We start from the raw sequence: 51469 nt of genomic DNA on the forward strand, positions 1-51469 counted from the left end.
GAGCACTCCCTTGGTAAGGGAGAGGTCGAGAGTTCAATCCTCTCTCGCAGCACCATTCCCAAGCCATTGAAATCGCTCAACGTCTTGCGTTGTAAGGCTTTTTCAACCTCCTCTTTGGTACAGAAGAGCGGTACAGATGGTTTTGCGGATGGCACGGCCTCAACGAGATCCCGTTACGGGCATATTTAAGTTTCGGCGCGCGGTTCCGGACGCGCTGCGGCCGCTCGTAGGCAAATGGGAAGAAAAGATCAGTCTCGGTACGCGGGACGAATCCGAAGCGCGTATCGCGCACGCGCGCATCGCCGCCGAGGTTGAATCCCGTTGGCGCGAACTCGCCAAAGGGGTCCGCTCCCTCACTGAGCAGGAGGCTGAGCAGGTTGCCGGCGAAATCTACCGTGACATGATCCGCGAGCACGAGGACAATCCCAGTCAGAGCACCATGATGGCCTTGCTTCTCGACCGGAAAGCCCAAAACAAGGAGGTTGTCAGAATCATCCCAATGGGCCTCGATCCTGTTGCGTCCCGCGCTGCCATCGACAGGTTGCTTGCCAACCATGCTCGCGAGAATGTCCGACGCATTGACGACTGGCTTGCGAAGCGGGGCTATCTGCTCGATGCCGCCAGCCGCGCAAAGGTGGGCAAGGCCGTGGACCGCGCAGTGCTCCAGGCCCGCGAGCAGCTTAGCCGGATGGCCGGGGGAGACTACCGTCCCGATCCGGACGGAGACCGCTTTCCGGCGTTCACGCTCGGCAACGAGAGGGAGAAGGTGCCAGCGGGGAAGCGCGCGCCTCTCGTTGTCTTTGACGACTACGCGAAGGAGAACGAGGTCAGCGAACGAACCGTCAAACGCTGGCGGCCGATTATCGCCGCGATCGAGGAAGAGGTTCCCGACATCGCAGGATTGACTGCTAAGTGGGTCATTGACTGGAAAGACTCGCTTCTCAGGCGAGGGCTTAGCAATCGCTCGGTCAGGGATGTGAATCTTGCCTGTCTTAAGGCCGTTTGCGCATGGGCTGTCACCAACGGCCGCATGGCCGAGAATCCTGTCCTCGGGGTCAAGATTAAAGTCAAGAAGCGCTCCCGGCTCCGGAGCGAGGCCGGATTCACGGATGCCGAAGCCCGAACGGTCCTCCGAGCGGCGCTTGGCCCGCAACCGGACGGCTTGAGCCCTTCTCACCGTCTCTCACGGCGCTGGGCACCGTGGATATGCGCATACACGGGAGCGCGCGTCGGAGAAATCGGACAGCTTCGCAAGCGCGATGTCCAGAGGCGCGAAGGCGTATGGATGATATACATCACCCCCGAAGCCGGGACCACGAAGACGGACAACGCGCGTTGGGTACCCGTCCATCCTGTCCTGGAACGGCAGGGCTTCCTTGCGTTCGTGGAAGGCGCGCGCGCCGGCCCGCTTTTCCTTGGCGAGAGTCGCGGTGGCAAGACGCCGCCTTCGGAACGTGTTGGGCAGCATATCGCGACGTGGGTGCGGTCTCTAGGTGTCACGGACCCTGACTTGCAGCCCTCCCACGGCTGGCGGCATCGGTTCAAGACCCTTGGGCGGACTTCCGATGTTCGCGACGATGCCATGCGGTACATGCAGGGTCACGCGCCGCGCAGCACTGACGAGGAGTACGGCGACCACAGGGCTAAGGCGCTCCTCCGCGAGATTTCCAAGATACCCGAACTCGACCTCAATCCTGACGGCGAGGACGACGGCACCGATTCGGCTTGAGAGGCCGCATTTCCTTCTTCTACCTTAGGCCTCCTTCCCAGTCGCTCCCGCGCCGCTCTTCCTGCCTCCTCTACGTCGGTCGGATGGTCCGCCGATGGCCAAGCGCAAGCGTCCTTCGGAGCCAGCTAGACCCTCCTGAATCCTTCCGAATCCGGCTTCCAGAACGGCCGCATGGGGCGGCCGACAGGAGGCCAAGATGGCATCGAAGAAGGAAACCGCAGCGCCGAAGAACATCCCTTCGCACGGCGTTTACGTGGTCGAAGGCGAGGGCGAAAAGGCCTTTTGGACTAAGGTCGGCTGCGCCTGGTCCCACAGCGACGGCGAAGGCTACAACGTCACACTGACCGCCCTGCCGGTCAACGGGCGCCTGGTCATTCGGACCCGCACTGAGAAGGGGGAGCGCTAATGCTCCTCACCCTCGAACTCCGCACCGCGCTTCGCCGCAACTCGGATCTCTCCCGCCAGCGCGAGCGCGATCACAACCCGATCGTGAAATTCTTCCTTCCCGGCACTGGCGCGACGTGGCTTTTCACCGAATTGGGTCCCGACGAGGACACCCTTTTCGGCCTCTGCGACCTCGGCCAGGGCACGCCGGAACTGGGCTATGCCAGCCTCGCCGAGCTTCAGGGCCTTCGCGGTCCCGGTGGTCTCCTGGTGGAGCGCGACCGATCCTTCAGGGCGATCAAGCCACTGTCCGAGTATGCCCTTGACGCCTGGAGGCATCGCCGGATCGTCGCCTAGTGCGGCGGTCCACTTCCCCGGCAGCCGTCTCAAATCGAGCTTGTCACCCTTCGATGGCGCGGTGCATACCATTGAACGGGAGGGCATCAATGCTGACAAGGGAAGAAGTCAGTTTTCTGCAATCGCAGGGCCTGTCGTCGACTGATGTTTTTGACACCAAAGGAAGGTCTCCGAGGGTGGTTAGGGACGAGGCACGAGCGGCGGGCAAACGGATATTGCTCGGAGTGCCTTGTCAGGCTGCAGGGCATCGCCTGCGGACCAGGGCGGGGCATTGCGTCCAATGCGATCCGAGCAAGATCGCCTACCAGCAGCGGACAGAGGTCCCAGGTGACGTGTATCTTGCCGTCTCAAGCAGCCTCGGGTGGGTGAAGATTGGCAGCACCACCAACATTGCTCAGAGGCGCTACAAGATAAACTTCGATGCCTACGGCGGGGCGAGCGATTGGAAGCTGGTGTTCTTCCTCCGTGTCAGTGATCACGGCCGACTGGAGCTTGCGGCGCATGCCGCGCTCTCCCGATTTGCCGTTGATGCGCCCTACATCAAGGACGGCCGCAAGCAGGTTTCCAGAGAGTGTTTTGGGTGTAGTGACTTGTTGGCTGTCAAAACGATCATCGACTGCGCGGGTAGGGGCGGTCACAGGGTTGAGACGGATTGGAGAGACCAGAACCATCATTGGCAGGGGCAGCGAACCAAAGATCGCTGAATCCAGCAATCTTGGCCGCTACGTCGAAAACTGTGCCTATATCGGGGCTTCCTGCGAAGCGGCCTCTGGTCTTGTCCTCGGCGACCTATCGGGCATCGCCGATCCGAAGCGGTGAAATTCGTTCGGCAGAGTTGCGATGATCCGTGCGGCATTGAGATCTTCCAGGTCCCACGTCACATCCAGCTGCTGGCGCACCCTTGCCAGTCTACGCGGCGATCCGCCGCCCTTGCCCCCGGCACCCCTCTTCAGGCCGCCAGCGTTGTCATCGAAGTAAAGCTCGCGGGCCACCTGCTGGAATGCCGGATTGAACATATCCTGCTGGCTCGTTAGCTGCTCGCGTATCTCCGGCAGAACTGATGGAGGGCTGCAAAGGAGGTGGTCGGCATTGTCGCCGAGCGAGTAAAGAAGGAGCACAGGCATCCGAACGAGGTGCCGTTGTCCTTTCTGCCAGTCGTTGGGATCACTCGGATACCATCGATGGATTTCCCCAACCTTCCATCTGCCGGAAGCGTCGCGCTTGAAGAGCTGATGCCGCAGTACGAACGTCAACCATGCCCAGAGTCCAGTCCGCTGCAGGAGCGGGAACAGATCGGCGTTTCCGACCGAGGAGAGAATGGCCTCCGCCATTTCTTTGGCGGTTTCGTAGGCCCGTGGAGCGAAGCCGTTTGTGTTCGGGACGATCCTGACCAGCGAGGCGTCCGAGAGGTCGATTGCGGAATCGTCCAGCTCTCCGGTGAATACTCGCTCGAACGCGTCGAGCCCAGCTTCGGTGAATTCGTAGAGTGTGTCAAAAACCATTGTCACGATGCGATCCGTTCGTTCAGCCGACCTATGAGCATGTCCAAGGTTCCATGATGTTTGCAGAAGGCATCCAGAAGGTCATCGATCCAGCCCAGCTTCCGCAGTCGGCTGTCGGAATAGGGCGGGATGCTGCCGGGCATCAACTTGTCGGCCCAGTCCACCCAGTCCCTCATCCAGCCGCGCTCTGGTGGCGTGTCGGTACTCAGGATGTCCTCGAAGATCTCGCGGACGATGACGGGCAGCACGCAGCTTATGAAGACGGGGTCGTTGCGCACCCAAGTACGGTTCTCGGGAATGCGCCGGTCGACGTAGACTACGGGATAGTCATCGTCGCGGATGCTGAGCTTCCAGCTGCGCGGAGCTATGTCGAAGGGCTGGAACTTCAGGATGCCCTCGCTGGACGTGTCGCCGTCATCGGCATTCGCCCGCAGCGTCCAGGTATCGGTGCTTGCGAGCAGGAGGCCTCTGCGTTCGGGTTCGGACTCGACAATGCGCAACTGGCAGGAAGGAGCCGAAAATGCGCCATTCTTCAGGTCGCACGTCGCCTTAGGGGTCTCAAGCGTCCCAAACTCCAGCGTTTCGGAAAACTTGTTTTCGAACAGCTTGAGTTTTATCCGCGCCGTCCTCGGAAGCCGCCTGAACAGTTCCGGCTGGGCAAAGGTCAGGGTGACAAGCCTTTTCGAGCCGATCTCCACGACTTTCGCCTCGACGGATGAGCGCGGCAGCTGCCGCCGTCCCGTCAACCTGATCCGCTTACGCATTTCTCCAAGGCCTTATGTTCGTATCCAGCTCGCGGTTCTTATCGAATCCGGTGATCTCAAGCGCGCAGTCCAAACCGCAGTTGAGAGCCTTCACCTTGTTGTTCTCCAAGGTGATCTCACAACCCTCTTTCGTGATGGTGAGGTCATCCAGTTTGAAGTCGAACGGGCTCCAGGAGGGGTGTCGGCTCCCGTCAGCGTACGCAAGCGTCACCGTGAGGTTCATCGGCCACTCTGCACATTCCGGGTTGGCCCGAATACGCAGCCCGTCCTGCAGCGTGTCGATCCTGAAGGCCGGCGGTTTCGGTGGCGGCGGCGGATCGACGGGATCAGGATGGTCCACGGGTCTGTTCTTCCTGCCCGGCTTATCGGACGGCTTGGAGAAGAAGGTGTCGAAAACATGCGCGTCCGGTGCCGAAATGTCCGGCGTGAGCAGAATTCGCAGGTCGGTCGGCAGTCCCCTGACCAGCCGTCTGACTCGTAGGCCGTCGAAGCCGTGCTCCTCAAGCTTCTGGCGGATGTCCTTCGATTCCAGCAGATCGAGGTGGGCCTTGCCCTCGCAGAAGTTGAGATACGTGGCCAGCAGGCCCGCATCCACGACGACAATTAGGTCGAGCTCGCCTGGATTCTTGGTGCGCACGTCCGGCAGGCCCATTCCCTCCCGGAACAGACGGTCGATCGGCTTGCGCCCCGGCGGAGTGGGTGCAAGGACAGCCCGCAGCCTAACGGTGGATTCCCTGCCGCCCCGCGTCAGCGGAAACTCGATCTCCAGGACGACATCCGCATCCGCAGAGAGCTTCTTCTGAAGAAGCTCCACGGAGGCGGTTTTACGAAGCGCTTCCAGGTCGGTCCGCCGCGCGGCGGGCAGGGTGATCTTCGTCGCTTGCGGTTCGTTCAGGGCGTTCCCGACCAGCCTGAGGTAACGCCCGACATCCTCCCGAATGGCCTCGTCGTTCAGTTCCTTCGCTACATCTTGGGCGACCTCCGCAATTGTAGAGGCATCCAGGACCGTTCCGTCCACCTTCAGTACGAGGGTCCCGTTCATGATGGCAGGCGCAAAGTTCTCGACTGCGGCGGCAAGGATGCGCTCCGGGATCAGTTCCGAATGCGGGTATGGAATGGCAAGCGCCAGGCCGCTCGTGGAGGTGCCGCTATAGCCGGTGAGCTCAAACGCGCTGCAAAGGCCCGCGTGAAAGCCTTGAGAATCGTGGAGTTCGTATATCGACCCCCTTTCCCGATGCGCCAGATAGGCGTGGGTGGAAAGGAATTCCTGCCCGTCTTCCTGCGCGCGCAGGACCGCCATGCCGCATCCGGCCGCTGCTCCGTCCGAGGCGCGGCGCGTGTAGCCGATCACCGACTGAATGCGCGAGGCGATCAGGAAGGTGACGCGCCCGATTCCCCGCCCGCCCCGTCCAGAACCATCCTTGTTGGATATGCCGAAGTTCAGCCAGTAGTTCCAGAAATCGCTTGTTCGCCTGTCCAGGCTGCCGCCAAGTCCCTTGGAGTTGAAGTCCTCAACGACGAGCCAGCGGATCTCACCGTTGCTCCATTCGCGCGGGATGGCCAGTCCAGCCTTCTTCCGGAAGGCGACGACCTGTTCAAGGAAAGCCCGTGTCGGTCCAACATGGCCTGTGTGGAAGGTGAAGTTTACGACTACGGGCCTTGACGGATCCAGGCGCGCGTCAAGGCTGTTCTGGATGGCTTCGCGGACGAAAGTCTCGGAATACGGATAGTCCGTTCGGTCGAACATCTCCGAATCCAGGCCTTGGTTGATCGGGGTCGCCCCGACATGCGGCCAAATCCAACTCCAGATCTGTGAATCTGCAACGCTCATTCGAGGCGAAACCCTTCTTCCCGAGTGCCATGGTCGCCGCCGAAGCGGCTCTTGGCACCCTCCAGTTCCTTTTGGAGCACCCTGAAAATCTTGCGCACGTCTTCGTCGGTGTACTCGTATGCGCCCCGGTTCGAGAGATTGCCGATCAGGCGGATGTCGTTCATGGCACGAGTAACGCGTGCCTCGGCAAGCTTCACGAATTTCTGACGTTTGTCGCGCAAGCGGTGGCTCCTGCTTTCAACATTTCGAAAATGTACATAATATATTGGCAATGTCGTTTCAAGATCCGGGCATTTCGGTAAATTTCAGGCGATGCCCCCCATAGTCCTCCCGTGAGTTCACAGACCCCATCGTGCCCACTCCCTCGGCGAAGGCGGGCAGCCGGTCGTTATTCGACCAACTGAGAAACTTGTGTGTACGGCTGCCATCTTGAGAACAAAGACGGAACATTTATTGTTATCTAGAGCATTTTCTGCCAGCGTGACAAAAATCGACCCAGTGAGTGATTCGGCAGGAGCGGCATGCGCATCGGGAAGAAGACGGAATTCTCAAAACTTCGGCAGCAGGCTGGCATGACGATCGAGCAGGCCGCTGACCTTCTTGCGGTTTCGTGCAGGACGGCCTACCGCTATGATGAAGGGGGGCGTGTCCCTCGGCTCGCCCTTCGGACGCTGCGCGAGCAAGCCGAGAGGCTGTCAGGGCCTTCCCAATCACGCAACGAGTCCCCTTTCCGCTTCGTCGACCTCTTCGCCGGCATCGGCGGCCTGAGGCTTGGGTTCGAAGCGATCGGAGGACACTGCGTTTTCACCTCGGAATGGGATTCCGGCGCGCGCACGACGTATGCTCTGAATTTCCGCGACAATCATGAAATCGGTGGCGACATTCGGGAATACTCTCAGAATCCCGGTAAAGTGCCAGAGCACGATGTGCTTCTTGCAGGATTCCCCTGCCAGCCTTTCTCAATTGCGGGGGTTTCCAAGAAGAATTCCTTGAATAGACCGCACGGTTTTCTCTGTGATACTCAGGGAACGCTGTTCTTCGACGCAGCTCAGATCATTTCGCATCATCGTCCTGCCGCCTTCGTGCTTGAAAACGTCAAGAACCTAGAAAGCCACAACGGCGGACAGACTTTCGGGACGATCATGAACGTGCTGAAGAACGAGCTGGGCTATCACGTTCAGCATCGTGTCATCAGTTCGGAGCCGTGGGTCCCGCAGAAGCGGGAGCGTGTCTTCATCGTCGGCTTCCGCGACCCGACCGACTTTGATCTTGGTGCGCTGGCTATCCCGGATGCGGCTTCCGGTCCCAAGCTGCGGGATATTCTCGAGCCGCATGACGAGGTTGACCCGAAATATACGTTGACGCCGCGCCTATGGCAGTACCTCCAGGATTACAAAGCAAAGCATCAGGCGAAGGGCAATGGATTCGGATATAGCCTGTTCGGGCCTAACGATGTCGCGCGTACCCTGTCCGCCCGCTACTTCAAGGACGGATCGGAGGTCCTGATTGACCAGCCGGGCAAGCGACCTCGCCGCCTGACACCATTGGAGTGCGCACGGTTGATGGGCTTTGACAGGGGTGAGCGGCGCTGGCGGATTGAGGTTTCCGACACTCAGGCCTATCGCCAGTTCGGCAATGCCGTCGTGGTTCCCGTGGTCGAGTTCGTCGCGAGGGCGATCGAACCCTATATCCGCAAGGCGGTTGCCGCAGGTAGGCCGACGCTGGCGAAGGACCGCATTGTGCCAGTCATCACCCGGCCGGCCGCAGATCCGAAGATGACCGCCTATGCCTGACATCGTGTCTCCCGAAGTCCGCAGCCGGATGATGGCGGGAATCCGGGGGACCGACACAAAGCCTGAAATGACCCTCCGCAAGGCTCTCCACGCTCTCGGCTTCCGGTTCCGGCTGCACGACCGCAGGCTGCCTGGTAAACCCGACCTGGTGTTTCCGCGCTACCGCGCTGTGCTCTTCGCTCACGGATGCTTTTGGCATGGTCACGACTGCCATCTCCATCGGCTGCCGTCCACCAGGACGGAATTCTGGGCGGCGAAGGTCGCCCGGAACAGGGCACTCGACGCAAGGGTGTCTGAGGCATTGGCCGAACAGGGCTGGAGGCAGGGTGTCGTGTGGGAGTGCAGCCTGCGAGGCAAGAATCGGCTCGGGCTGGAAGACATCATTGCCGCTTGCGCTGCCTGGCTGCGTTCCGACAACCCGCGTCTGGAAATACGGGGACGAAGTTGACGATACGGAGGGGGCTGCTTTCGCATCATTTCGAAGGTGTGGCGGTCAAGCGCCTGGCGGCGGTGGATGCCAATCCCGAGTCCTCGAATCAGCATGAGGTGACCGGATCGGAACCGCTCGTCAGGATTCTCGGTAGAGAAGACCGCAAGTTTCCGCGTGGCGGCGAGGACAACCGTTTCCCGGCAACGTACATCTGGCTCGCCGGCGAGCAGGAGGCCGTTTCCGAAGAAGGCTGGCTTTCCTGGTACGACTCCCGCCGGAACGATCCTAAGCGAAGTGCAGAATGGCGCCTGTACTACCAAGGCAATGCCGTAACCGCGTTGATGAAGCCGGGCGACATCCTGTTCCTTGCGCGGAAGCCCGACGGACACCTCCTGTTCATCCTCACCCCGGACGGAGGAACCATCCGCAACCAGCTCCTGTGGCTCTTCGGGCTGGACGAGCAGATCGGCCTCCGGTTCGAGTCGCAGGAGATCGGCAGGGACAATGATGCCGAGCTCGACTTCGCTGCCAGGTATATCCTAGACGAACTCGGGATCGAACCCGAAGAACCGGAAGCTGACAGGCTGGACGGCCTTATCGAAAAGTTTGGCCTGAAATTTCCCACGACAAGCGTTTTGTCGGGGCTGGCCCGCATGTCCCTTCCGGATGTCAACGCGAAGGACGGTCCCGACGAGGCACTGGTTCTGTGGATGGAGCGCGAGGAGCAGCTTTTCCGCCGACTGGAACGCCGCATAGTGGCGGACAGGATCAGGGAAGGATTCGCCACTGCGGACGGGGCGGATGTCGATGGTTTCCTTGCGTTCTCCCTGAGCGTCCAGAACCGTCGCAAGGCCCGTGCGGGCGCCGCTCTTGAGAACCATCTGGCCGCCGTCTTCGAAGCCCACGAAATCCGCTATTCGCGAGGGGCGGAGACGGAGAACCGCAACAGGCCTGATTTCCTGTTCCCCGGTCAGGCCGAGTATCGCGATCCGGCATTCCCGTCCGCCCGCCTTACCATGCTTGGGGCAAAATCGACCCTCAAGGATCGCTGGCGGCAGGTTCTCTCGGAAGCCATCCGGATCGACGCGAAGCATCTCCTTACTCTCGAGCCCGGGGTTTCCGAAAACCAGACAGACGAAATGCGCGCCAAGCTGCTTCAGCTGGTCGTGCCGCGCAGGCTGCATCAGACCTACCGGCTGACCCAGCAGGCCTGGCTAATGGACATCTCCGGGTTTCTCATGCTCGTTGCCGATCGACAGTCCTGACGAATCGCCTCAGTCTCCCCCGTTGGACAGGGGGGGATATGCACGAATTCGATCGTCCGTTCTTCAAGAGACTTGCAAACAACGACACCGGTGCCGCCAAGGGGCACCAGGGCGGCATCGTCATCCCGAAGTCGCTCGATGGTTTCTTCCCCACGCTTCCCACTCCATCCGTCGGGAACCCCGCGCCGGACATCCGCCTGAATGCCGTCCTGTTTGTGGAGAATGAGCAGGTTGGCATCGTGAACACCCGCTATCAATACCAGTCGTGGGGAGGAAAGCGCCTTGAGCGACGTCTGACGGACAACCTGTCTGCGGTCCGTGGAGTTGCGGCTGCGGACGACTTCCTCGTAATGGAGCGCAGCCTCTCGGATCCGCTCTTCTACAGATTGAGGCTGCATCGCGGCGGCTCCAAGGAACATGCCCGGCTTGCTTCGAAAGTCGGCATGGAAAGATCGGGGCCACTGGAAGTCGGCGACCCGCCTGTTTCGGAGAAATCGGTCGCCCAGTCCGACGAAGAGCAGGAAGCGCGGGAGAGCGTCCCATTCAAACTGTTCGATGACGATGCCCACTTTCACGAAACCCGCGTGAAGCGGATAGCTAGGGCGAAAGCATTCAGCGGTCGCGTGTTGCCACTGTACGACTACCGCTGCGCCGTATGTGGAAAAGGACATGCGGATGAGGATGCCTGGGAAGTGGAGGCCGCGCACATCGTCCCAAGGGGCCTCAAGGGAATGGATGATGCCCGCAACGGGCTTGCCCTATGCAGATCCCATCACTGGGCATTCGACCGAGGTCTCTTCGGCATAGGGCCCGACAGGAAGGTGATCCTCCATCCGCACGCGGCAGCCGAGGTCCGGAATGCCCATCTCCTTCCATTCAGCGGCTTGGCCATTAGCGAGCCGTTGAAACCAGCCCTGCGTCCACACGATGACACGTTGGCCTGGCATCTCAAACACGTAGTCGGCCTGTAGCAATGCTTGCAAGAGTGAGCGAAAAATCGATGACCTAAGATCCGCAGTGACCTGAGAATCGCGCTGTACGGGCTTCTAAACGCGACAGATTATTGCGCGGAGGTCGGAATTCGGCCGATTTCAGTCTGCTAGGCATGCCCGCCCTTGTTCTCATAAAGACCGCTCGTCGGGGTTCGGCGATCCCGCATCCCGCCATTCGGCGGCGCTATACTGACGCTCCTACGACGCACCTGTTAACCGAGCTCGCCGGCCGCGAATTGGCCTCCGCCTTCCGTCCGGCATTGTCTGCCGTTTTGGACATCCGGAAGGCTACACTTTATGCGCTGCATCTTTCATGGGGCGGCAGGAAAAGAAAAACCCGCCACGATGGGCGGGCCTTCCTCTTTTGCAGTCATCGCGTCCCCGCTGTACTGCATCCTCATCGTGCTAGGCCAGACTGCACAGGTCAAGCGACATCGGCAAGTCCTTCCTCTTTTTTCTGTATCCCGGGGGGGCCAAGCCCGTCAGGGCGCGGCGGGGCAGAGCCCCATGAGCCTGTCACTACGCCACAAGCGGCGCGACATCCGCCGCAGGCTGCTCCCTTCCTTCCCGCTTCACCTTCGGCTCCGCCTGCCATTCCCGGTACAGCCGCAGCGCCTTCCGGAGGTCCCATCGCGTCCCCGCCGGCAGGCTCTCGAATCCCTTCGCACGTTCGAGCTCGGCCAGCTCCATGGCTGCATCCGCGAAGGTCCTTCCGCCGAGCAGGCGCCTGGCTCTGTTCACGCGGCTCTTGGCGTTCCGGACGGCCGCCTTCGAGAACCCGCGCGACCGCCACAGCCATTGCCCGAACCGACCCTGAATCTCGGGAATGGTCTCCCCGGCTTCGCGGGCGAGGATGACGCGCCCGATCGCTTCCGCCAGCGGCGCAGGGACCGCATTGGCGATCATCTGGTCAATGTCCCGCGAGGCCGCGTCGGCCCAGTCCCAGCCGACAGGGAAGCCCTGAATTCTCGCAACCTGTTCCTGCGTCAGCACGGCCGCCTGCTGCGCCGGCACGGGATCGTCGGGGTGAGGACTCGCCAAGTACTTCGGCCGAGGCCGTTCCCGCGTGGTGCGGATGACAGACGGCGCGGGTTCGTCAAGTGTCCAGACACCGCGCCCCTCGTAGTAGGGGCGGGTATAGAATGCCCCGGCTGCCACAAGCGCCGCGTCGGCAGGGTGCGGCTGGTAGCTTGGGGGCATTGGACGCCGGGAAGACCCACGCATGGTCGGCGCAGGGTCGTCCGCACTCCATATGCCGCGTTTGCCAGGCATACGTGGGTGCGCATAGAAGGTGTCGCCAAGGGCATCGCCGAGCATGTCCCTGACCGTCATCGGGCTGTGCGATCGGGCAGCCGCCAGGGCGGAGTCCAAGAAACCATCCGCCTCGCCCAGCCGACCGATGACGAACAGTCGCTTGCGGGACTGCGGCACCCCGTAGAAGGACGCGTCCAACTTCGCTTCGGTCAGTCCGTAGCCCGCCCGCACCAGCATGGCGCGGGCATCCACCCATGCCTGCGAGGTTGCCGCCTGTGGGACATTCTCCATCAGGAACCAGGTCGGGCGGGCGATGCAGATGAGCATCGCGAACGCGCGTGTCAGGGCAGCCCGCTCGCCCTCGATTCGCTCGCCGGCCATGGAGAAATCCTGGCAGGGCGGCCCACCGCAGATGATGTTCGGAGCGAGCGCGGCGATCATCGGGCCAACGTGGAAAATGTCCTTCAGGTCATGCTGCCAGATGTGCGCGCCGACATTGCGCCTGTACGTCTCGACCGTAGGCAGCCATGAATCATACGCCTGCACCAGATCAAATCCCGCCTGCTTCAGGCCGAGCGACATGCCGCCCGCGCCCGCGAAAAGTTCAACCGCACGCACCTCTGAAACGCCCCCGTCCCCGTAACTGAATTTCCCAGTTACGGAATCGTTCCTTGACGGCGGGTAAAGATCAACCCGGTCTCGCAGGCCGAAGGCAATCCGTCTGCATCCCTAGTGACGGATTCATTTTGCCTCTTTCGTCACAATCCGTCACGCTACGCTTGTGACGGATTGCACGCAGATCGTAATTCGTCACCATTTCTCAGTGACGGATTGCATGGGGGCAGCAATGTCAGACGAGCAGTCAGGTCGCCGTAAGCCTGGGCCGAAACCCAAGGGCCGGACGGCGATGTCCGGAGCCGAACGCAATCGGCTCTATCGGGAGCGCAAGAAGCAGCTGCAGGTTGGAGTAGTGCCGAGTTACCAGTTCAGCCCGGTTCGCAACAGGAACGGCATGACCGAAGCCGGTTACCTGATGAATGCAATTATCGAGGTCAAAGTGGGGCTTACGAATGCGTACCTGGCTTCTAGCAAGTGGCAGTTCGAGTACGGCAACGATGGCGGCGAAGCTGTGGGCCTTCGCCACATCAAGGAAGTGGAACGGGAAACCGTCCGAGCAGTCAGAAGCCTTGAACGGCTCGCTGGTTTGCTGCCGTTTTCGGCCGAGGTCGCGAGCCGTGTAAGGTGGGATTACCCGTGACTTGGACCCATGGGGACCCGAGAACCGCGATGTATGGGCTTCTAAACGCGAAATTTTATTGCGCGATCACCGAAAACCGCTCTTTTCGGCATGGTGGGCGATGCCGGCCTTATCGGCACGGCTTCCCGTTCCCTTCTACGAAGGGGCCGTTTCAGCCTGGTTTTGAGTGTCGAGAGACTGCGGCGATATCATCATGGTGGTCCTTCATCCCCATGGGGAGGCCCGCAGGGCCTTCCCCTTGGGTCGGTAGCACCAAATGAAAGTCCGTCAGGACTTGGTGCTACCGTTCCCCCGCTTTCCAACACTTCTCCCCGCAGCTTCTCCGCTTCCGCAGCCGCGACGATCATCCATTCGTCATCGGAGCGAAGCAGAATCTCCCCTGATAGGTCGAATCCGGCAATCGTCCCGTCCGGACGACGGGAGAGGCCCAGCCCAGCGTCTCGCGCGGCGAGAAAGAACAAGCGACGGGTGGCCGTGAGGCCGACCTTCCGGCCTGTCTCATCCCGCCTTTCCTGAATCTTCTCCCGCAGCGCCTCCAGGAATCCCGCAGCCTCCGCCATCGCGAAAAGTTCCACCCTGTCGGCATTCCGGCTGGAGAGCGTGAAACGACGGCCGACGCCGACCGCCCCGCGGATCTCCTTCCGCTCGACCCCGTAGACGGATTCCCGTTCCTCGCGAAGAGGCACGGGCGGGAGCGGATCGGAGGTCCGCCTTTCGCCGTCCGGTAGTTCCCAACGCCCCTGATTCCATTCGGCCACGGCATCGTTGAGCCAGGACAGTTCCTTCGGATCGAGGTCCGTGTCTGGCCACAGTCCCATCGCGACGGCGGCATGCCATCCGTGGAAGGCGGAATCCCGCGCCGCATCCCGTGCTGTGGCCTCCGCCGCCTCGGCTTCCGTCATAGCGGCCGCAACGTCTTCCTTCGCCATCGTGCCGGCCGCCGCCTGCATCGCGTCGGAAACCTCCCGCGCAGCCTTTGCGGCAATGCGATCGAGGGCGGCATCCTCTGCCCGTTTCCGCGCCGTTCTCATCTCGCGCATGGCGATGGACATGCGGGCATCCTCGACCCGGAACCAGCGCTCGTCCTCCTTCAGGGAGTTGAGCCAGAGCACGTCCCACAGTTCCAGCGGCGCCCGCTGCGAATCCAGTCCAAGGAAGCCCATGCCTCGTGCGCCCCGGAGTTTCTTCCATCCCCGGAACCGCTTCTGTTCGTCCGCGCTCGCCGGCGAGGCCTCGCCCTCGCTTCCGGAACCGCCATCGGCGGGACGCGCCTCGTATCGCGTGGAATAGCGGGCCGCGTACCGCGCCACGGACTCCGCCGTCTCCGCCTTCCCGTTCTTGCCCTTGCCCGGGGAATAGGCGGGATCGCCGTCGCCGATGACGTATGCGGCGCAGCCACGGTCCTGTCCGTCCTCCGCCAGGTTGCCCGTGTCGAAACGCCGATGAAATTCGTCGCAGACCGCCCGGGCATCCTCGACCGTCTCGCACGCGACGATGTAGTGGCGGTGCGGCGTTCCGGACTGTTGGGGCTGGACATTCCACCAGCCCGACAGCCTCACACCCTTCTCCCGCAGTAGGGCCAGGGTGCGATGGTGGTCCTCCTGAAGCTTCTCCGAAGCTTCTTCCGGCCCCAGCGCCACGTCCCATTTCGTGGCTCGCTTTTCCTCATTCGTCGCGTTGGCGACGTATTGCGGCGGGAGGGTCACGGTCAGCCAGCAGACGCTCCACCCGAGCGCCGCCCACCGCGCCAGATGCACGTCGATCAGCAACCGCTTCTTCGCGGCGTCCGCCGCCTTCGCCTTCCAGTGGAGATCGAGCATCGGAATCTGAACGGACGGATCGGACTTTTTGACAAGCCACAGCTTGCCCAAGATTTCCTCCGTCCGGAACGCCTCCGCCTCGCAGATGGCAAGGCCGTAGTCGGACAGGAAAAGTGACAGCCCGTCCGGCCCGCCGACCGCCCCCACGGCCTGCTCGACATAGAGCAGGGCCCGGCGCTGCACCTTGCGTAGCCTGCGCAATTGCCACTTCTCGCAACGGCGTTTCCGATGTTCCGGCTCTTGGTTTATCGGAGTCCCGTCCTTCATCGCCTTCGGGAACTCGGCGGCATGGCGCCGCGCCTCCTTGTCCGCCCGTTCCGCCAGCGCCGTCGGCGGCATAGCCAGGACTTCCAGCCCCAACCACTCGACCTTGGCGAGGATGGCCTTCTCCCGTTCGGCCCGCCTCACGGGCGACATCCGGGACAGGAACTCGGCGAGTTCCGGCGGCAGGAATCGGAAAACCGCATGGTGGTTCCTTGCCTCTGGCGGCAGGTCGGAGAGATGCGGCGGAAGGAACGCGACCGTCCCGGCGATGTTGCTCCCGCCCGCCTCCTCCGCGAAGAGGTCCGCGTGGTCGGCAGCGCGAACCTCTTCCGCTTTCATCAGCTCAGGCGCGGGCCTGACCGTCTCCGCCGCCCGGAACTCGCCTGCCAGTTCCCGCGCGGCATCCGCCGCCGCCTTCCGTGCCCCCGCCGCCGCCGCGATCCATCGCGGCACGGGATTCCAAGCAGCCTTGCGCGCGGCCTTGTCCGATTCCTCCGCCCGCCGGCGGGCAGCATCGAATTTCTTTTGAAGCCTTTCCCGCGCCATGCCGTCGCCGACACGCCCGAGGCGTGCAGCGTCGAAGCCGGAAAAGCCCCGATATTTCGGGCTTCCGTCAACATTTTTGGCTTGAGGGGTAAAAGGGGGCTGCTGTCTGGCTGGGGCTATGCCCAGCCGAGGGCTCACCCTTCAAGGAAGGGGGGCTTTACACGTGCATGAAGATGAGGGATTCTCATATTCGTTTCCTAGAAGCGCCGCCGAGGGTTCCAGCCCGATGACAGCGGCGCTTTTTTATTGCCAGAACATCAAGCGTTGATCGGTCGGCCGAACAGGACAACCCCTCTCTCTAATCCTTCCGTATCCGTAACGACTCCACCAAGTTCCGCGCAATCCGGCAGGGGTTCCCCTCGCACCCTCCATATCGATGCTCCGGACCTCTCGGGCGGGTCACTTGCCCCGCCCTCACGCGCTGCGCGCGCCGGTCCTCCCACATAGACATGGAGCCTCCGCGCTCGGTGACGGCGGCCAACCCTCGCCGCCCTCTGGGCGCATCCCGGTCCTGCCAAGGCAGGCCCGGGCTGTGAGAGCGTGGGTCGGGCTGTCCGCCGTCAACCCCTGCCTCGCCATCCCCGCTCGGAGCCCGGATTCAGTCCCGGGTCGCCGACAATATCCAGATCGGACGATTTTGTTAACCGTAACGACGAAAAACTCAGAAATACTCTGCAATACTTGAATCCTTGCGCCCGACTTTTTCGCGGCGACGAGTCCTTGCCGCCAAGGATTCGACCCTTCGCGAATCCTTGAGAGCGTCCTGCGAATCCTTGGTAACCTGTTGTGATTGCGCCATTTTCAGGCGATCGGACCTGACTTGACTCGGTGCCGGACATCGCCGTATGCAGATGCCAGATCCGGTGCGGGACGCATCCCTCGCCGGGCCGCTCGAAAGTTTTGTCAACAATTGATGGCATCATATGAGGGTAGTTTGGAATCATTTTTCGCATTTCGGAAAACAACGCAGATCTTTTTCAAATTGGCCTTCTGTTTTTCCTTGTGGCCGACAGAAGTAGAGCACAACATAGTACATGAGGGCGACGGGAGCGGTTCCCCGACCCCGCAGACAACAGGAGTTGAAGATATGGAACTGAAGCTAGAAAACGTCCGCATCGTTCGCGGGTACGACCTCGGCGGCGATGGCCCGCACAACTGGGCCGATGTGGTCCTTCTGGACATCAACGGCGATTCCTCGCTCGAATACTTGGACAGCGACGGAACGCTTTGCGCGGATCACGACAGCAGCCTCCGCAACTACCTGGCCCACGACGAGGCGGACGAGATCAGGGAAAGGCTAGCCAAATGGCTGGCTGGCCCCTCGCACAAGGTCAGCTGGGTGTCCGCGAACAGGCAGGGCGAGTTGGCGGGCTGGGAGGTTCCCCACGGCGGGGACATCGAGGCCGTGAAGGCGGAATGCCTTCGCGAAGTCCTCGACCAGTGCGGCACCGACGAGGACCGTAGGGGCATCCTCGCCGGCACGGTCGAAGTCACCCCCGTAGCAGCCTAATCGGAAACCGGGACCATGGTCCCGGCCTTCCCCGGAAGGCATCCGGCGATGCCTTCCGGCGAGGGCCGAAAGCCTGAGAAACCAGCGGGAGAACGAAAATGTCCACCAGTCACCTAAACGGATTCCGTCAGCAGCAACTAAGAAATGGTGTGCGTCATGCCGCTGCCGTGAACGCCGCAAGGCTTGGAGACGCATCGGTCGCGCTATCCGTCGTCATCGGCGCGGACAAGCAGCCGAAGACCTTTGTGAAGGCTCTCTTGAAGCTGGCGAAGGCTCTGCCGGATCGCGTTCCCGCTTACCGGATTGTCGGCGGACAGCTTTCTGTCCCGCTGCTCTCGTGGGGGTATCATCATGGCTTCCATAAGCCGCGCAGTGTTCGCCTGGATTGGCTCCCGAGCTGGGCCTCGAATCTGCGAAAGCGGCCTGAAACAGAGGAGTGACGAGCATGTACGCAATCATCGCAAAGCGCGAATTCTATGGCCCGGCATATGTCCGCGAACTTTTCGCCGGCGAGCAGGGGCTTCCGGAAACCTTCCCCGACGAGGCGGCGGCGAAAGCCATGGTCAGGGAGTTGGATGGCGCGGTCTATTACCTCTCGCACAACGAGAGCGACCGCCCGACCTACACGGCCCGCCGCGTGGACCGTCTCGCCCGTCGCTTCCGCGAGGAGATCGCCCGCGCGGCCTGACCACGGAAACCGGGGCCGAAAGCCCCGGCCTTCCCCCGAACGGTCGCGGGACCGTTCCGGAGAGGGCCGAAAGTCCGAAAGACAGGGGGAACGACATGAAACACTTTTGGGAAGAGTCGCCGCTCTGGCAGCGTAAGGAAGAACTTCTGGCCGAGCTTAAGAAGGCAGCGGCGGCAATGGACAAAGCCGGGCGCGAAGTCCTCACTAGCCTCCAGATGGGGTTCCTGGACAGCCTTGGCGGGCGGGAAGATCGCGCTGCTTACTTGACCGCGCATGAGGCTTGGCAGGACGCATATGTCGCGTGGAGCGATGCTCACAATGCCTACCGAGCCTCCCCGGCAGGGCAGGCAGAGCGCCGCTATTTCGCCCGCCTTCGCGCCGACCGAATCGCCAGAGAATCCGTGCCCGTCACGGAGGTCGCATGATGTCCCGCGCTCCGACTTTTGCCGACCACCGGTCAGCCCACCGCGCAGCCCGCGACACGGCGGAGCACAAGGCCGTTTGCGTGCTTGGAATGCTGGCCCGCTATGGGGGTATCCCCGAGGGCGGAGCCGCGCTCATGGACGCCTTTCGCGCCCATTGTCGCGAGTACGCCGACGCGATCGACGAGCGCGACGAGGCTGCTGCGCGCATCATGCGTTTCGAGCCTGAGGAGGGGGCAACGCCATGTCCGTAACCGTCCACGGCCGCCATCGCGGTCGCCCTTTCCGCGCGGGTTCCACGGAGGCCGCTGCGGCGGATCGCGACCGCCGCCGGCGCGAATACGCCGATCTCCGGAAACGCCTCCGGATGTCGCAGGCCGACCTCGCCGGCCTGCTGGGACTGTCGCTCTGGACGGTCAAGGTAATGCCGTGCTGGACATCGCCGACGACGGCCCCGACCGAGGCGACTCTTGCCACGATGCGCGCGGAACTCCTCCGCCGCAGCCGCGCGAAGGTCGATGAGACACGCGCTGAATTCGTCCGCCGCAGCCGCGAGCGCATCGCCGAGCTTCAGGAATGGCGGGAGATCGAGCTGGCCACCCTCGAAAGGGAGCTTGCCGAGCATATGGCCCTATGCCGTGCCGCCGAGCCGGAAGGTTTGGATGACATCGAGGATGCCGCCTAGGCCTCCTCCCTCGAAAAGTGACCGGAAAGGAGAAAGCGAGGCAGCATGAGCGAGCTGGACAGAGATATTGAAGATGCGGCCGCCGCCGTTGGCGTCACGGTACGAACCGCCACTGAAACATACGTCGGAATCGTGCCCGGCCACGGCTTCGGCTTCTATAAGAGCGAGCGAGGGTGGCTCTACGCGCGCCAAATCGCAGACGGCTCATTCGAGGCGCCGACAGGCAGGATGCACCGCGAGCAGACGGGGCAGGCGATCGCGGCGAGTGATCGCCTGGATGAACTCGCCGGGTCTGGCGTGGACACATTTCCGACTGCGGCCGAAGCGATCCGGACGACACTCAGAAACTATCTAGCCGAGGCAGGGCCAATCCGAAAGCTCAGCGATTTCGACTAGGCATCTTCCACCGAAAAGTGACTCACTAAACCAAAGGAGATTTCCATGGACAACGTTATCCGCTTCCCCGTCATCGCTCGCCCGGCTCCCGCGACCACGGCCCAGCCCGCCCCCGCCTACCTCCAGGACTGGCTGCCTTTTCTAGCTGTTGTCGAGTGCGACCATGTTGAAGCGCTGCCGATCCGTGGTCACGCCGAAAAGGAGGGTCCTGTTATCGTCTACAATCCCAAGTTTGTCGCTTTGGAAGACCTTGAGGATTGGGGGCTTGCCATGATGTGGCTGTCTCCTTGCCTGGTTCAGATCGCCGGCGCGGTCCTTGCCGAATCCGTTGAGGCGGAGGATGGAATCGGCCGTTTCCGTACCCGTCGCTGGCAAGCCTTCCGGAGGGAGGTGGTCCGGCTCATGCGACAGGATTGGAATGGGAAGGGAAGGCATTAAGACAAGATCGGCTTTTCGATAGTCGAGTCCGCTCGCTTGGGCGGCATCGACATCATGGCCGACAACATCGCCGCCAATTTGCTCATTGAGAGCGATCTGGCCGAGTACCTTCAAACCGCATAGGAGTCCGCCATGCCTCTCTCGACCACCGCTTGGACCATCTTTTTTGCCCTTGGCATCGCGCTGGCGTGGGCTGGCTACGATTTCCGCCGTCTTCGTTTTGTGCCCGACCCTGCTCACTGGTCGAACGACATCGCCTATTCGGTCATGGTCATCGGCAGGCTGCTCACGCTCCTCGCCGTCCTGCTCTTCGTTGCAGGAGAGCGGTTCGTTCAGGGCGGCTTGCATTTCTGAAAACCATAACTGGATTTCCAGTTATGCCATTCGGCCGGGGTTATCTCCCGGCCGTTCCTGTTTCGATGCGCTGCGCGTCGATGTAGCGCCACGCAGGGCCATCATAGACCCCGGTGTCGTATGCGCCGGGTTGCTCCCAGCCCTCCGGATTCCTCGCCCACCAGCCGTTATACACGTCGGCTTGGGCTCGCACCCCGAAAGGAATGCCCATGTTCCAGCCAAAGCTATCGGCGGTCGGAACGGTCAATTCCAGATCGGCGCAGCCGGCAGCGCCGGGGCGGTCGATCGTCACCATGGCGAAAGAGTCCATGTCCCGCTCGACGCGCTGCCCCGCGACGGTGATAGCCCTCACCAGCGGCGAGGGCGGCAGCTGGACCTGAGAGCGCAGCGGCCCGGCGATGCCCGCCGCGTCGAGGACTTCCGTATCCCAGCAGATCGTCAGAATGTCGCCGTCGCGATAGGTGCCTGACGGCGCGGCGAGGATCACCGGAAGCGCGAACGGCATGGACGACTGATAATGATCGCGGATGGCTTGGTCGTCGGCAGGCCGGACGGTCAGCGCCATCCTTGCGGCTGCGCTGCCGTCGCCATTCCCGTCGTCTCCGCCATCGCTTCCGGAACTGCCCTCATCGCCTCCGGAACCGTCACCGCTGCCGCCTGTTTCGCTTCCGCCTCCGGAATCGCCACCGTGGTCACCTCCGCCCCCGGCGCCTTCCTCGCCCGAGCCTCCGCCCGGGTGCCCGGTCGAGGTCGTGACAAGCCCAGCCCGCCACCGAAATATGAGTGTTGAATCCGCCGCCGTAGTGATGGTCGCCGATGTCGCGAGCGCGGTCGCGGCCATGGCCGCCAGCAAGATTTTCTTGAACATGGAATGCCCCCTGTGAATGCAGTCTAGGCTTTGATGTTGAGTCCGCCGGCGGCGTTGGACAACGAAGAAAGGGCGGTCCATCGGGCCGCCCTTTCACCTCCTTCCGGAGGACACAGGGGGCTAACCTAAGCCCCCGGAAGTTCTACCGCTGATCGACCGCGACCCTGGTAAGGCGGTGATCCGTCCCGACTGGAGGGAACGGACCTGCCAGGTTGGCAGTCCCTTTGACGCAGGGCTGGCCGTACTCCGCTAGCCACGGGTCGGAAGATATGCCGCCGCCGGGGGCAGGGCTGATAGCCAGCGACCGATACCAGCCCTCTTTGCCGTCAGGGATTGAATCGAGGGTATGCCAGCCAGTGTAGGCGTAGGCATAAGGATGGACGAGAGAGAGCGAACCCGATCGAAACGCCTTGGGGTGGGCAGCCACGAATTCGGCGGTCCAGGCCGTTTCGCATTCGATCGAGTAGCCGCCAGCAAAAGACAGGACCAGCCAGCTTTTCGGGCCGGAGTTGCTTCCCGCATCCTGCCCGCCGCCCTGTTCGCCGTTGTTGTCGGCGACTTGGGTCAGGACCGTGCTCTTGAGCCGGAACGCGAAGCGCTGTTGCCCCGCGTCAGCGTGGCCGGGATATGCCATTGCGCCGAGCGCCAGGATGCTGCCGACGAGCAGCGGCGCGGAGATTGTCGAGAGAATGGATTTCATGTTCAAGGGAGCCCCCTGCTGAAGTCAGGCCACAAGCGTGAGCCCATTCTGGGCATGGCGCAAACCGCCGGCGGAGATCGCAGCCGATGCCGACGAACCTGAAACCTACGCGGCAAACAAGCGAACCGAAAAACCTGGGCTCTTGCCCGCCGATCGCATAAAATCCTGCCTGAAGATGCCCATCCGGAAGCGTCCGGAGATCGCAAGGGGCCGTGGTTCGGCCGTTGGCCTGCACCCGCCCCAGCACCCCTTGCGATCGACGCTTCGACGGGCAGGCAATGGGCAGATTTTAACGCGGTCATAGGAGGTCAAGATGCGGCATTTTCTGAAAAGCCTCGCCAAGGGTGCCGCGATGGCACTGGCCGCGACGGCGATCGTCTACGGCGGTCTTCTGACGCTCGTCGTTTTTGCAGCGACTGGCTTCGGGGTCTTTTGATCCCGAAGCTTTCGGCCTTCATTTCCCGCCTCTCGGGGCCGTGACTCCGCCAACGTTCGGCCTTCCCTTACCACCGAAATCTCCCTGTTCCTTCGGCCCTTTCTGCCCCGGGATTCGTGGCATGTTCGGGCGGGCATGGGCGGAAATCCCGCCCACGCTTCCCGCGATCACGGTGTTACCGTGTTCCGTGTCGCCCCAGCCTTGGATTGCGGCACCGAAGTAGGCGCCGACGCGCGGGGGCAATTCGAGAATCAGGCCGAACAGCCGGAGCAGGATATGCCACTGGATGAAACACATCATGCCGAAGCCCACGACGATGCCGATGATCCCGATCGAGGCGTTTCCTTGGCTTCCGACAAAGGCGAAGTTCCAGGTCATCAGGAAGATGTTCAGAAGCACCACGGAAATCGCGTGGGAGGCGAGGAACCCGAGGACCGTGATCGGTTGCCGCAGCAGCAGCGAGAAAAGCGCATGGTAGCCGAAGCTTTGCGCCTGGTCAGCGAACTCCTGCCCGTCCATCCGGACGTGCACGAAGGCCCATAGGAGTCCCGCGATGGCGAACACGACCAGGTCCATCGCTAGAGCGCCGAGGGCGAAGATCATGAAGATGTAGGGCATCATCGGCAGCACATAGGACAGCACCGACCCTGCTACGATTGCGAGGCCGATGGCCCACCATCCAGGCACCATGACGAACTCCACGACCGCGCCGGCCGTCGAGGACCAGAAATTGGCCGCTCCTGTCGCAGCGAGGGCGATCGCGAAGGCCGTTTGTCCGCCGACCGAGAGCCTGTTGCCGATGGCGATAAGGTCGCCGACCGGATCGTTCCGCCAGCCGTCATATGCGGTCATGTAGTCAAGGACGGGATGCGAGATCGAATTGATCACGTCCGCCAAGACGGTTGCGTCGGATTCGACGGCGGCGAGATCGTCGCCGGACACGGCTAGGCGGTTTGTCTCTGCCCGGTTCTGTGAGCGGATGATGTCCATGGCGACGGCCATTTCGTTCTTGTAGCCGCCCCACGCGTCGGGATTCGGCTCCCGGTAAACAGGTCGCTCGCTCGCATACGACGACGCCTTTTCGGCGATCTTCGACATCATCCGGTAGTAGCTGCCGATGAGAGTCCAGCCGTGAGTTTTCACTCCCTCGACCAGCTTTCCGCGCGTCTCCCTGTCCTCGCTCGCGGACACCGCCGCCGCGCTGCCTGACACGGCTGCGTCATAGGCGTCGCCAATGGCATTCATCTGCTGGACGAGTCCGGGCACCAAGGCCCCCTGCGTTGTCCATTCGCGGATGTGGGAGAGGTCCGAGCTCATCGCCGGATCTCCGTAGATGCGGGCCGTTCCGCTCTGCCGGAACGAGTCCGCGAGTGGTCCGGCGGGGTCGACTGCGCGCACCTGTTCAACAAGTGTCTGCATCGCTTTCCGGCGATCTTCTCCGAAGCTGCCGAACTCCTCTGTGGTCGGCGCGGAAATCGTCAGGGAACCGCAGGCCTGCCCGTAGTTCCACGCGAATCCTGTCACGACCGCAGGAGTGCCGGCCCCGAAGGGCACCCACGATTTTTTCGCGGGCCGGACAACTGCCTCGCCACTGGCGGGCGGCAGGCGGGAAGAAGCCGTCTCGCCTGTGTACATCGCAGTCCGCTCGACTGCCTGATGATGGATGCGAGTGCAGACCTCGCCTGTCACGACCTGCCAGGCAAGCTGGCGCCCGCCCGCCGATATCGGCGTGAGGCTGTGGCCGTCTTTCACCACATGCTCGACGGATGCCACCGCGATCATGTCGGCGGAATTCGTTCCCATCATGTAGATAAGGCGTTCCAGATGATGAATTCCGGCGAGTCCGGAGCCTGTAACGGAAACGAGGAAGCCGAAGCCCGCCACGACGCGCAGCGGCGCCCATATCTGGTGCCATCGCTCGCCGAGTACTCTGCCGTGGTAAGCCGATTGAACGATGCCGATGATGACGTGCCAGCCCATAAGGAGGCTGGCAATGAAAACGAGCATCGGAATGAAGACCGATAGCCCGACCGTGAACCCGGTTGCCGTATCGACAGGCAGAAGATTCTCCGGAAGCTTCCAGGCGAGGTTGTCGGCATCGGGGATTGTAAAAAGGTCGATCGGGCCGGGCATTTTCTCACTCCCTCGAATCCGAGTCCGTCACCACCGGACTCGCCGTTTCCGAAATCGCGAACGCGGTCCCCACGAGGAGCTTTTTGTCGCGTTCGGCGACGTGCGACCGCACCAGCGCGGCGACGTAATCCGCCGTTACGTCGCCAACCTCGACCGCCTTGAGGATCATGCCGCCGAGGACGATTTTCTTCCGCGTGTCGTAGCGCCGGGCGGCCTCTTTTTCCCGTGCGAGGAGCCGATTCAGGTCCGCCTCAATCTTCGCCTTCTTCTGGCGCAGTCCCTTTTCCTTCTCACGAACTCTTTCAAAATCCAGCATCCCGAAATCTCCTTGTTTGGGAGTCCGGCGGCGGACTCCCGGAAACCTCACGGCAGAAATCCGCAGGCCAAAAATGTTGAGGTTTGCAGGCGTAGCCAGCGAAACCCTAACGCCGGGAAACCGACGCCGATTCAATAGTTTGTCGGCCTCTTGAAGATCTCAATAGCGCAAACAAACATCGTTGCAGGAAGCCGCTACGGCGGTCCCCCTGACTAAGGGCGCGATTAAGCGTTGCAAGCAACGCATCGCGCCCTTCAGGCGGGGGCCGTGAGCGGCCAAGGAGGAGCGATGAGATACTTGATGCGCGCCATGGTCTACGCGCTTGCCTTCGCATCAGGGAGCGTCCCGCTACTGGTGATGGGGGAATGGGCCGATTGGATTGTGGCGATATCCCCGGCGCTGCCATCGCCATTATTTGTTGCGCTGATGGTACTAGGCCCGCCCACAATCGCGGCAGCCTTCTATCTCTGCGCGCTCTCGGTTGATCGCAGTCTGAGAACGCGCGCCGAGTAGGGGAGGATTCAGCCGTGACCGCCACCCCGATTTTTACAATCCGCCTACACTGGCAGCGCCTTCACGGCTCGCCGCTTCTCGCCGTCCAGGCGGACGGCCTCGCCGCCGCGCAGCTTCGCCACTACGGGCGTCGCGCGGGCCTTCGCGGGGTGACGATCGATGAGGACGTGCCTGCCATGGTCGGCACGGTCGAGCAGCGGGACGCGCTGCTCTGTGAACTTGAATCCGCTGGCTATGAAATCGAGGAGGACATGCAATGAAGAAATCGAAAACCGCCGCCGCCACGCTCGCTGAGGACGATCCTTTTGGAGCGGTTGCCCTTGAGGACGACCCGTTCACCCTTCCGAGGCTCGCGCGCGATGCCGATGCCGACGAGTTCGCCGACCTGTTCGCGGACCCGTCTCCGGAGGATCGGTTGACGCTCCTCGCTGTCGCGCTTGTCGAAGATCCCTTTTCTACGACGCGCCCGGACGACGGAGAGAACCCTTTCGGCGGAGCTTCTTGCCTTGCCCGTTACGAGCGCGCCAGCGCCGCTTACCTCGCTGCCGTCCACGCCGACGACCGCGACGAAGGCGACGATGAGCGCGAGGAGATTCTTCGCCTGATTTCGCTCTACTGGCTCCGCCGCAGCAAGGCGATTTGGCTCTCCTGAAATGGCGACCTCGCTCCCGCCCGATGCCGCCATTTTCAACGCCCGCGTTTCCGTCTTCCAGCGAAGCGCGGGCCGATCCGCAGTGGCGGCCGCAGCCTACCGCAGTGCATCCCGCCTTGTGGACGAGCGTATCGGCGAGGTCTTCGACTATCGGAAAAAGAAAACCGAGGACTCCTTCATCCTCGCCCCTCCGGACGCGCCTGCGTGGGCCTACGACCGCGCGCAGCTATGGAACCGCGTCGAGGCGGCCGAGAAGCGGAAGGATGCCGTTGTCGCCCGCGAGGTGTTGATAACGATCCCGCGCGACATCCCCGAGGAGGATCGCCGCGCCTTCGCGGAGGCCACCGTTGTTCCCTACGTCGCCGCCGGCGCGGTCGTCGATGTCGCTATTCATTGCCCCGCCGATGTGTACGGTGAGGAGCAGCCGCACATCCATGCCATGATCGCGCCGCGCTGCCTGGACGCATCGCAGCAATCCGGATTCGCGAAGACCCGCAACGCCGCCCTTACCAGCATGTTCGAGTCCGGAGGCCGCCACGGCGGGGAGCGCGGCGATGCCTTGAAAGCCGAGCGCGAGCGCATCGCCTCCCTCATGAACGCCTTCCTGGAAGCCGCAGGCAGCGGGCGCCGTGCCGACCACCGTTCCAACGCCGCCCGGGGGCTCGACCGCGATCCCGAGCCGACCATGGGCGAATCTCGGCTAGCCACCGTCAAAAAGCGGAAGCGCCACGATCGCCGAACGTCCCTTGTGGCTGGCATCCGCAACACCAGGATTCTTGAAAACCAGTTGTTCGAAACCGAGGAGGAAGTCATGGCAACGAACGCGACCAGGCAGGCACGCGGAGGCATTCGCCCGCGCTCCCGCATCGACTACAAGACGAGGCTCCTGAAGGAGCGCTTTCCGGACCTCCAGAACGCTGAAGGCTGGGCGGCGGGCCTCCACTTCATTGACGCTTCCGTGCCCGGTGCTGTCCGCATCGCCACGAAGGACGGCGGCCACCTCGAAATCCGCGGCCGCCTCGCCAAGGTCTACGGCCAGCGCGGCCAGGCCGACGCCCTCGCCGCAGCCCTCCGCGCTGCCGATGATCTGGACGACATCGAACGCTTGGAGCAACTGAAGTCGCTTCGCCGCAAGGGCAACGGCGCCCGTCCTCGCCGGAACCCGGAAGAGGCGCCGCAGCTTCCTCCGGATCGCGTCGAATCCCTCGCCGATCGTTGGCGCTCCCGTGGCTATCATCAGATCACCGAGGCGCCCGATGGTGTGTGGATCACCATCGGCAAATGCCGCTTGCAGGATCTAGGCGATGAGCTCCGCATCCACGGCCCGGCCGCGTCGGACGCAGCCGTGCGCGCCATGATTTCCAAGGCCGTCGATGAGTGGGATTCCTCACTGGAGGTCTTTGGCGAACGGGCTTTCAAAGACCAGGCATGGCTTGAGGCCCAGCGCCAGGGCGTCGTGGTTTACGACCAGGACACCGGTCAACTCTACGAGCCTTCGGAGGATATCCGGAAGGCCTTCGAGGGCGACCAGCACCGCATCCGTGCTGAGCACGACGAGATGACCGCGATCCGGAATCACAAGGCCGTCGCTAGCCTGGTGCTCGAGGCCGCTGCCGGTGACGACGACGCGCTCAAGAGGCTCCGGGCCAACGATCGCGACCTCGCCGACTTCATCACCTTGCACCTTGATGACGAGCAGCGCGGCAAGTTGGTCGGGAAACCCGAGGCCGACGTAGTTGCCGCCCTCCCGGCGTTCCGTGGCTATGGAAAGACCGCGAGGGAGGCCGAGGAAGCCCGCAGGAAGGCCGAGGGCTTCCCGTCGCTCGCCGACGATATGGAGGCCCTGCCTCCCGTGCCCGGCGACGGCTACGAGGAGAGGAGGCCGAGTTGATCGAACAGGACGAACCCCACGCGCTTCGACGCTACATCAGGAACCGGGCGCACGGTCGCCCGGCCCCGGAATACCATCGCTTTGACCACGCGTTGGGCTGCTGGATCGAATCGAACGAAACCGAGGCCGACGGCCGCCTCGACGGGAAGGCCTTCCGTCAGGTGCGCCGCCCCGGCCTTCCGTGGTGCCAGTGGCTAGGCAGGGACACCCGCATTGCCGAGGACCATGCCTTGCAGGCCTACTTTGAGCTTCACGCCCGCGAGCCGCACGACTGGCAGCGCCTGTTTAAGGAAGTTACCCGCAACCGTCGCCGTGCCCTTCGCGACTGGCAACGTGAAGGCCTTGGCCTTCTTGCCCGCCTTCGCGCGCAAGAAGCCCTTGGCGCCGACGTGCTTTTTCCCAGCGACCTCGCCGAGGAGTTTCGGCCTCCCGGCAAGGGCATGCGAAGCCTTCGAAATGCGTAACCGATCGTGGCTGTGGATGGCTCGGGCGCGTCGCTGCATCCCCGAGCTATGAAGCCTTTCTCGGGCAAATGATCATTCTGGCTTGTCGTTTTTCTTGGGCATTGGCTGAGAGGGGTCAACCACCTTCGGGATCTGAACGCTAGATCCCTGCGGCGGATTTGAGTTGGCGGTCGACCGTTGGTCCTGTTGCTGGTTCTCTGCGCTTGCAGACGTGTTGGCTCGCCTGAGCAGTTCCAGATCTTGGATTTGCTTCTTCATCGTGTCCAGTTCGGTGGCCAGCCTACTGATTTCCTCCTTGCTCACCTCACTCCTGCCAAAGAGGAATGAAGGTTGCGCGTATGAGGTTATTATCTGAATGGCAGCGAACAGCCCGGCTATGGCTGCAGCCCACCAGAGCCCGCGATTGCGCATACTCTCCACCGCCGTGGCCCCGGCCTTGTCCGCGATCTTTGCAGTATCCAGAAACGTCTGGGGAAAAATCGTCGCCGCCGCCTTTTGGAGGCCACCAAGGTATTGGTTGAGGCTGGGTGCCTTCCTCAGCTTGTCATCTGGAACGCGGTCGTGCTCGAAAAAACTGACGCGGAGAAATGGATCTCCCTCGCTCACTGCATGATCGATCCTGCTGAAGTTGAGAAGCGTCGTCGAAATCGGGCCTGCCCATCCGGGATCAACAATCCCGACCGTAAGTGCCCAGATGCCCCGGCTAGTCAGCGTCGTTTTGTACGTCACGTGCCCGGTCACATCGTTCGGAATGCGAAACAATTCTGCCGAGGTGACCTGGACCATGTGGTTTGGCTTGAGGATGAAAGGACCAGAGACTTTCTTCCCCTCGTGGTCGTAAATGCTCCCCACGGTGAGGTCGAAGCTTGATCCTTGCCGAACTGGGTCGCTGCCCTCCTGGAAAAACCTCTTCGGGTCGAGGTGAGCCGCTGCTAGTAGTGTCATATTTCCCCCCTATGTCTTGGTAAGTGCTTTGCTATCTCACAGGTTCTGTCATGACAATTTCCGATTCTGATCGACAATTCCTAATTCGCTGCGAGGAAGTGAAAGAGCTTAGCCACGATCCGCACAGGAAAGTGGGTGTTGTAGTCGTCGATGGAGAGGGGCGGGCGCTATCCGTCGGAACGAACGCGCCTCCGGCGCAACTCGGCTTGTCGAAGGAAGATAGCCACAGGTCGATCGCCGCCGATCCGGAGTGGAAGTACTTCGTTCTGGAACACGCGGAGCGGAATGCGATCAATGCGGCCCGGGACCGTCGAGTGAACCTGGAAGGCTCCACAATGTACGGGACGCTCTTTCCCTGTGCGGACTGTGCACGGGCAATCGTCGCCGCCGGCATCTCGCGTCTGGTCGTGCCGACGCCTGGGGGTGACTCGGTCCGCGACCTCAAATGGCTAAACCACTATCGGTACGCACTCCAAATACTCGACTTGGCGGGCATCGTCGTGGACACAGCTCCCGCCGAAGCCGAGTTGTCAGTGGAGGGGGGCGAGGGCGTTCGAGAAAAGGCCACTCAGCGATAGCTGATGGCCGAGAGCATTTGTCTCGATCAGTTGGGTGCCGACAGGCTGGATTGTTGACAAGGCCGCTGGGGGTCGGTACATCGCATTAGTACAGAGGCGCAAGAGTGCGTTCGAAAAAGCTATTGTTTTTCAATGGTCTGTGATAGTGCTTTTTGAGTTCAATCCTCTCTCGCAGCACCAGTTCCTTTCACGAACAATCGAGACTGGCCGCAGCGCGGCGGCTCAATTGCGGATGTGCGAAAACTCCAGGCCTGCTTCGTCCTGGCTGTCCGACAGCCTTTCCTCCGCCGAGCGGAACATATCCTCGAAGGCCAGCTCATGCTCGAAGACGATGCCGCCGGCACGAATGACGAGCACGTCCCGGTCGCCCTTCGGCGCGAAATAGATTTCTCCCACCGCGCTTCGAATGCGTTCGCCGATGTCCGTTGCGTCCTGTTTGGTAGCGCCCGGAAGGAAGACGCCGAAGATCGTGCTTCCGACGCGACCGATGAGGTCGTCCCGTCGCACCGAGGCCCTGATGGCGGTGGCGATCAGCCGTAGGGCCTCGTCGCCCCATTCCAGGCCGAAGCGCAGGTTGATCGACGCAAGATGTTCCGCGTGGATGATCAGGAAGGCGCCGGACCGTGGGCCTGCCGGCCGCGCCGCCCGCCGGTCGACCATCGACGTGAACACCGGGCCGTTCAGGCAGCCGGTCACCTTGTCGTAAGTCCCCGACCGGGTGAGCTCGTGCCGGTAGCGGCTGACTTCGAGTTGCTTCCAGCCGAGCAGGCCGAGCAAGGGCAGCCCGATGATGATGGGCAGAAGCGTGGCCGTGGCGGCGCCGCGGCCGAACGGCGTCAGAGCGTCGCTGAACAGAAGCAGGTAGTTCAGCCCGAGCGAGAGGGCCATGCAGGCGGCGGTGCCCAGCAGGGGCAGCCAGACAAGGTTTTTCCATGTCTGAGCCGGCGCGGTCTGCGGTTTGATTGTCACGGCCAGTCTCCGGTTGGACGCCTAGGTTTAAGGCGCCGTCATGCAAATTCGGTTTCAACCGAGCCAACAATTTGAAGGAAATCAGCGGCTTCATCTATGGCGGGATCGCGCCGGCCCGCTATTGCGGCGGGCCGAAAATGCCCATGCCCGCGGCTCTCGCCGTCACCTCCGCCTTGCCGTAGATGCCGAAGGGTGACGCCAGTGCCCAGCCATTGGAGACGAGCCAGGCGCCGACATCCTGTTTGCCGAGCGTGCATGGCGCGGCGATCGCGAAGCGGTCGAAGTCTGGCGGCAGGGAACATTTGAGCGCGCGACCACGCAGCCAGCCATTGAAGGCGGCGCGGGCGCGCTGGCCGCAGGGCCAGACGGCATCGCCGAAAGAGCAGGTCTTACTGGGATCAATATCGATGGTGCCGCTGATGACGACCGCGCGCCCCATCGATTCGAAGACCGCCGACGAGGTTGCGACGGGACGGAAAAGCAGCGCCTCATGCCAGTCTTGCGGCATCAGCGTCTTGGGCGGCAATGCGAGCCCGAGTTCGCTGAGCGGGCGTCTGGGCTCGACGCGCTCGATCCCGGATGCGTCGAGCGGCGGTGGTGCGATGAGATCCTCGGCGATTTTGCGCGCCGGCTGCCCTGGCCGCATGTCTTGGGCGTGAAGGCCTCGGACACGCTGCGTATTCTCCTGGTTCTGGGACGGCGACTGCGAAGGAGCTTCGGTTGGCAGCCACTGCCTGGACGCCACAATCAAGAACGCTCCCGCAACCAGCCCGAGGCCGCCGAGGGCACTGGCAAGCCGGCCGGTCGGTTTCACTCTGCCCCCCGTTGGCCTCGCCAAACGCTGCCGCAGGCTCTCGATCGCTTCGACGGAACATACATTAGCCACTGGCGACATTGCTTGAAAAGCAAGACGTTGCGTTAAGTCTCGTTCAACCAATGCCGTCTACATTCAGCCTATCGGACGTCGAGGGGATGACATGACGCGCAAGCCGATACTGCTTTTTGCCTTCCCGGCCCTCATGCTGCTCCTGCTCTTGGCGGAGCGGATGGCGACATTCCTGCTTGGCGCCTTTCCGGCGAGCCCCGCAATGTGGCATGTCTGGATTGAGCTGCGGCCTTTCTCGACGATGTTCTGGCAGCAGGTGGATTTCTATCTCGGCGGCTCGATGGCGCTCGACGCAGCCATTATCCTTGTCGCCTCGGCCGTCTGCTGGATGGCCTGCCGGTCGAAACGGTCCGCCGGCTTCTTCCTTGCCAATCACGCTGCCTTGCTTTTCGCCGGCTTGATGATCGCAGCCGGCAGCCATTCGGAGACGGCGAGCACGATCGCATCGTTCACCGCGCCGCGCGGTTTTCAGTTCTCGCTGATAATGGACTTCAGCGCGAAGAATTGCCTGGTTCTTTGCCTTGGCCTTGCCGCCTGCGCCTACTGCCACGTTTCCTTCCTGCGTGACGCAAGACAGCGCGCCGAGGCTCGCGCGGTCCACATTCTGGCTCTGCAGCGCGACCTCTAGGCGCAACGCGCTCCAGCTGAAGCCGTTTCGCCGCCGCCATGCGCGATATCAGTTGATCTTCTTATAGTAGACCTTGCCGTCGGACTGCTCGATGCGCTGGTAGGACGGATTTGGGCCGGGAGGCGCGGCTTTCCTTTTGAACGGACGCGGCACGTCGGCGCCTTGTGGGTCGGAACCGCTGTCAGCAACCGATGCTTCCGCCACCGTCGTGGTTGCGAGCGCCGCCGGTTCCGGCGTGCGAGGCGCCTCGCTGTCCGCGGCGGCGGTAGCTGCGCCGCCCTGCTGCTGCAGCCGGGCAAAGTTGCCGTTGATCTGGCCGAAGCTCGCCTGCAATTGCCGGTCCAGCGTCTCGAATCGGCTCTGGAAACCATTGTTGACGGTGTCGATCTTGGCGCCGATCCGCTGCTCGAACTGGCCGAGCTGTTCGAGCCGAACCTCCATCGTCCGAAGGTCGTTGACGCCGCGGTAGAGATAGATGGCGGCGGTCACGTTGATGGCGGTGAGCAGCATCGCGCCAGCGGCGACGACGCCGATTATCTTCGCCCGGCTCGGTTTGCCGGGGGCGGCCTCGCGCTCGCCAAGCTCGATTGCCGGAACGTCCGGTTCGCGGATCATCGTCATTCAACCACCACCTTTGCGCCCACTGCGACGCGCTTGAAAAGATCGATTACGTCTGTGTTCGTCAGACGGAAGCAGCCCGATGTGCCATCGAAACCGACACCCTTGGGATCGTTGGTGCCGTGGATGCGATAGAGCGTGTCACGGCCTTCACGCGACAGATAGAGCGCCCTGGCGCCGAGCGGATTGTAGGGACCGGCCGGCACCATCGCGGGCAATTCGGGCTGGCGCGCACGCATCTCCTTCGGCGGGCGCCATTCCGGCCATTCCGTCTTGGCGGAGACCTTGACGGTCCCGGTCCAGCCGAACCCGTCGCGGCCGACGCTGATCTGGTAGCGCAGCGCCTGGCCCTGGCCAGTCACCAGATAGAGCGCCTTCTCCTGTTTGCGGATGATGATCGTCCCGGGCTGCTCGGCGGTCTGGAAGGCGACCGCCTTGCGCAGGCTGGGACCCATCGCCGGCAGCGGCGGGCGGTCGGCCAGTCCTGACGCTGCAGCGACAAGATCGCTGGCCGATGCCAGCGCGATGCCGGCTAGGCATGCGCCGGCGAGGCGGGTCGCGATGCGGCGTCTAGCGCTGGGCATTGTCCAGCCGCTCCTTGAACATGCGCTTCAGGTCCTTGTTGAATCGCGCCCGACCGTCCACTTCCGAGGGAAGGATGGCGCGGTTCAGCGCGTCGGCCAGAAGTGCGTTGTCGAGCGCCAACGACTTGATGTGCGGCGCCTTGAAGATCTTCTCCAGCTCGCTGCGCGAGAAGTGGTTGCCGAACCACTTGCGCTTGTGCTTGTTGGCAACTAGGGTGATGTTGACCTTGTTGCCGCGCAGTTCGCGGATTTTCTTGTAGAGCCGCTTGCCTTGCCTCAGCGATGCAACGTTGAGCTCGAAGACGATGAAGATCTCGTCGCTGGTGCGCAGCACCGATTCGTGCCACGGCGTCTCGATATTGGGCAGGTCGATGACGATATCGTCGAAGCGATAGGCGACGAGATCGAGCAGCTTGAAGACGAAATCCGAACCATGCGGCTCGAACGGCAATTGCGGCCGCTCGAACGAATAGAGCGTGAGGCCGGACGGCCGCGACAGCTTGATCACGTCCATCAATTCGACATCGAGCCGTTCAGGCTGGCTTATGATACCCGTGAGGTCGAACTGGTTGAACTGATTGAGATAGGCGCCGCAGTTGGCGCTTTGGAAATCGAGATCGACCAGGCAGGTCGAAGCCGCGCGCTCGGCTGACTTCGAGGCAAGATGCTCAGCCGCCGAGATCGCCAGCGTCGTGGCGCCCGCGCCGCCGCTGGCGGCAATGAAGGTGACGATGCGGCTCTTGGTGCCGTGGCTGCCGGTGTCGTGGAAGGTGACCGCGTTGAGCAGTTCCTTCGGGTCGAGTGGCTTGTGCAGCCAGTCCGACGCGTTCATGCGCACCAGCACGCGCGTCTGCTCCGACGTCAACTCGCCCGAAACCGCGATCAGCGGCACCTGTGCCCAGGCGGAGCGTGCCTCGACAACGGCCGGATTGCCGAGCAGTTCGCCGTTGCCGAGATCGAGGATGATGATGCCGGGACGCGCGTCGGCGGGCGGCCCGTTCAGGAACTCAACCGCCTCCGAAACCTTGACGTCGTAGATCGCCAGCGCGTCGAGCCTGGTCGTCACATCACGTCTGAAATTCGGATCTGACGAAAACAGCGCCACCTGCTTGCGCTTAGTGGGGAGGACCCTGGTATCGATGGCGTTCATGGTGACGTGCTCTTTAAATCTTCGCCCGTGACCGTGCTCAGCATGGAGGGCATGTTGAAATTGCCGAATCCGAGCAGCCCGCCCAGGAAGAAGAACTGGAAATTGACGTTCTGCAGGCTGACTGTGATCGTCGGCACCGGGCCACCCAATCTTGTCTGGTAGCCAAGACCGGTCGCTGTATAGGTCACCACGACATTGCTGCGTTGCAGGCCCGGAAAGAAGTGACACATGCCTGGCCTCTGATTGGTTCCGAGGGAAGGACAGACGTCGTCATTGGTATTTGCGGTATCTCCGCGAAAAATTCGGCTGAAGGCGGCCGCGCTGAAGGCGCCGCTATTGGTGCATGAGCCCGTGGTTCCAGTGTAGCTGCAGACAAACGGCCCATAGGCGCCGGCTACCACGGGCGCGCCCGGCGTCGTTGTGGGGGCGGCCGTCGTCAGCGCCGAAGCAACCGGATCGGAGATCGAGGCCATCCGTGCGCCGATCTGGACCGCTTTGGTCGCCGCGTTCCATTGATAAAAGGCATAGCCAAAATCGACGAAGCCCAGGGTGAGCGTGAGCAGCAACGTCATCGCAATGGCCATTTCGACCATTGTTGCCCCGTCCTCCGATCTTACGAACCGCTTCAGCATCATCAAAACCGGAACAACCGCTCCTGATGGCTGGAGGAAAGCGTGACGGTGGTGATGTTGAACAGCGATAATAGTCCGACACTGTCGAGGCTGCTGTAGGCGTAGGTGCCCGTCGCCGTCACGATGCAGACCTGCGAAGTCGTGGAGAGATAGAGTACTGTGCCAGTATTGGGATCCACCGCGCTTTTGCAGGTATTGGGATCTGCGATCGTGATCGTCACCCCGGCCGTCGTCCAGCCTGTGACGCGTGCCGATCCGGTGCCCGCGACGTTGCCGAACACCGCGATGTTGGTGGCGAGGCTGGCACAGTCGATCGCGCTCAGTCCGGCGTCGGTGTAGAGCTTGCTATTGCAGCGCGCGGCAAAACGCGCGCCGTCGGACAGGCCGGCTTCCATCAAAAGCTTGTCATGGATGAGGTTGCCGAATTCGAATACGCCCGCCGACAAGAACAGGATCAGCGGGACGACCAGGCTCATCTCGACAAGCACCGTGCCGCGCCTGTCAGCCCTAAATCGTCCGACGATACGGGACAGCAGCTTCACCATTGCCGTCACCGGTAAAGCTGCGCTTCGTCGCGCAAGAAATTGTCGAGCGTTCCGTTGCCACTCCGTCCGGTTATATCGACAAGTTCGACAAAGACGGAGCCACCGTTGTTAGCACCCGACACAGGCTGGGTTATGAAGAAACTAGCAAAGGCTTCGACGGGCAGATTCGTGCTGTTACCGCTCAGATTGTTCCCCGCGGCTTGGAGCGCGTTGCAGTCGAGGATCGCGCCATAGAGCAGCCGGCGGTCGACCGTGGTGACCGGTGGCTGGCAACTGCTGGGCGGCGTTCCTACCTCGCCGCCGTTCGAAGCGTGGTTTACGATACTCTTCGAAATTTCGTACTGATAGACGCTATAGCGGGTCGGCAGGTTTGTATTGCTGGCTGGGTTGACGCCGTCTGCCCCCACGGGCTTGGCGACGCTCACCGGGTTCGACGTGGTGTTGAAATTGGTGCTCCAATAAGTGTTAAAATCCCAGTTTCCATCGCCCATTCGCCCGCCCATGTAAGGCGTGGTTGCATCATTGGGCAGGCCCATGTTGCCTGTGCCGTTGAATGTCAGCTTGTTGTAGGCGGGACACTGGTTCCCGTTGCCGCTTGCCGACGCTCCCTTTCGAACGTTGGCCGCAGGCCCATAGACAGGGCTGTTGAATGCATTGCCATTGGCCTTTATGCCAAAACGCACGTTGAACGCATCCTGCACCGGACCATTGTTTTGGCCGGTCTTGGTGTTTACGCCCTGCGCCGAATAGCACCCTAGTGGCGTCGACGTCGCGATCGTCTCGGCCAGCGCTTGGGCGCCGTTGCCGACACCGGACGGCGGCTGCAGGAAGCCGAAATTGCCTGGGCCATACGAGGCGTTGTTTCCCACCGTTCGCAGTTCGATCAACCGGCGGTGGACGGCCGGATCGGTCACTGCCTGCTCCAGGGTTGCGCCGCCGGCCGTATTGGTGCCGTTCACCATCTCGTACGGATTGCAGATAAACACAGGCGTGTAATTGCACACTCCAGAAACATAGCCGGCCACTGACACCGCGCTCAGATTGTAGCTGGTATCGGCCGCTTTGCCGGACGAAGAGAAGGATACCGGAAACATCGCGCTGAACGTCTCAGGCGCTGCCGTCACCTGGATGAACCGGGTTACAGTCGCTGACGCTGCATAGTTGGACGAGGTGATTGGATCGGAATCGTTGGTGGGTAAGCTTGCAAGGAAGCACCAGGAGACTTGTCCCTTGGACCGGCATGCTGAGTATGTTGGATTGACGGTGGCGGTTCCATTGCCGGTGGTCAGCGACGTGAAGCCGGCGTTGGAGAACATAGTGTTGTTGGTAACGAGGTTGGTCAGCGCGTTCTCGGCTCGGGTCCAGGAGTCGGATCTGCCATTCAATTCGGCGGCCGCGGCGAGCGCCAAAGCGTCGACGCCTTTTTGCAGATCATTGTCCAGATTGTTCATGCGGCTCATGTCGATCGCCAGAAGGGACAAGCCAACAATCGCTGGCAGCATCACGCTGACGAGAATCAGCGCTATTCCATTCTGATCGCGCCAGAACCGGCGTATGGTCCCCAACATGACCCTACTCTCTCTGTTCTTGCTGCGCCGGCCCTCGTCGCCTGACGCGTCCTTCTCCGCATCCTTCGATCAGTTCGTTGTGCCCGCTGGCGCCGACGGGCTAGCGTTGGCCGTCATGTTTGTCGTCGGCGCGGACGTTGTCGGCGGCAGCTTGTATTTCTGAACGATGGCGACTGAACGTGCGCCGTCGCCTTCGATCTTGGTGTTGTTGGAAGCCGGGTTGTACGGATCGACCGTCTGCAGCAGCTGGTTGGCCTTCTGCGAGTCGCCCGACGCCAGGGTCATCGTGTCATAGTGATTCAGATAGTCCGCCGCGCAGCCCGCAAGCAGACCGGAAGACAGGAGGACGAGAAGGAGCTTATTTCTTGACATAGAGCAGCTTGTCCTTCGATTTCACGTCCAGCATGTGCCCGTAGGGACCGGTGACGCCGTCGCCCAACTCATACTTGCGGATCATGTCCTTGCTGACTTCGAGCTGGCCGAGCAGTATAAGTTCCGGATCGTTGGCCGGCTTCGTCTTGTCGAACGGCGTCGCCAGTTCCTCGCCCGGCTTCACCGGCCGCACAATATGCGGCGTCACGATGACGACCAGTTCGGTCTCTTTCTTCTGCGTACTCGAATTCCTGAATAGCGCGCCGACGATCGGCACCTGGCCAAGCCACGGCACCTGGTTCTGCAGCCGTGTATTCTTGCTTTGGAGCAGTCCGCCAACTGCGAAGCTCTGGCCGTCACGCAGGTCGACCACGGTTGCAAGCTTGCGGCTGGTGAAGATTGGATCGCCGGCGGGCGTGAAGTCGGTCACGTCGCTGACTTCTGGCGCCAGCTTCATGTGGATCTTGCCGTCGTCCAAAACCACCGGCGTAAAGTTCAGGGCCACGCCGAATTGCTTGTAATCGATTTGGACCTGACCCAAAGCGCCGACAGTGCGGATAGGGACTTCGCCACCAGCGTTGAAGCTGGCAGTCTCGCCTGAAACCGTCGTGAGATTGGGCTCGGCTAGCGTGCGCACCACTCCCTTGGCCTCAAGTGCCTCGATAATCATATCGATTTTGATGTTGCTGTTGAGGACTTGAGTAATCATCGCTCCGAACGGACTGCTTTTGGACAGCAGCCCGGACACCAAGCCGCCGGTACCCAGCTCCTCACCGTTTTTGTCGACTGTTGCGATGCCAGTTCCGAAAATCGGCTGACCGTTGCGATTTGTGCCCTGGAACGAAACACCGAGATCGCGGCCGGCATTGCGACTTGCCTCGAGGATGCGAACCGAAAGATTGACCTGCTGACTGTCATCGATCGTGACGGCATTGATGATGGCGTCAGGGCCGTATTGCTGCGTCACCTCGACGATCTGTGCCAATGTCGCGGCATCCTTGACATGGCCGCTCAGCCGAACCTTGCCATTGATGGATCCGATCTCGATGCGAGCTTTCGGCGCGACCTGGCGGATCGCGGCGGCCATGTCGCCGACATCCTGTCCGACCTCGATCTGAATAGCGCCCAGCGAGCGCTTGTCGTCAGAAAACAGGTTTACGGTGGTTGTGCCGACCGCCTTACCAATAATGTACAGCGACTTGTCGGTCATCGGCTGGGCATCGGCGATCTTCTCATCACCGACGACGATATCGCCGAGGGTCGCGTTCACCTGGATCGTGACCGATTGGGAGACCGGTACGAAAACGCGGTGGATCGACGGATTCGACACATCGACAAAGCGGTCTGCCGCCAGGGCCGAATGGCCGCCCGCCGCCAACACCACAAAGGATAGCGCAGCCGCCGCCATCCTTAACAAAGACACCCTCATCCTCGTCTCCCACTGCTGCCTGATCGGCAGCCCCTCGTTTGCCGCTCGCTTTTCTAGCGTTGGCGCGGCACGTCGTAAGTTTCGAGCTTCACGCCGCGAAAGACCCCTATTGTAGCCCTGGCCGGTGGCTCCGGCTGCACATATTTTACCACTTCCTTTATAACTTCTTGCTGTTGTGGTGCGGGCGCCACAGCGGGCTGCGGCTTCACCTTGCTCAACTGGTCGATCTGGGTGCCGACCCTCTCAACCGCCTGCGCCAAGCCATCTATCTTTGCGTTGGCCTGCTTGCGATCCGCCGCGGCAGCGGCTTCGGCGGCCTTCTGCCTGTCGAGCTCCGCCTGTTTTCTGGCGACATCCTCCGGGGTGTCCCCGGTCAGGTCCGCCAGTGTCACGCGCTCTGTCGATTCACCCTGGTTGCCAGCCGCCTGCCGCAACGCGAGGGACAATTGTCCGGCTCCGGCCGCAAGCGTCAGCTTCTGGGCATCCTTGGTGTTGACCTCGACAGTTACGGCTTTCACAACCGTCGGGCTATCCTTGCTCTCGTCGGCTACCTGGTCGACGGCAAGCACCTTGACGCTTTGCAACAGGACGTCGACGAAGCTTTTCTCGTTGCCGCTATCCAGGGCCGTGCGCGTCAGGAGTATGTCCACCCGGTCGCCCGGAAACACGAAACCGGCGACGCCGAGGACGTCGTTGACGCGGATCGAAACGGCCTTCATGCCTTCGCCGAGCACGGCCGAAAGCGTGGCGCGCTGCCCGGCGCCGGTGATCTTGCTGGCAAGGACGGGCTCATTGGCGCTGATCGTCTGTAGGGCCTGGCGCGTGCCGTTGCCGGCTAGCGCGTCCTTGGTCGTCTTGAAAGCCCCGGCTGGAATCGCGCCCGCCGGCCAGGCGATTTCACGCAATTTGTCTTCCGTCAGCGTGTCGCCGAATTTGAGAGGAACGGCGGCAACCACGACGGTGTCACGCGGAAGATCGTTGCCTCGTGCGAGCGCGCTGCGTTGGTTGGCGAGCCAGAAATTGGCGAGCACGACAGCCAGTACGCCGAATACGCAGGCGAGGATGATCATGATGATTGTGTTAGCGCGCATAAGCCTAAACCCCAAAAAAAGGCCCTTGGTGATCGGCAGCGTCAGCCCTGATGCGGCCGATATTGGGCCCGGACCTGAGGTCCGGGCCCAACAAGTATCAGGTACCAGTGCCGGCGCCGGCGTTGCAGGTGCCAGTGCCTCCACCCGTAAGGTAACCCTTGCCGTCTAGAATGCTGCAAAGGCCTGTAAAACGACCACTGACCCAGCCGCCGATCGCAACAATCGCCAGGATTGCCGCACCGGCGATAATGCCGATCAGGATAGAATACTCGACCATGGCGGCGCCGCTTTCGTCGTTGCGAAACTGCCGAGCCATAGTCATGAGCTTGTTCATGTCCGTCGCTCCTGAGGATGAACCAAACCGGGCCCAAATCAAACAACTCGGGCCCGGCAAGGAACTGATTGATCAGGTACCGGTGCCAGCTGATGCAACGCAGGTGCCAGTACCGCCGCCGGCAAGCACGCCCTTGCCGTTCAGGATGCTGCAAAGGCCCGTAAAGCGCCCGCTCACCCAGCCGCCGATGGCAACGATAGCCAGGATGGCTGCGCCAGCGATGATGCCGATCAGAATGGAATATTCGACCATAGCAGCGCCGTTATCGTCGTCGCGGAACTGCCGGGCCATCGTCATGAGCTTCTTCATGCCAATTTCTCCCTTTGGAGGTTTGAACCCGACGAGACAGAGCCAAGGATGAACCCCATACCCAAGCATCCCCCCGTCGAGTTCAATCCTAGGTCGCGTGAAAAAGCGAAGTCAAACGGATTAACAATCCTTTAACCTTCCAATACATGAAAATTTGTAATCCCTTCTTCGACAAGAGCTTGATTCGTTTCGTTTTTCAAGCCTTCTTAACCATTCGTTCACAATTCCAGCGCGCCTTAGGATGCGAAAACAATAAATTAGAAATCATACATAACCCTTTATATGCAGCGATTTACGTGCTATGTAGGGCTATGTCGATGGGGAGCGGTTGGGCATGCCGACCCGTTGGGTTTTGCGGAAATAAGTAAAACGATTTTCTGAAATTCGATTTTTTAACTATGTTGCAAGTAATACACGTTTTGCCCCGCCCCGTCGCTTGTGCCCGTCGTGGTTAACGCTTAGTTTCGGCTCTGGGAATTGGCGGGGAATAGCGTGTTGTGATGAGCCGGCTAGAGCGCGGGCGGTTAGGGAGTGGGGAGCAGGCATGCCTGCCGCGCTCTGCGCACAATGTACCGTTCGAATTGCCGGCCAAACCGACGGGGCGCCGGATACGCGAATGGGCTGGGAACGGGCTGGCGGATTTTGCAAGCGGCTGGCTAGTTGCGTTTATGTCGGGTTTGCTCGTAGCAATTGCGGTCGTTGACTTGGTCTGGTTGCCGTTCTCGACTGTGAATCCGAACGAGACTCTTTTGATTGGGACGGCAATCGCAAACGCGCCCTGGGCTCTACTTTGGGTGGTTCTCGGCGCGATGCGCCTTCAACTTCGCAAAACGCCTCTCCGTCATCGAGACATACTCAGTGAAGTTGTTGCAAGGATGCAGGCGCTAATCATGGCGTATGTGTTCATAACTATGTTTTCGATAGGACTGCTGCTCATTACCTATTTGGCGACCGCGACGAGCCGCCCGTTGTTGGATAGCTATCTGGCGGCAGGTGACGCTACGTTGGGGTTTGACTGGATTGCCTTCGTAAGATTGCTCAACAGTCATCCAACGGTCGCCTACTGGCTTTCGGTCGCTTATGGCAGCTTGTACATGCAGGTATTGGTGCTGCCGGCTATTCTGGTGTTGACTGCCCGATCAGCCCGGTTGGAGGAATTTACAGCGCAGTTTGGGCTCGCTGGCTTCTTAACGTGCCTGATAATGATTGTAGTGCCTGCTGCTGGCACCTTTGACTTCTATCACCCGGCGCCGGATCTTTTGAGTTCGTTCGGTCCTGGAGCCTCGACCCGACATCTTGAACAACTTCATCAGTTGCGGATGCTGAAGCCGTTCCTGATCGAACATCCAGAAGGCCTCGTGACCTTCCCGTCCTTCCACACCGCCCTGGCAGTAATCTTTGCATATTCCATGCGCGGTATCAGATATATCGCGCTTCCCGTCTACGCTCTCAATGCAATGTTGATCCTCGCGACGCTTCCGCAAGGCGGTCATTATCTGGTCGACGTTGTCGCGGGATTGGCGGTGGCCGCGATGTCGATCAAATCTGTCAGCTGGATTGCCCGGATCCGGATGCCGCGGCAGGTGCGTTCCGAGAACGATCAATCTTCACAACGATTGGTTGAGTTCGGAAGGGGATGAAAATGACCATGTCTCACTATGGAAAAGGGTTTCGATGCAGTACGGTGGATTACCGCCGATCTGCAGCGGCCGCGGATTATGATTTCCGTTCAGGCGGATTGGGGGCTTGAGCAAATGCTGGGACGCTTCATCAAAGGGCCGAGCGAACAGAAAGCTCTGCAGCCGGCTGCTGTCGTGTCATCGCACGGATCGGCAGGCGCTGCCGTGGCGCAGGCCCAGTCGGAGGCCGACGATTTCCTCACGCTCAAGGTCGATCTACACCGCCACCTCATCGATCGCTTCAACCTCACGGCCCTGGAAAACGCGTCGAAGGACGAGATACTCAATGAGATCCGACCGATCGTGCGCGAATTCGTGCGCGCCCAGAATGTGCCGTTGAACGCACGTGAGTTGGATCAACTGACCAGCGACACCGCGGACGAGATGCTCGGACTCGGCCCGATCGAACCTCTCCTGAAAGACGATTCAATCGCTGACATCCTGATCAATACACACAACCATGTCTTCATCGAACGCCGCGGCATGCTCGAGGAAACCTCGATCCGTTTCCGGGACGAGGCGCATCTGCTGCGGGTGGTCAACAAGATCGTCTCCAACATCGGTCGGCGTGTCGATGAGTCCTCCCCGATGGTCGATGCTCGCCTGGACGACGGTTCGCGCGTCAACATCGCGGTGCGGCCGATCTCGGTCGACGGTCCGCTCGTCTCCATTCGCAAATTCTCCAGGAATCCCTACTCGCTTGAACGATTGATGGCTTTCAATTCGATCCGTCAGCCGATGATCGATTTGCTGCGGATTGCGGTCCAGGCTCGCAAATCGATCCTGGTTTCTGGAGGTACCGGCAGCGGCAAGACCACGCTGCTGAATGCCTTGTCGAGCTACATTCCAGCCAGGGAGCGCCTGATCACCATCGAGGATGCTGCGGAACTGCAACTGCAGCAGCCGCACGTTGGGCGGCTAGAGACTCGGCCTCCCAACGTCGAGGGCAAAGGGGAAGTCCGACAGCGCGAACTGGTCAAGAACGCGCTTCGCATGCGCCCGGATCGCATCATCGTCGGCGAGGTACGTGGCGAAGAAGCTTTCGACATGCTGCAGGCCATGAACACGGGCCATGAAGGTTCGATGACGACCATCCACGCCAATACGCCGCGCGATGCGCTTTCCCGTCTGGAGCAGATGGTCGGCATGGCAGGCATGCCGATGACGCAGGAATCCATCCGCGCGCAGATTGCCTCGGCTATAGATATCATCGTGCAGACCCAGCGCCTCGCTGATGGCGGCCGCCGGGTCATCTCCATCTCGGAACTGACCGGCATGGAAGGCAACGTCGTTCAGTTGCAGGAGCTCTACCACTTCGTTCGCCGTGACGTAGCAGCGGACGGCCAGATCGTCGGCGAGTTTCGCGCCACGGGCATTCGCCCGCGTTTTGCCCAGGAAGCAGCGACGCTCGGCCTTCATTTCGGCAAGGACGCCTTCAATCCGCAGGTTCCGCTCTGATGTTCAGCAGCGAGACGCTTCTCTATTTCGTCTATGTGCTGGCCGCGGCGTCCGTCATCCTCGCGGCCGAGGCGCTCTATGTCACCTATGTCAAAGGCCGCGCACGCGCCGGCACAATAAACCGGCGGCTAAAGCGACTGGCGGACGAGGTGCCCGCCGAGCAGGCCCTACAAGGGCTGCTGCGCGAACGCGGGCTGACCAGTTCCGGCGACTACTTGTTCGGCGCCGTTACGCTGAACAGGCTCTACACTCAATCTGGCGTTACCGGGAATCCGCTTACATTTGTTGCGATCTTCATTTTGGCAGGGCTGATTGTGGCTCTGCTCCTTGTCCTGCTGGCGGCAGCGTCAGCTGCAACCGCCTTCATCGCTTTCCTGGTCGTGGCCTTTGTTTTCCCATTGTTGTATCTCCGCAGGGCCCGCAACAAACGGATTTTGAGGTTCGCCAGGCAATTGCCCGATGCGCTGGACATGATCGTGCGTTCGCTGCGGGCCGGCCATCCGATTTCGGTTGCGGTTGGCCTCGTGGCCCGCGAAATGCCTGATCCGCTTGGCACCGAGTTCGGCATCGTCGCCGACGAGGTCACCTTCGGGCTGAGCATGGAACAGGCGGCGCGAAAGCTGTCGGAGCGCGTCGGCTTTGAAGGCCTGCACCTTCTTTCAGTCTCTTTGTCCATTCAATCGAAGACGGGAGGCAATCTCACCGAGATCCTCGCCAACTTGTCCAAGGTCTTGCGCGAGCGGCAAAAACTCAGGTTGAAAATCAGGGCACTTTCCGCCGAAGGTCGATTCTCGGCGTGGGTCATCTCGCTGTTCCCGATCGTCATGTTTGGGATCCTTGCACTGGTTGCTCCGAGCTACTACGGGGCCGTCTGGGGCAACCCTCTCATCTTCCCGGTCTTCACCATCTTTGGCGTTTGGGCTCTGCTCGGCGACTTCATCATGTATCGCATGGTCAACTTCGATTTCTGAATGGGGCCCGACATCGACCTCCTATCCAACATCCTCAGTTCCGAGCTTCTCGTCTCGATTTTTGTGTTCGGGGCGGCGGTAGCGCTTTTTCTGGTCGGCGGCTTCGTGTTGCTGCCGGCCTTCCAGACACGCCGGCTGGTGGCGGAGAGCTTGATGTCGGAGGGTATCGCCAACCGGCGTTCCCTCGCAGCACAGCAGCAACTCGTCAAAATCTCGGCGCAGCGGCCCGTGGAAGCGTATTTCCGCGCGCTGGAGAAAGAGCGCGGCGAGCCAAACGCGCTTGAGGCGAGATTGTTTCGGGCTGGTTTTCACAACGCCAACGCCCCGGCCCTTTACACCCTATCGAGAATTGCGGCCGTCGCCATCGGGTTCCTCGGATGCTACGCCGGATTGGCCGCTATCTTGCCGGCGCAAATACCGGGATTCGTGTCGTTGGTCGGCGCGTCATTGTTCGGGTTGGCTTGCCTGGTCATTCCGAGCATCGCACTCGACCGTTTCGAAAACGCCCAGAAGAAGATTTATCGCCGCGGTTTCCCTGATTTCATGGATATGATGATCACCTGCGCCGATGCAGGCATGAGCCTGGAGGCAGCAGTCGAACGGGTCAGCCAGGAGATGGCCGGCACGCACAAATGGCTGGGCATCCAACTGTCGATCATGAATTTGCAATTGCGCGCGGGCAAACCTCTGCGTGACGCATTGCGCGAACTTGCGGACCGTATCGGCCTGGAGGAAGCGCGGGCCTTAGCGGTGCTGTTTCGGCAATCCGAAGAGCTTGGGACCAGTCTGACCGAAGCCCTGCGGGTTTACAGTGATGAAATGCGGACTCAAAGAATCCTGCAGGCGGAGGAGCGCGCCAACGTGCTTCCCGTCAAAATGATGATTCCGCTGGGCATATGCATCTTTCCGGTGGTGCTTATGATTGTGCTTCTGCCGGTTGTCATTCGCATGAGGGGCATTTTCTTCTAAGCATCCATATGCTTATTTGCTAAAATATGAGTCGGAGGGCTCCTTGGAGCAGGGGATGAAAAGACGGGTATGCCTTGCCGCAGCTGGTGTGCTGCTGGCTCTGGTCGCTGGCTGCCAGACCAAGGGGATGGATCCAGCCGATGGCGTGGTTCGTACCAACGAGCCGGCCCAAGGCGACTTCACGGCCTTCGGCGATGCCTTTAAAGGGCTGAAAACGGTCAGCGACGTAGACTATTACGCCTCCGACCAGGCGGTCACCGAGGCCAAGACGCAGTTTCGCTCCGAGAACTACGGCAATGCCGGTGCATTGTTCTACAAGGCGACGCGATTGGCTCCCGATGACGGCGTTGCCTGGCTGGGGCTGGCGGCGTCCTGCGACCGCATCAGGCGCTTCGACTTGTCGGATCGCGCCTATGCCCGCGCATACCGGCTGCTCGGCGCCACTCCGGAATACTACAACAATGTTGGCTATTCCTATTTGCTGCGCGGCAAGCTGCCGGAAGCACGCACAAACTTCCTCAAGGCGTATGAACTGGCGCCGAAGGATCCGACGGTCAACAACAACCTGAAGCTCCTGGCTTCCAGCGTCGAGAACATAGAGCGATAGTTTTAGAATGTTGCTCTATGCTTCACTCGTGCTCAAGGCGCTGGCCATCCCTCTGCTGGCTAGGATAGCTTGGCTGGACTTTTCCACGCAAAGGATTTCCAACCGCGACGTTCTTTTACTGCTCTGCATGGGGCTTGGCTCGCTGCAACTCTTTGCTGTTCAGGCAGGATCGTGGTGGGACATGGGCCTCAGCGCGCTCGGCGGCGTCTTGCTGTTCGTTGCGCTCTTTCCATTCTGGGTCCTGCGGAAGGTTGGCGCCGGTGACGTGAAACTGATGGCTGCCATACCATTTCTGATCGGCGGAGATGGTCTCGTAGTCTTCACTGTCTTTCTGCTGGTTTTCGCGGTTGCTGTGGTCGCGCTCATCAAAAACCCGTTCATGCTGCCGGCAGGCGCATTTAGGCTCTATGTGCAACACATGGACCGCAAGGGCGTTGTGCCATTCGGCGTGCCGATAGCAGCGGCGGCGATTTGCGCCATAGGATTCCAGATTTACGTGGCCGTGAGGGTTGCGACCAGTTCCGGCATTCTGGAGCACCTCAACTGAGCTTGCTCGCTCTAAAACCCCGAAGTCTGCTTCTGCACCAGCTTTAGCTGGCCCTTTTCCACCTTGAAGAACGGCATCGACCTCTGGCTTGAGCCGTCGGCGCGGAAGCGGAACAGGCCTGTCGAGCCGCGGAAGCCGCTGGCATTCTCCAGCACCTGCTTGCTGAAGCCTTCCGGGCCGGCCGAACTCGCGATGCCCGCCGCCAGCGCCACCATGTCGTAGGCGTAGGCGACATCGAGGTCGGGCTGGTAATTGTAGGTCGCCTTGAAGCGGTCGGCGATCGGCCCGGTCTCGCTCTGGTCCAGCGTCGCGATATAGGCGCCCTCATAGAGCGGATCCATCGGCCGCTCCAGCCAGCGATGGGTGCCGATCAGCGTCACGGCCTTGCCCGGAATGCCTTTCGCCTTCAGCGCGGCCAGCACGGGTGTCGGGCTGCCGTCACCGCTGGCTACGATCACGGCGTTGGGCGCATCCACCAGCGAGCCCATGTCGGACACCGCCTTGTCGCCGTCTGCTGTCGCATAGGGGAGCGTCACGGCAAGTGTCGCGCCATAGATGCTGAGCGCGTTGGCGACCCTGGATTCGATTGCGCTGGTGTCCGTACCGGCCGGCGCCAACAGCACGAACTTCTTCGCACCCTTGCTGGCGACGGCGGCCGCTCCGGCGGCCGCGCTGTCGGCTTCGCTGAGGCGCACCGAATAGACGCTGGGGCCGCCTGTGAAATTGTCGGCCAGCGCCAGAACTGGCGGCCGCTTCGAGCCCGACAGCTTGGCAAGATGCTGCGCGGCGGGAAGCTCGGCCGGCCCGATGATGGCCTGCGCGCCGCCCGACGTGATCGCCTTCACCGCGAGATCCTTGGCGTAGCCGCTGTCGCCGCGCGTGTCCTGGATAGTCAGGGTTAGCAGCTTGTCACCGAGATCGCCCATGGCAAGTCGCGCCGCATCGTTCATCTTCCTGCCGGTTTCCCCGGCACTCCCAGGAGCCGACATCGGCAGCAGCATGGTAATCTTCGTTGGTCCGGTACCGAGCGTCAGGTTGGCCTGCGCTCGGCCGGGGGCCGTGGCGGCGGCGACGGATTGCTGCACTGGCGTGGCCGGGCTGGCCGGCTGGCTCGCCGGCCCGGCGATTGCTGAGGGGTCGAGAACGTCGGAGGCGCTGCTCTTCGACTGGCAGCCGGATATGGCCGCCACAAGCACGAGCGTGATCGGCCACCCCCGGGTCCATGGGCGTTTCCGGAAACGGCCTTGCTGTCTGCCACCGGCATCCGCCGGCGCCGGGGCAGGTGCTCCCGTCGAGGTTTCCAGGACAATCATTGCCGTCAGCCGGCGTGCTCGCCGTCAGCTCAGTGCATGTATTCGACCATGCGGTCGTGGAAGCACTCGCACTTGTTGAGGTAGTCCTCGTCCTTGTAGTTCGTCTTCAGGTAGCCATAGGCCTTGCCGCAGGCGACCTTGGCTTCGGATGCCCAGACGAAGGCGGGGCGCGACGAGTTGATCCATTCCGGGCTGTTGGCGACGGCGACGGATTCATTCATCAGCTTCACCACCTTGTCCTTGAGCTCGACCATGTTGTTGGTCAGCACCAGGTCCGACGTGCCGACGGCCCGGCAATAGTTCACCGCCGGTTCGCCGATGATGTCGGCGGCGAAGCCCGTCGATCCGGCCAGGAAGAATGCCGTGGCCGAGGCCAGAAGTTTTGCGCTACACTTCATGTAAGTCCCCCTAGATATTGCCAATTCAAGCTTCGCTAATGCATAGCACGGGAGCACCGTCGCGTACTGTGCCCCTTAAGCCACAGTCACTGTCGTAAACTGCTCGTATCCGCCCGAATTGCCTGCTCCGCCGTCTTCTTCGAACGGTCAAGGAACAGGGCAGCTGCCACCTCCTCAAATCGGGCTTCGCCAAAAGGGTATCAGCATTCCCTCGGCGAAGCCGATTGATCGAACCCGTGTACCTTACGGCACGGGCACGCTCGCTGCGTGATGGGCGTCGTCATACACAATGTTGAGTGTGTGGGAGATGCCCGAATAGGCCGTCAGGGTAGCCACTTCGACAGTCGAACCGCCATGGGTGACGTTAATGTGGATATTTGTCCCGTCATTGGTCGCACTAAGGCTGCCGAGTGCATCCGTCGAGGTCTGGTTGCCGCCGAAAACGGCATCCAGGACTTTGCTCAAATCGACAGTGTCACCCTCACTGGAGTGATAGTCGGTGATAAGGTCGTGGATGCTGCCATGGCTGGTCCAGGTGGCTGCATTGACAACGAAGGTGTCCGCGCCCGCACCGCCCGTCATCGTGCTCTGGCCCGTGCCGGCGATCAGGACGTTGTTGTTGGCATCGCCAACCAGAACGTCGCCATCATGCGAGGAGCCGATCAGGTTCTCTACTCCCGTCAACGTGTCGCCACTCGCTGCTCCGCCGTAAACGTGCGTCAAGAGATTGACCTGGACGGAAGCTGACGCGTTGGAGAAGTCCACCGTGTCGCTGGTTCCGCCCCCCGTGAACGTGTCGTGCCCGCTCGCGCTTGCTACGAAAACGTCGTTCGTGCCCGACAGCTGGTATCCGGAGCCGGTGTGGGTACCGACGAGGGATACCGAGAGACTGTTGCCGTACGACGCCGTGTCGCCGTCACCGTCGGTGATGGTAGGAGCGAAAGTCAGCGTCGTGTCGGCCACCGTCACTTTCTCGTTGTAGCTGATGGATGTGAGGCCAACCGAGGTCCCGGTATTTACGACGTCCATCTCCGAGAAACCGCCATACGTCGCAACAAAGGTATTGAATGCTGCCAAGTTATTGGCGCCAGTGCCGGTCCAGTGGGCCGCATCGACAATGAATGTCGAGGCATTCCCCGTCACCGTCTCGGTCAAATAGTGTGTATGCGTGGAATCCCAGATATAAATCTGGAAGCTGTCGGTTGTGGCCGGCGAATAGACGCCGAACGATGCGTAAGTTTGCGCTGTGCCGAACTTGAAACCAACAACCTCGCCATTGTCGAAATTGGCATTGTTCACGCCAAAGCTGTGATTGTTTGAATTCACATATCCCAGTGTGAATGCACCGGTTGCCGCTATATAATTGGTGCCGCCCTGGACCAGGACGTCATAGCCGGCCGGCGGGGTGCCGCTGCCGATGCTGGAGGTTGTCCCATTGACTTCAGCCCAGCTGCTATGACCAGCCGAGATACTCGTCAGATCAGTGGTTGCCGAGACTTGCAACTGGTTCGATGCAAGATGGAAATCGTATGTGCCGTCCGCCGCCATCGTGAGCGTGAAGAATTGATTACTGGCCAGTCCCGTCTGCGCGCCGGCCAGCGTCTGATACGCGAACATTTCCGAGCTGTGGGTTGTCGCGTCGTAATGCGTATACTCGTAGAATGTGTAGGCCGACCCCGTGGTCGGGGTCACCGTAACCTTGATGATTTGCTCGCCCGTGAGGCTGGTGCCAACATTGTTGGTTAGCGTGTAGGTCTCGCCAGCGGGTGCGGTCCCCATGGCAATTCCGATCGCGGTCGTCGCGCTGGGGCCATCCGCGCCGAAGACAGGCTGCCATGTGCCGTGGGCGTCGGTATTGCTCACGTTTGGCATCACGGCGCTTTGAACAGAGAGGATCTGGGGCACGTCGTCGATCACGTTGATCGACAGGTTGCCCGATGCGGTCTGTCCGTCCAGGTCCGTCACGACGACCGCGAAGCTCGGAGTGGCTTCGACGTTCGCACCAGAGGTATGGGTCGGGTCGAGATAGTCGGTGGTCAGCGTATAGGTGTAGTGGATGGTTCCGGTGCCCGTCGCGCTGTCATAGGTGTAATACGCGCTCACCTGGCCGTCCGACGCCGGGCCGGCCGTGAACACCGTCGGGCTGGCCGCATTGCTCGAAATCGGATTGCCACCCAGCGTCACCGAGCCCACCCCGTCCTGCGAGGTGAACGAGATCGTGCCGCTCGTCACGT

Annotated in this window: 58 protein-coding genes and 2 pseudogenes; 30 read left to right on the top strand and 30 right to left on the bottom strand. The window is 61.5% G+C overall.

The features are described 5' to 3' along the window. The first annotated feature begins 136 nt into the window (after positions 1 to 136). From Q0L57_RS07255 to Q0L57_RS07270, 4 genes are all read left to right on the top strand, one after another. Positions 137 to 1729, top strand: coding sequence for a DUF6538 domain-containing protein (locus Q0L57_RS07255; protein ID WP_296740381.1), 1593 nt, complete (start codon positions 137 to 139; stop codon positions 1727 to 1729). A 196-nt stretch (positions 1730 to 1925) separates the two neighbouring features. After that, positions 1926 to 2135, top strand: a complete 210-nt coding sequence (locus tag Q0L57_RS07260) for a hypothetical protein (protein WP_296740384.1) — start codon at positions 1926 to 1928, stop codon at positions 2133 to 2135. After that, positions 2135 to 2470 carry a DUF2958 domain-containing protein gene (locus tag Q0L57_RS07265; RefSeq protein ID WP_296740387.1) on the top strand — a complete coding sequence of 112 codons (336 nt, stop codon included), beginning with the start codon at positions 2135 to 2137 and terminating at the stop codon, positions 2468 to 2470. The genes Q0L57_RS07260 and Q0L57_RS07265 overlap by 1 nt, the downstream gene beginning before the upstream one ends. A gap of 89 nt (positions 2471 to 2559) precedes the next feature. Further along, positions 2560 to 3174 (top strand): GIY-YIG nuclease family protein, encoded by a 615-nt coding sequence (locus Q0L57_RS07270; protein ID WP_296740390.1) that lies wholly within the window; start codon positions 2560 to 2562, stop codon positions 3172 to 3174. A 36-nt stretch (positions 3175 to 3210) separates the two neighbouring features. Here the strand turns inward: Q0L57_RS07270 and Q0L57_RS07275 are convergent, their stop codons facing one another. From Q0L57_RS07275 to Q0L57_RS07290, 4 genes are all read right to left on the bottom strand, one after another. Continuing rightward, complete coding sequence (locus tag Q0L57_RS07275) at positions 3211 to 3972, bottom strand: hypothetical protein (protein WP_296740392.1); 762 nt, start codon at positions 3970 to 3972, stop codon at positions 3211 to 3213. Between the two features lie 2 nt (positions 3973 to 3974). Then, entirely contained in the window at positions 3975 to 4736 is a 762-nt protein-coding gene (locus Q0L57_RS07280; protein WP_296740395.1) for a hypothetical protein, read from the bottom strand. Next, positions 4729 to 6483 (bottom strand): hypothetical protein, encoded by a 1755-nt coding sequence (locus Q0L57_RS07285; protein WP_296740396.1) that lies wholly within the window; start codon positions 6481 to 6483, stop codon positions 4729 to 4731. Before Q0L57_RS07285 ends, Q0L57_RS07280 begins: the two co-directional genes overlap by 8 nt. 80 nt (positions 6484 to 6563) lie before the next feature. Next, the gene (locus Q0L57_RS07290) at positions 6564 to 6788 is read right to left on the bottom strand and encodes a hypothetical protein (RefSeq protein WP_296740399.1); all 225 of its coding nucleotides are present in this window, start codon (positions 6786 to 6788) and stop codon (positions 6564 to 6566) included. A 300-nt stretch (positions 6789 to 7088) separates the two neighbouring features. Between Q0L57_RS07290 and dcm the strand changes: the two genes are divergently transcribed. From dcm to Q0L57_RS07310, 4 genes are read left to right on the top strand one after another with little or no spacing between them, the layout of a single operon-like run. Continuing rightward, on the top strand, positions 7089 to 8360 hold the full coding sequence (dcm, locus tag Q0L57_RS07295; RefSeq protein ID WP_296740402.1) for a DNA (cytosine-5-)-methyltransferase: 1272 nt from the start codon (positions 7089 to 7091) through the stop codon (positions 8358 to 8360). After that, on the top strand, positions 8353 to 8808 hold the full coding sequence (locus tag Q0L57_RS07300; protein WP_296740406.1) for a very short patch repair endonuclease: 456 nt from the start codon (positions 8353 to 8355) through the stop codon (positions 8806 to 8808). Before dcm ends, Q0L57_RS07300 begins: the two co-directional genes overlap by 8 nt. 38 nt (positions 8809 to 8846) lie before the next feature. Beyond that, positions 8847 to 10055, top strand: a complete 1209-nt coding sequence (locus Q0L57_RS07305; RefSeq protein ID WP_296740409.1) for a type II restriction endonuclease — start codon at positions 8847 to 8849, stop codon at positions 10053 to 10055. A 38-nt stretch (positions 10056 to 10093) separates the two neighbouring features. After that, positions 10094 to 11026: an HNH endonuclease gene (locus tag Q0L57_RS07310; RefSeq protein ID WP_296740412.1), complete on the top strand. Its 933-nt coding sequence runs from the start codon at positions 10094 to 10096 to the stop codon at positions 11024 to 11026. Positions 11027 to 11566: 540 nt separating this feature from the next. On the opposite strand, the gene Q0L57_RS07315 is transcribed toward Q0L57_RS07310, so the two are convergent. Beyond that, on the bottom strand, positions 11567 to 12919 hold the full coding sequence (locus tag Q0L57_RS07315) for a DNA cytosine methyltransferase (protein WP_296740415.1): 1353 nt from the start codon (positions 12917 to 12919) through the stop codon (positions 11567 to 11569). 229 nt (positions 12920 to 13148) lie between these two features. On the opposite strand from Q0L57_RS07315, the gene Q0L57_RS07320 reads away from it, so the two are divergent. Then, positions 13149 to 13559 (top strand): hypothetical protein, encoded by a 411-nt coding sequence (locus Q0L57_RS07320; RefSeq protein WP_296740417.1) that lies wholly within the window; start codon positions 13149 to 13151, stop codon positions 13557 to 13559. Between the two features lie 614 nt (positions 13560 to 14173). Here Q0L57_RS07320 and Q0L57_RS07325 read toward each other — a convergent pair. After that, a pseudogene (locus tag Q0L57_RS07325) lies at positions 14174 to 14455 on the bottom strand (hypothetical protein); the annotation flags it as partial. Between the two features lie 561 nt (positions 14456 to 15016). Next, positions 15017 to 16189: pseudogene (locus Q0L57_RS34225) on the bottom strand (replication endonuclease); the annotation flags it as partial. A gap of 1087 nt (positions 16190 to 17276) precedes the next feature. On the opposite strand from Q0L57_RS34225, the gene Q0L57_RS07335 reads away from it, so the two are divergent. The 7 genes from Q0L57_RS07335 to Q0L57_RS07365 all read left to right on the top strand — a co-directional run bounded on the left by Q0L57_RS07335 (position 17277) and on the right by Q0L57_RS07365 (position 19890). Further along, entirely contained in the window at positions 17277 to 17699 is a 423-nt protein-coding gene (locus tag Q0L57_RS07335) for a hypothetical protein (RefSeq protein WP_296740419.1), read from the top strand. A gap of 98 nt (positions 17700 to 17797) precedes the next feature. Continuing rightward, the gene (locus Q0L57_RS07340) at positions 17798 to 18139 is read left to right on the top strand and encodes a hypothetical protein (RefSeq protein ID WP_296740421.1); all 342 of its coding nucleotides are present in this window, start codon (positions 17798 to 17800) and stop codon (positions 18137 to 18139) included. A gap of 5 nt (positions 18140 to 18144) precedes the next feature. Further along, positions 18145 to 18387 carry a hypothetical protein gene (locus Q0L57_RS07345; RefSeq protein ID WP_296740425.1) on the top strand — a complete coding sequence of 81 codons (243 nt, stop codon included), beginning with the start codon at positions 18145 to 18147 and terminating at the stop codon, positions 18385 to 18387. A 95-nt stretch (positions 18388 to 18482) separates the two neighbouring features. Beyond that, positions 18483 to 18812: a hypothetical protein gene (locus Q0L57_RS07350; RefSeq protein WP_296740428.1), complete on the top strand. Its 330-nt coding sequence runs from the start codon at positions 18483 to 18485 to the stop codon at positions 18810 to 18812. Beyond that, complete coding sequence (locus Q0L57_RS07355) at positions 18809 to 19063, top strand: hypothetical protein (RefSeq protein ID WP_296740430.1); 255 nt, start codon at positions 18809 to 18811, stop codon at positions 19061 to 19063. Before Q0L57_RS07350 ends, Q0L57_RS07355 begins: the two co-directional genes overlap by 4 nt. 113 nt (positions 19064 to 19176) lie before the next feature. Continuing rightward, positions 19177 to 19494 carry a hypothetical protein gene (locus tag Q0L57_RS07360; protein ID WP_296740432.1) on the top strand — a complete coding sequence of 106 codons (318 nt, stop codon included), beginning with the start codon at positions 19177 to 19179 and terminating at the stop codon, positions 19492 to 19494. 45 nt (positions 19495 to 19539) lie between these two features. Beyond that, on the top strand, positions 19540 to 19890 hold the full coding sequence (locus Q0L57_RS07365; RefSeq protein WP_296740435.1) for a hypothetical protein: 351 nt from the start codon (positions 19540 to 19542) through the stop codon (positions 19888 to 19890). 141 nt (positions 19891 to 20031) lie between these two features. Here Q0L57_RS07365 and Q0L57_RS07370 read toward each other — a convergent pair whose 3' ends face one another. After that, complete coding sequence (locus tag Q0L57_RS07370; protein WP_296740437.1) at positions 20032 to 20442, bottom strand: hypothetical protein; 411 nt, start codon at positions 20440 to 20442, stop codon at positions 20032 to 20034. An 18-nt stretch (positions 20443 to 20460) separates the two neighbouring features. Between Q0L57_RS07370 and Q0L57_RS07375 the strand changes: the two genes are divergently transcribed. Next, positions 20461 to 20682, top strand: coding sequence for a hypothetical protein (locus tag Q0L57_RS07375; RefSeq protein WP_296740440.1), 222 nt, complete (start codon positions 20461 to 20463; stop codon positions 20680 to 20682). A 40-nt stretch (positions 20683 to 20722) separates the two neighbouring features. Here Q0L57_RS07375 and Q0L57_RS07380 read toward each other — a convergent pair whose 3' ends face one another. The 3 genes from Q0L57_RS07380 to Q0L57_RS07390 all read right to left on the bottom strand — a co-directional run bounded on the left by Q0L57_RS07380 (position 20723) and on the right by Q0L57_RS07390 (position 22256). Next, positions 20723 to 21247, bottom strand: coding sequence for a hypothetical protein (locus Q0L57_RS07380; protein ID WP_296740442.1), 525 nt, complete (start codon positions 21245 to 21247; stop codon positions 20723 to 20725). Continuing rightward, complete coding sequence (locus Q0L57_RS07385; RefSeq protein WP_296740445.1) at positions 21238 to 21378, bottom strand: hypothetical protein; 141 nt, start codon at positions 21376 to 21378, stop codon at positions 21238 to 21240. Before Q0L57_RS07385 ends, Q0L57_RS07380 begins: the two co-directional genes overlap by 10 nt. A gap of 314 nt (positions 21379 to 21692) precedes the next feature. Next, positions 21693 to 22256: a hypothetical protein gene (locus Q0L57_RS07390; protein WP_296740447.1), complete on the bottom strand. Its 564-nt coding sequence runs from the start codon at positions 22254 to 22256 to the stop codon at positions 21693 to 21695. A 307-nt stretch (positions 22257 to 22563) separates the two neighbouring features. Between Q0L57_RS07390 and Q0L57_RS07395 the strand changes: the two genes are divergently transcribed. Continuing rightward, positions 22564 to 22686 carry a hypothetical protein gene (locus Q0L57_RS07395; protein ID WP_296740449.1) on the top strand — a complete coding sequence of 41 codons (123 nt, stop codon included), beginning with the start codon at positions 22564 to 22566 and terminating at the stop codon, positions 22684 to 22686. Positions 22687 to 22704: 18 nt separating this feature from the next. Here the strand turns inward: Q0L57_RS07395 and Q0L57_RS07400 are convergent, their stop codons facing one another. Next, positions 22705 to 24819 (bottom strand): DotA/TraY family protein, encoded by a 2115-nt coding sequence (locus Q0L57_RS07400; RefSeq protein WP_296740451.1) that lies wholly within the window; start codon positions 24817 to 24819, stop codon positions 22705 to 22707. A gap of 4 nt (positions 24820 to 24823) precedes the next feature. Further along, on the bottom strand, positions 24824 to 25135 hold the full coding sequence (locus Q0L57_RS07405; protein WP_296740453.1) for a hypothetical protein: 312 nt from the start codon (positions 25133 to 25135) through the stop codon (positions 24824 to 24826). A 527-nt stretch (positions 25136 to 25662) separates the two neighbouring features. Here Q0L57_RS07405 and Q0L57_RS07410 point away from each other — a divergent pair. Genes Q0L57_RS07410 through Q0L57_RS07425 form a run of 4 tightly spaced genes read left to right on the top strand, consistent with a single transcriptional unit; the run spans position 25663 to position 28655 of the window. After that, a complete protein-coding gene (locus Q0L57_RS07410) occupies positions 25663 to 25908 on the top strand; it encodes a hypothetical protein (RefSeq protein ID WP_296740454.1) in 246 nt (81 codons plus the stop codon). Then, positions 25905 to 26300 (top strand): hypothetical protein, encoded by a 396-nt coding sequence (locus tag Q0L57_RS07415; protein WP_296740456.1) that lies wholly within the window; start codon positions 25905 to 25907, stop codon positions 26298 to 26300. Before Q0L57_RS07410 ends, Q0L57_RS07415 begins: the two co-directional genes overlap by 4 nt. A 1-nt stretch (position 26301) precedes the next feature. Then, on the top strand, positions 26302 to 28191 hold the full coding sequence (locus tag Q0L57_RS07420; protein WP_296740459.1) for a MobA/MobL family protein: 1890 nt from the start codon (positions 26302 to 26304) through the stop codon (positions 28189 to 28191). Further along, entirely contained in the window at positions 28188 to 28655 is a 468-nt protein-coding gene (locus Q0L57_RS07425) for a hypothetical protein (protein ID WP_296740461.1), read from the top strand. The genes Q0L57_RS07420 and Q0L57_RS07425 overlap by 4 nt, the downstream gene beginning before the upstream one ends. A gap of 72 nt (positions 28656 to 28727) precedes the next feature. Here Q0L57_RS07425 and Q0L57_RS07430 read toward each other — a convergent pair whose 3' ends face one another. Continuing rightward, positions 28728 to 29600 carry a hypothetical protein gene (locus tag Q0L57_RS07430; RefSeq protein WP_296740464.1) on the bottom strand — a complete coding sequence of 291 codons (873 nt, stop codon included), beginning with the start codon at positions 29598 to 29600 and terminating at the stop codon, positions 28728 to 28730. A gap of 50 nt (positions 29601 to 29650) precedes the next feature. On the opposite strand from Q0L57_RS07430, the gene Q0L57_RS07435 reads away from it, so the two are divergent. Then, entirely contained in the window at positions 29651 to 30178 is a 528-nt protein-coding gene (locus Q0L57_RS07435) for a deaminase (RefSeq protein ID WP_296740467.1), read from the top strand. A gap of 222 nt (positions 30179 to 30400) precedes the next feature. Here Q0L57_RS07435 and Q0L57_RS07440 read toward each other — a convergent pair whose 3' ends face one another. Continuing rightward, the gene (locus tag Q0L57_RS07440) at positions 30401 to 31147 is read right to left on the bottom strand and encodes a GGDEF domain-containing protein (protein ID WP_296740468.1); all 747 of its coding nucleotides are present in this window, start codon (positions 31145 to 31147) and stop codon (positions 30401 to 30403) included. A 118-nt stretch (positions 31148 to 31265) separates the two neighbouring features. Further along, the gene (locus Q0L57_RS07445) at positions 31266 to 31961 is read right to left on the bottom strand and encodes a thermonuclease family protein (RefSeq protein ID WP_296740470.1); all 696 of its coding nucleotides are present in this window, start codon (positions 31959 to 31961) and stop codon (positions 31266 to 31268) included. Positions 31962 to 32124: 163 nt separating this feature from the next. Here Q0L57_RS07445 and Q0L57_RS07450 point away from each other — a divergent pair, with 163 nt between their 5' ends. Continuing rightward, positions 32125 to 32661, top strand: coding sequence for a hypothetical protein (locus Q0L57_RS07450; RefSeq protein ID WP_296740472.1), 537 nt, complete (start codon positions 32125 to 32127; stop codon positions 32659 to 32661). Positions 32662 to 32709: 48 nt separating this feature from the next. Here Q0L57_RS07450 and Q0L57_RS07455 read toward each other — a convergent pair whose 3' ends face one another. The 11 genes from Q0L57_RS07455 to Q0L57_RS07505 all read right to left on the bottom strand — a co-directional run bounded on the left by Q0L57_RS07455 (position 32710) and on the right by Q0L57_RS07505 (position 41293). Beyond that, entirely contained in the window at positions 32710 to 33282 is a 573-nt protein-coding gene (locus tag Q0L57_RS07455) for a hypothetical protein (protein ID WP_296740473.1), read from the bottom strand. Next, positions 33279 to 33863, bottom strand: a complete 585-nt coding sequence (locus Q0L57_RS07460; RefSeq protein WP_296740475.1) for a L,D-transpeptidase — start codon at positions 33861 to 33863, stop codon at positions 33279 to 33281. Before Q0L57_RS07460 ends, Q0L57_RS07455 begins: the two co-directional genes overlap by 4 nt. Next, positions 33850 to 35013 (bottom strand): AAA family ATPase, encoded by a 1164-nt coding sequence (locus Q0L57_RS07465; protein WP_296740477.1) that lies wholly within the window; start codon positions 35011 to 35013, stop codon positions 33850 to 33852. The genes Q0L57_RS07460 and Q0L57_RS07465 overlap by 14 nt, the downstream gene beginning before the upstream one ends. After that, the gene (locus tag Q0L57_RS07470) at positions 35010 to 35606 is read right to left on the bottom strand and encodes a TadE/TadG family type IV pilus assembly protein (protein ID WP_296740480.1); all 597 of its coding nucleotides are present in this window, start codon (positions 35604 to 35606) and stop codon (positions 35010 to 35012) included. Before Q0L57_RS07470 ends, Q0L57_RS07465 begins: the two co-directional genes overlap by 4 nt. 41 nt (positions 35607 to 35647) lie before the next feature. Next, positions 35648 to 36190, bottom strand: a complete 543-nt coding sequence (locus Q0L57_RS07475; protein ID WP_296740483.1) for a TadE/TadG family type IV pilus assembly protein — start codon at positions 36188 to 36190, stop codon at positions 35648 to 35650. A gap of 5 nt (positions 36191 to 36195) precedes the next feature. Then, positions 36196 to 37758 (bottom strand): pilus assembly protein TadG-related protein, encoded by a 1563-nt coding sequence (locus tag Q0L57_RS07480; protein WP_296740486.1) that lies wholly within the window; start codon positions 37756 to 37758, stop codon positions 36196 to 36198. Positions 37759 to 37827: 69 nt separating this feature from the next. After that, entirely contained in the window at positions 37828 to 38130 is a 303-nt protein-coding gene (locus Q0L57_RS07485; protein ID WP_296740489.1) for a hypothetical protein, read from the bottom strand. Next, positions 38117 to 39559 (bottom strand): type II and III secretion system protein family protein, encoded by a 1443-nt coding sequence (locus Q0L57_RS07490; protein ID WP_296740492.1) that lies wholly within the window; start codon positions 39557 to 39559, stop codon positions 38117 to 38119. Before Q0L57_RS07490 ends, Q0L57_RS07485 begins: the two co-directional genes overlap by 14 nt. 53 nt (positions 39560 to 39612) lie before the next feature. Beyond that, positions 39613 to 40650 (bottom strand): Flp pilus assembly protein CpaB, encoded by a 1038-nt coding sequence (cpaB, locus tag Q0L57_RS07495; protein WP_296740494.1) that lies wholly within the window; start codon positions 40648 to 40650, stop codon positions 39613 to 39615. Positions 40651 to 40747: 97 nt separating this feature from the next. Then, the gene (locus Q0L57_RS07500; RefSeq protein WP_296740495.1) at positions 40748 to 40984 is read right to left on the bottom strand and encodes a Flp family type IVb pilin; all 237 of its coding nucleotides are present in this window, start codon (positions 40982 to 40984) and stop codon (positions 40748 to 40750) included. Between the two features lie 72 nt (positions 40985 to 41056). After that, the gene (locus Q0L57_RS07505; protein WP_296740497.1) at positions 41057 to 41293 is read right to left on the bottom strand and encodes a Flp family type IVb pilin; all 237 of its coding nucleotides are present in this window, start codon (positions 41291 to 41293) and stop codon (positions 41057 to 41059) included. 500 nt (positions 41294 to 41793) lie between these two features. Between Q0L57_RS07505 and Q0L57_RS07510 the strand changes: the two genes are divergently transcribed. The 6 genes from Q0L57_RS07510 to Q0L57_RS07535 all read left to right on the top strand — a co-directional run bounded on the left by Q0L57_RS07510 (position 41794) and on the right by Q0L57_RS07535 (position 47524). Continuing rightward, positions 41794 to 42933, top strand: a complete 1140-nt coding sequence (locus Q0L57_RS07510) for a phosphatase PAP2 family protein (protein WP_296740499.1) — start codon at positions 41794 to 41796, stop codon at positions 42931 to 42933. A gap of 114 nt (positions 42934 to 43047) precedes the next feature. Further along, positions 43048 to 44430 (top strand): CpaF family protein, encoded by a 1383-nt coding sequence (locus Q0L57_RS07515; RefSeq protein ID WP_296740520.1) that lies wholly within the window; start codon positions 43048 to 43050, stop codon positions 44428 to 44430. Continuing rightward, positions 44430 to 45401 carry a type II secretion system F family protein gene (locus tag Q0L57_RS07520; RefSeq protein ID WP_296740501.1) on the top strand — a complete coding sequence of 324 codons (972 nt, stop codon included), beginning with the start codon at positions 44430 to 44432 and terminating at the stop codon, positions 45399 to 45401. Before Q0L57_RS07515 ends, Q0L57_RS07520 begins: the two co-directional genes overlap by 1 nt. Next, the gene (locus Q0L57_RS07525) at positions 45402 to 46370 is read left to right on the top strand and encodes a type II secretion system F family protein (protein WP_296740503.1); all 969 of its coding nucleotides are present in this window, start codon (positions 45402 to 45404) and stop codon (positions 46368 to 46370) included. 55 nt (positions 46371 to 46425) lie between these two features. Next, entirely contained in the window at positions 46426 to 46977 is a 552-nt protein-coding gene (locus Q0L57_RS07530) for a tetratricopeptide repeat protein (RefSeq protein WP_296740506.1), read from the top strand. Positions 46978 to 46984: 7 nt separating this feature from the next. Next, complete coding sequence (locus tag Q0L57_RS07535) at positions 46985 to 47524, top strand: prepilin peptidase (RefSeq protein WP_296740508.1); 540 nt, start codon at positions 46985 to 46987, stop codon at positions 47522 to 47524. Positions 47525 to 47535: 11 nt separating this feature from the next. Here the strand turns inward: Q0L57_RS07535 and Q0L57_RS07540 are convergent, their stop codons facing one another. From Q0L57_RS07540 to Q0L57_RS07550, 3 genes are all read right to left on the bottom strand, one after another. Beyond that, a complete protein-coding gene (locus Q0L57_RS07540) occupies positions 47536 to 48720 on the bottom strand; it encodes an ABC transporter substrate-binding protein (RefSeq protein WP_296740510.1) in 1185 nt (394 codons plus the stop codon). A 146-nt stretch (positions 48721 to 48866) separates the two neighbouring features. Next, entirely contained in the window at positions 48867 to 49235 is a 369-nt protein-coding gene (locus Q0L57_RS07545) for a hypothetical protein (protein ID WP_296740514.1), read from the bottom strand. Positions 49236 to 49478: 243 nt separating this feature from the next. After that, a partial coding sequence (locus tag Q0L57_RS07550; RefSeq protein WP_296740517.1) for a type I secretion C-terminal target domain-containing protein occupies positions 49479 to 51469 on the bottom strand: 1991 nt, incomplete at its 5' end.

This window comes from Mesorhizobium sp. (assembly GCF_024509055.1).
Classification (GTDB): domain Bacteria; phylum Pseudomonadota; class Alphaproteobacteria; order Rhizobiales; family Rhizobiaceae; genus Mesorhizobium.

What these genes read in the sequence shown, in the direction of transcription:
- Q0L57_RS07435 (WP_296740467.1), top strand. Translation starts at nt 29,651, where the DNA reads ATGACAATTTCCGATTCTGATCGACAATTCCTAATTCGCTGCGAGGAA.
- Q0L57_RS07450 (WP_296740472.1), top strand. Translation starts at nt 32,125, where the DNA reads ATGACGCGCAAGCCGATACTGCTTTTTGCCTTCCCGGCCCTCATGCTG.
- Q0L57_RS07500 (WP_296740495.1), bottom strand. Translation starts at nt 40,984, where the DNA reads ATGAACAAGCTCATGACTATGGCTCGGCAGTTTCGCAACGACGAAAGC.
- Q0L57_RS07275 (WP_296740392.1), bottom strand. Translation starts at nt 3,972, where the DNA reads ATGGTTTTTGACACACTCTACGAATTCACCGAAGCTGGGCTCGACGCG.
- Q0L57_RS07480 (WP_296740486.1), bottom strand. Translation starts at nt 37,758, where the DNA reads ATGTTGGGGACCATACGCCGGTTCTGGCGCGATCAGAATGGAATAGCG.
- Q0L57_RS07510 (WP_296740499.1), top strand. Translation starts at nt 41,794, where the DNA reads ATGAGCCGGCTAGAGCGCGGGCGGTTAGGGAGTGGGGAGCAGGCATGC.
- Q0L57_RS07260 (WP_296740384.1), top strand. Translation starts at nt 1,926, where the DNA reads ATGGCATCGAAGAAGGAAACCGCAGCGCCGAAGAACATCCCTTCGCAC.
- Q0L57_RS07375 (WP_296740440.1), top strand. Translation starts at nt 20,461, where the DNA reads ATGCCTCTCTCGACCACCGCTTGGACCATCTTTTTTGCCCTTGGCATC.
- Q0L57_RS07415 (WP_296740456.1), top strand. Translation starts at nt 25,905, where the DNA reads ATGAAGAAATCGAAAACCGCCGCCGCCACGCTCGCTGAGGACGATCCT.
- Q0L57_RS07350 (WP_296740428.1), top strand. Translation starts at nt 18,483, where the DNA reads ATGAAACACTTTTGGGAAGAGTCGCCGCTCTGGCAGCGTAAGGAAGAA.
- Q0L57_RS07280 (WP_296740395.1), bottom strand. Translation starts at nt 4,736, where the DNA reads ATGCGTAAGCGGATCAGGTTGACGGGACGGCGGCAGCTGCCGCGCTCA.
- Q0L57_RS07255 (WP_296740381.1), top strand. Translation starts at nt 137, where the DNA reads ATGGTTTTGCGGATGGCACGGCCTCAACGAGATCCCGTTACGGGCATA.
- Q0L57_RS07400 (WP_296740451.1), bottom strand. Translation starts at nt 24,819, where the DNA reads ATGCCCGGCCCGATCGACCTTTTTACAATCCCCGATGCCGACAACCTC.
- Q0L57_RS07465 (WP_296740477.1), bottom strand. Translation starts at nt 35,013, where the DNA reads ATGAACGCCATCGATACCAGGGTCCTCCCCACTAAGCGCAAGCAGGTG.
- Q0L57_RS07525 (WP_296740503.1), top strand. Translation starts at nt 45,402, where the DNA reads ATGGGGCCCGACATCGACCTCCTATCCAACATCCTCAGTTCCGAGCTT.
- Q0L57_RS07300 (WP_296740406.1), top strand. Translation starts at nt 8,353, where the DNA reads ATGCCTGACATCGTGTCTCCCGAAGTCCGCAGCCGGATGATGGCGGGA.
- Q0L57_RS07340 (WP_296740421.1), top strand. Translation starts at nt 17,798, where the DNA reads ATGTCCACCAGTCACCTAAACGGATTCCGTCAGCAGCAACTAAGAAAT.
- Q0L57_RS07530 (WP_296740506.1), top strand. Translation starts at nt 46,426, where the DNA reads ATGAAAAGACGGGTATGCCTTGCCGCAGCTGGTGTGCTGCTGGCTCTG.
- Q0L57_RS07430 (WP_296740464.1), bottom strand. Translation starts at nt 29,600, where the DNA reads ATGACACTACTAGCAGCGGCTCACCTCGACCCGAAGAGGTTTTTCCAG.
- Q0L57_RS07355 (WP_296740430.1), top strand. Translation starts at nt 18,809, where the DNA reads ATGATGTCCCGCGCTCCGACTTTTGCCGACCACCGGTCAGCCCACCGC.
- Q0L57_RS07270 (WP_296740390.1), top strand. Translation starts at nt 2,560, where the DNA reads ATGCTGACAAGGGAAGAAGTCAGTTTTCTGCAATCGCAGGGCCTGTCG.
- Q0L57_RS07360 (WP_296740432.1), top strand. Translation starts at nt 19,177, where the DNA reads ATGTCGCAGGCCGACCTCGCCGGCCTGCTGGGACTGTCGCTCTGGACG.
- Q0L57_RS07505 (WP_296740497.1), bottom strand. Translation starts at nt 41,293, where the DNA reads ATGAAGAAGCTCATGACGATGGCCCGGCAGTTCCGCGACGACGATAAC.
- Q0L57_RS07320 (WP_296740417.1), top strand. Translation starts at nt 13,149, where the DNA reads ATGTCAGACGAGCAGTCAGGTCGCCGTAAGCCTGGGCCGAAACCCAAG.
- dcm (WP_296740402.1), top strand. Translation starts at nt 7,089, where the DNA reads ATGCGCATCGGGAAGAAGACGGAATTCTCAAAACTTCGGCAGCAGGCT.
- Q0L57_RS07405 (WP_296740453.1), bottom strand. Translation starts at nt 25,135, where the DNA reads ATGCTGGATTTTGAAAGAGTTCGTGAGAAGGAAAAGGGACTGCGCCAG.
- Q0L57_RS07395 (WP_296740449.1), top strand. Translation starts at nt 22,564, where the DNA reads ATGCGGCATTTTCTGAAAAGCCTCGCCAAGGGTGCCGCGATGGCACTG.
- Q0L57_RS07310 (WP_296740412.1), top strand. Translation starts at nt 10,094, where the DNA reads ATGCACGAATTCGATCGTCCGTTCTTCAAGAGACTTGCAAACAACGAC.
- Q0L57_RS07420 (WP_296740459.1), top strand. Translation starts at nt 26,302, where the DNA reads ATGGCGACCTCGCTCCCGCCCGATGCCGCCATTTTCAACGCCCGCGTT.
- Q0L57_RS07455 (WP_296740473.1), bottom strand. Translation starts at nt 33,282, where the DNA reads ATGACGATGATCCGCGAACCGGACGTTCCGGCAATCGAGCTTGGCGAG.
- Q0L57_RS07535 (WP_296740508.1), top strand. Translation starts at nt 46,985, where the DNA reads ATGTTGCTCTATGCTTCACTCGTGCTCAAGGCGCTGGCCATCCCTCTG.
- Q0L57_RS07520 (WP_296740501.1), top strand. Translation starts at nt 44,430, where the DNA reads ATGTTCAGCAGCGAGACGCTTCTCTATTTCGTCTATGTGCTGGCCGCG.
- Q0L57_RS07475 (WP_296740483.1), bottom strand. Translation starts at nt 36,190, where the DNA reads ATGGTGAAGCTGCTGTCCCGTATCGTCGGACGATTTAGGGCTGACAGG.
- Q0L57_RS07335 (WP_296740419.1), top strand. Translation starts at nt 17,277, where the DNA reads ATGGAACTGAAGCTAGAAAACGTCCGCATCGTTCGCGGGTACGACCTC.
- cpaB (WP_296740494.1), bottom strand. Translation starts at nt 40,650, where the DNA reads ATGCGCGCTAACACAATCATCATGATCATCCTCGCCTGCGTATTCGGC.
- Q0L57_RS07265 (WP_296740387.1), top strand. Translation starts at nt 2,135, where the DNA reads ATGCTCCTCACCCTCGAACTCCGCACCGCGCTTCGCCGCAACTCGGAT.
- Q0L57_RS07285 (WP_296740396.1), bottom strand. Translation starts at nt 6,483, where the DNA reads ATGTTCGACCGAACGGACTATCCGTATTCCGAGACTTTCGTCCGCGAA.
- Q0L57_RS07380 (WP_296740442.1), bottom strand. Translation starts at nt 21,247, where the DNA reads ATGGCGCTGACCGTCCGGCCTGCCGACGACCAAGCCATCCGCGATCAT.
- Q0L57_RS07515 (WP_296740520.1), top strand. Translation starts at nt 43,048, where the DNA reads ATGCTGGGACGCTTCATCAAAGGGCCGAGCGAACAGAAAGCTCTGCAG.
- Q0L57_RS07485 (WP_296740489.1), bottom strand. Translation starts at nt 38,130, where the DNA reads ATGTCAAGAAATAAGCTCCTTCTCGTCCTCCTGTCTTCCGGTCTGCTT.
- Q0L57_RS07470 (WP_296740480.1), bottom strand. Translation starts at nt 35,606, where the DNA reads ATGGTCGAAATGGCCATTGCGATGACGTTGCTGCTCACGCTCACCCTG.
- Q0L57_RS07545 (WP_296740514.1), bottom strand. Translation starts at nt 49,235, where the DNA reads ATGAAGTGTAGCGCAAAACTTCTGGCCTCGGCCACGGCATTCTTCCTG.
- Q0L57_RS07460 (WP_296740475.1), bottom strand. Translation starts at nt 33,863, where the DNA reads ATGCCCAGCGCTAGACGCCGCATCGCGACCCGCCTCGCCGGCGCATGC.
- Q0L57_RS07365 (WP_296740435.1), top strand. Translation starts at nt 19,540, where the DNA reads ATGAGCGAGCTGGACAGAGATATTGAAGATGCGGCCGCCGCCGTTGGC.
- Q0L57_RS07345 (WP_296740425.1), top strand. Translation starts at nt 18,145, where the DNA reads ATGTACGCAATCATCGCAAAGCGCGAATTCTATGGCCCGGCATATGTC.
- Q0L57_RS07490 (WP_296740492.1), bottom strand. Translation starts at nt 39,559, where the DNA reads ATGAGGGTGTCTTTGTTAAGGATGGCGGCGGCTGCGCTATCCTTTGTG.